38 protein-coding genes and 1 tRNA gene are annotated in these 45,854 nt (G+C 71.3%); 14 read left to right on the top strand and 25 right to left on the bottom strand.

Annotation, left to right across the window (positions count from 1 at the left end):
* The 3 genes from CCN39_RS08865 to CCN39_RS08855 all read left to right on the top strand — a co-directional run.
* Positions 1-1,225 (top strand): DUF1996 domain-containing protein (locus tag CCN39_RS08865; RefSeq protein WP_086840218.1); only part of this gene is annotated, 1,225 nt, incomplete at its 5' end.
* Positions 1,226-1,277: 52 nt separating this feature from the next.
* On the top strand, positions 1,278-2,735 hold the full coding sequence (locus CCN39_RS08860; protein WP_086840204.1) for a glycoside hydrolase family 43 protein: 1,458 nt from the start codon (positions 1,278-1,280) through the stop codon (positions 2,733-2,735).
* A 50-nt stretch (positions 2,736-2,785) separates the two neighbouring features.
* Positions 2,786-3,589 (top strand): LLM class flavin-dependent oxidoreductase, encoded by an 804-nt coding sequence (locus CCN39_RS08855; RefSeq protein ID WP_086840216.1) that lies wholly within the window; start codon positions 2,786-2,788, stop codon positions 3,587-3,589.
* Positions 3,590-3,622: 33 nt separating this feature from the next.
* On the opposite strand, the gene CCN39_RS08850 is transcribed toward CCN39_RS08855, so the two are convergent.
* From CCN39_RS08850 to CCN39_RS08820, 7 genes are all read right to left on the bottom strand, one after another.
* On the bottom strand, positions 3,623-4,348 hold the full coding sequence (locus tag CCN39_RS08850) for a GNAT family N-acetyltransferase (protein WP_208630182.1): 726 nt from the start codon (positions 4,346-4,348) through the stop codon (positions 3,623-3,625).
* Complete coding sequence (locus CCN39_RS08845) at positions 4,317-4,784, bottom strand: hypothetical protein (RefSeq protein WP_086840202.1); 468 nt, start codon at positions 4,782-4,784, stop codon at positions 4,317-4,319. The genes CCN39_RS08850 and CCN39_RS08845 overlap by 32 nt, the downstream gene beginning before the upstream one ends.
* A gap of 193 nt (positions 4,785-4,977) precedes the next feature.
* Positions 4,978-8,037: an ATP-binding protein gene (locus CCN39_RS08840; protein WP_244210671.1), complete on the bottom strand. Its 3,060-nt coding sequence runs from the start codon at positions 8,035-8,037 to the stop codon at positions 4,978-4,980.
* A gap of 154 nt (positions 8,038-8,191) precedes the next feature.
* Positions 8,192-9,211, bottom strand: coding sequence for a hypothetical protein (locus tag CCN39_RS08835; RefSeq protein WP_086840198.1), 1,020 nt, complete (start codon positions 9,209-9,211; stop codon positions 8,192-8,194).
* Positions 9,208-13,707 carry an ATP-binding protein gene (locus tag CCN39_RS08830; RefSeq protein ID WP_086840196.1) on the bottom strand — a complete coding sequence of 1,500 codons (4,500 nt, stop codon included), beginning with the start codon at positions 13,705-13,707 and terminating at the stop codon, positions 9,208-9,210. Before CCN39_RS08830 ends, CCN39_RS08835 begins: the two co-directional genes overlap by 4 nt.
* Positions 13,704-15,830 (bottom strand): CHAT domain-containing protein, encoded by a 2,127-nt coding sequence (locus tag CCN39_RS08825; protein ID WP_143263991.1) that lies wholly within the window; start codon positions 15,828-15,830, stop codon positions 13,704-13,706. The genes CCN39_RS08830 and CCN39_RS08825 overlap by 4 nt, the downstream gene beginning before the upstream one ends.
* Entirely contained in the window at positions 15,817-17,169 is a 1,353-nt protein-coding gene (locus tag CCN39_RS08820; protein WP_086840191.1) for a hypothetical protein, read from the bottom strand. The genes CCN39_RS08825 and CCN39_RS08820 overlap by 14 nt, the downstream gene beginning before the upstream one ends.
* Before the next feature lie 491 nt (positions 17,170-17,660).
* Between CCN39_RS08820 and CCN39_RS08815 the strand changes: the two genes are divergently transcribed.
* The gene (locus CCN39_RS08815; RefSeq protein WP_086840189.1) at positions 17,661-19,646 is read left to right on the top strand and encodes a hypothetical protein; all 1,986 of its coding nucleotides are present in this window, start codon (positions 17,661-17,663) and stop codon (positions 19,644-19,646) included.
* A gap of 19 nt (positions 19,647-19,665) precedes the next feature.
* On the opposite strand, the gene CCN39_RS08810 is transcribed toward CCN39_RS08815, so the two are convergent.
* Positions 19,666-20,268 (bottom strand): TetR/AcrR family transcriptional regulator, encoded by a 603-nt coding sequence (locus CCN39_RS08810; protein WP_086840212.1) that lies wholly within the window; start codon positions 20,266-20,268, stop codon positions 19,666-19,668.
* 149 nt (positions 20,269-20,417) lie between these two features.
* On the opposite strand from CCN39_RS08810, the gene CCN39_RS08805 reads away from it, so the two are divergent.
* On the top strand, positions 20,418-21,332 hold the full coding sequence (locus tag CCN39_RS08805) for an NAD-dependent epimerase/dehydratase family protein (RefSeq protein WP_086840187.1): 915 nt from the start codon (positions 20,418-20,420) through the stop codon (positions 21,330-21,332).
* Positions 21,333-21,369: 37 nt separating this feature from the next.
* Here CCN39_RS08805 and CCN39_RS08800 read toward each other — a convergent pair whose 3' ends face one another.
* Complete coding sequence (locus CCN39_RS08800; RefSeq protein WP_086840185.1) at positions 21,370-22,020, bottom strand: TetR/AcrR family transcriptional regulator; 651 nt, start codon at positions 22,018-22,020, stop codon at positions 21,370-21,372.
* A 110-nt stretch (positions 22,021-22,130) separates the two neighbouring features.
* Here CCN39_RS08800 and CCN39_RS08795 point away from each other — a divergent pair, with 110 nt between their 5' ends.
* From CCN39_RS08795 to CCN39_RS08785, 3 genes are all read left to right on the top strand, one after another.
* The gene (locus tag CCN39_RS08795) at positions 22,131-22,583 is read left to right on the top strand and encodes a YybH family protein (protein ID WP_086840183.1); all 453 of its coding nucleotides are present in this window, start codon (positions 22,131-22,133) and stop codon (positions 22,581-22,583) included.
* A 413-nt stretch (positions 22,584-22,996) separates the two neighbouring features.
* Positions 22,997-23,677, top strand: coding sequence for an LppX_LprAFG lipoprotein (locus tag CCN39_RS08790; RefSeq protein WP_086840182.1), 681 nt, complete (start codon positions 22,997-22,999; stop codon positions 23,675-23,677).
* Positions 23,674-25,182 (top strand): MFS transporter, encoded by a 1,509-nt coding sequence (locus CCN39_RS08785; protein WP_086840180.1) that lies wholly within the window; start codon positions 23,674-23,676, stop codon positions 25,180-25,182. The genes CCN39_RS08790 and CCN39_RS08785 overlap by 4 nt, the downstream gene beginning before the upstream one ends.
* A 214-nt stretch (positions 25,183-25,396) precedes the next feature.
* Here CCN39_RS08785 and CCN39_RS08780 read toward each other — a convergent pair whose 3' ends face one another.
* The 6 genes from CCN39_RS08780 to CCN39_RS08755 form a co-directional block, all read right to left on the bottom strand.
* Complete coding sequence (locus tag CCN39_RS08780) at positions 25,397-25,747, bottom strand: hypothetical protein (RefSeq protein WP_143263990.1); 351 nt, start codon at positions 25,745-25,747, stop codon at positions 25,397-25,399.
* A 217-nt stretch (positions 25,748-25,964) separates the two neighbouring features.
* The gene (locus CCN39_RS08775; protein ID WP_086840176.1) at positions 25,965-26,495 is read right to left on the bottom strand and encodes a YrhB domain-containing protein; all 531 of its coding nucleotides are present in this window, start codon (positions 26,493-26,495) and stop codon (positions 25,965-25,967) included.
* Between the two features lie 344 nt (positions 26,496-26,839).
* Positions 26,840-29,125: an FtsX-like permease family protein gene (locus tag CCN39_RS08770; RefSeq protein ID WP_086840174.1), complete on the bottom strand. Its 2,286-nt coding sequence runs from the start codon at positions 29,123-29,125 to the stop codon at positions 26,840-26,842.
* Positions 29,122-29,811 carry an ABC transporter ATP-binding protein gene (locus CCN39_RS08765; protein WP_086840172.1) on the bottom strand — a complete coding sequence of 230 codons (690 nt, stop codon included), beginning with the start codon at positions 29,809-29,811 and terminating at the stop codon, positions 29,122-29,124. The genes CCN39_RS08770 and CCN39_RS08765 overlap by 4 nt, the downstream gene beginning before the upstream one ends.
* Positions 29,811-30,332, bottom strand: coding sequence for a PadR family transcriptional regulator (locus CCN39_RS08760; protein ID WP_086840170.1), 522 nt, complete (start codon positions 30,330-30,332; stop codon positions 29,811-29,813). Before CCN39_RS08760 ends, CCN39_RS08765 begins: the two co-directional genes overlap by 1 nt.
* Before the next feature lie 106 nt (positions 30,333-30,438).
* Positions 30,439-31,404: an Lrp/AsnC family transcriptional regulator gene (locus tag CCN39_RS08755; RefSeq protein WP_086840168.1), complete on the bottom strand. Its 966-nt coding sequence runs from the start codon at positions 31,402-31,404 to the stop codon at positions 30,439-30,441.
* 115 nt (positions 31,405-31,519) lie between these two features.
* On the opposite strand from CCN39_RS08755, the gene CCN39_RS08750 reads away from it, so the two are divergent.
* Positions 31,520-32,959 (top strand): FAD-dependent monooxygenase, encoded by a 1,440-nt coding sequence (locus CCN39_RS08750; protein ID WP_086840166.1) that lies wholly within the window; start codon positions 31,520-31,522, stop codon positions 32,957-32,959.
* A 57-nt stretch (positions 32,960-33,016) separates the two neighbouring features.
* On the opposite strand, the gene CCN39_RS08745 is transcribed toward CCN39_RS08750, so the two are convergent.
* The gene (locus CCN39_RS08745; RefSeq protein ID WP_208630181.1) at positions 33,017-33,592 is read right to left on the bottom strand and encodes a methyltransferase family protein; all 576 of its coding nucleotides are present in this window, start codon (positions 33,590-33,592) and stop codon (positions 33,017-33,019) included.
* Between the two features lie 208 nt (positions 33,593-33,800).
* Entirely contained in the window at positions 33,801-34,397 is a 597-nt protein-coding gene (locus CCN39_RS50655; protein WP_167455019.1) for a TetR/AcrR family transcriptional regulator, read from the bottom strand.
* Between the two features lie 87 nt (positions 34,398-34,484).
* Here CCN39_RS50655 and CCN39_RS08735 point away from each other — a divergent pair, with 87 nt between their 5' ends.
* From CCN39_RS08735 to CCN39_RS08725, 3 genes are read left to right on the top strand one after another with little or no spacing between them, the layout of a single operon-like run.
* On the top strand, positions 34,485-35,711 hold the full coding sequence (locus CCN39_RS08735; protein WP_143263989.1) for a metal-dependent hydrolase family protein: 1,227 nt from the start codon (positions 34,485-34,487) through the stop codon (positions 35,709-35,711).
* Entirely contained in the window at positions 35,708-36,562 is an 855-nt protein-coding gene (locus tag CCN39_RS08730; RefSeq protein WP_086840159.1) for an alpha/beta hydrolase, read from the top strand. Before CCN39_RS08735 ends, CCN39_RS08730 begins: the two co-directional genes overlap by 4 nt.
* Positions 36,552-37,850, top strand: coding sequence for an NAD(P)/FAD-dependent oxidoreductase (locus CCN39_RS08725; protein ID WP_086840157.1), 1,299 nt, complete (start codon positions 36,552-36,554; stop codon positions 37,848-37,850). The genes CCN39_RS08730 and CCN39_RS08725 overlap by 11 nt, the downstream gene beginning before the upstream one ends.
* A 25-nt stretch (positions 37,851-37,875) precedes the next feature.
* Here CCN39_RS08725 and CCN39_RS08720 read toward each other — a convergent pair whose 3' ends face one another.
* Both CCN39_RS08720 and CCN39_RS08715 read right to left on the bottom strand, forming a co-directional pair.
* Positions 37,876-38,427, bottom strand: coding sequence for a hypothetical protein (locus tag CCN39_RS08720; RefSeq protein WP_143263988.1), 552 nt, complete (start codon positions 38,425-38,427; stop codon positions 37,876-37,878).
* 103 nt (positions 38,428-38,530) lie between these two features.
* Positions 38,531-38,603: transfer RNA gene (locus tag CCN39_RS08715), tRNA-Asn, on the bottom strand.
* A gap of 167 nt (positions 38,604-38,770) precedes the next feature.
* On the opposite strand from CCN39_RS08715, the gene CCN39_RS50650 reads away from it, so the two are divergent.
* Positions 38,771-38,941 (top strand): hypothetical protein, encoded by a 171-nt coding sequence (locus tag CCN39_RS50650; RefSeq protein ID WP_003097798.1) that lies wholly within the window; start codon positions 38,771-38,773, stop codon positions 38,939-38,941.
* Here the strand turns inward: CCN39_RS50650 and CCN39_RS08710 are convergent.
* The 3 genes from CCN39_RS08710 to dnaG are packed head-to-tail and all read right to left on the bottom strand — an operon-like array spanning position 38,931 to position 42,186.
* Positions 38,931-39,698 (bottom strand): trans-aconitate 2-methyltransferase, encoded by a 768-nt coding sequence (locus CCN39_RS08710; protein ID WP_086840153.1) that lies wholly within the window; start codon positions 39,696-39,698, stop codon positions 38,931-38,933. The two genes, CCN39_RS50650 and CCN39_RS08710, sit on opposite strands and share 11 nt — an antisense overlap.
* A gap of 48 nt (positions 39,699-39,746) precedes the next feature.
* Positions 39,747-40,268 carry a hypothetical protein gene (locus CCN39_RS08705; RefSeq protein WP_167455018.1) on the bottom strand — a complete coding sequence of 174 codons (522 nt, stop codon included), beginning with the start codon at positions 40,266-40,268 and terminating at the stop codon, positions 39,747-39,749.
* 1 nt (position 40,269) lies between these two features.
* Positions 40,270-42,186 carry a DNA primase gene (dnaG, locus tag CCN39_RS08700; protein WP_086840151.1) on the bottom strand — a complete coding sequence of 639 codons (1,917 nt, stop codon included), beginning with the start codon at positions 42,184-42,186 and terminating at the stop codon, positions 40,270-40,272.
* A 32-nt stretch (positions 42,187-42,218) separates the two neighbouring features.
* Between dnaG and CCN39_RS08695 the strand changes: the two genes are divergently transcribed.
* Positions 42,219-43,172 carry a sigma-70 family RNA polymerase sigma factor gene (locus CCN39_RS08695; protein ID WP_086840149.1) on the top strand — a complete coding sequence of 318 codons (954 nt, stop codon included), beginning with the start codon at positions 42,219-42,221 and terminating at the stop codon, positions 43,170-43,172.
* On the opposite strand, the gene CCN39_RS08690 is transcribed toward CCN39_RS08695, so the two are convergent.
* The 3 genes from CCN39_RS08690 to CCN39_RS08680 form a co-directional block, all read right to left on the bottom strand.
* Entirely contained in the window at positions 43,144-43,914 is a 771-nt protein-coding gene (locus tag CCN39_RS08690; protein WP_086840147.1) for a hypothetical protein, read from the bottom strand. The genes CCN39_RS08695 and CCN39_RS08690 overlap by 29 nt on opposite strands.
* A 63-nt stretch (positions 43,915-43,977) precedes the next feature.
* A complete protein-coding gene (locus CCN39_RS08685; RefSeq protein ID WP_086840145.1) occupies positions 43,978-44,544 on the bottom strand; it encodes a carboxymuconolactone decarboxylase family protein in 567 nt (188 codons plus the stop codon).
* Positions 44,545-44,566: 22 nt separating this feature from the next.
* Positions 44,567-45,854, bottom strand: a 1,288-nt coding sequence (locus tag CCN39_RS08680) for an MFS transporter (RefSeq protein ID WP_143263987.1), incomplete at its 5' end; no start/stop codon positions are given.

Below are 45,854 nucleotides of genomic sequence, written 5' to 3'. Positions count from 1 at the left end.
CAGCCGGCTGCCCGACGTCCCCGACTCGGCGATGGCCGAGGTCAACCGCAACCTCGACCTGCTCGACACGCAGATCGACGAGGCCAACAAGCGGCTGATCAGCACCCGCGGCCAGGGCGGCCCCAACTTCGTCCAGAACGCCATCCTCGGCCCGCTCAAGGACAAGCGCGTCGCCACCATCGACCGCATGGCCATCGCGATCGGCCGCACCGCAGCCAAGCCGCAGGGCCTCGACGCCCTCGCCCCCTGCACGCTGAAGGAGCAGGCCGGCACCGGCGGCAACCCCGCGAGCAACGGCGGCGGTGCCCCCGGCGGCGCGGCCCAGCAGATCACCTGCCCGGACGTCGCGAGCAAGCTCCCCGCCGTCCCGGCGTCGGCCAAGGCCGAAGTGGACCGGAACCTCCAGCTGCTGAACACGCAGATCCAGGAGGCGAACCAGCGGCTCGTCAGCACCCAGGGCCAGGGCGGCCCCAACTTCGTCCAGAACGCCATCCTCGGCCCGCTCAAGGACAAGCGCGTCGCCACCATCGACCGCATGGCCATCGCGATCGGCCGCACCGCAGCCAAGCCGCAGGGCCTCGACGCCCTCGCGCCGTGCACCCTCGGCCAAGGCAACAACAACGGCGGCAACGGCGGTGCGACGGCCACGCCGCCGCTGCCCGGCCCGGACGCCAACAACGAGCTGCCCGACAACGACGGCGAAATCCAGCGCCCGGCCAAGGTGGGCATCACCTTCCACGGCAGCGCCGCCGGCAAGGTCGTCGCGATGCCGAAGTTCCTGCGCGCCCTCACCGGTGACGCCAAGCCGTCCATCAACGGCACCAAGAACACCCGCGCCGCGTGGACCTGCACCGGCTTCGAAAACCGGATCACCGACAAGTACCCGATCTGCCCCGAAGGCAGCAAGGTCGAGCGGATCCACGACTTCCCGAGCTGCTGGGACGGCAAGAACACCGACAGCGCCAACCACCGCACGCACATCGTGTTCCCGGACCAGAACGGCCGCTGCGCCGCCGGGTTCAAGGCCGTGCCCCAGCTGCGGATCACGCTCGTCTACGACATCCCGCACGACATCCAGGTCAAGAAGCAGTACAAAGTGGACTCGTTCCCGTCCGAAGAGCACAACCCCCTGTCCGACCACGACGACTTCGCGAACGTGATGTCGCAGAGCATCATGAACCAGCTCGTCAACTGCATCAACCGCAACAAGACCTGCAACGCCTGACCCGCGCGGGTGCCCGCCGCGGACGGCGGCGGGCACCCGTGAGGAGACACCGATGACGGTCCCGATCGTTCCGGGATTCCACCCCGACCCCTCGATCTGCCGGGTCGGCGACACGTACTACCTGGCGAATTCGAGCTTCGAGTACGTGCCGGGCGTCCCGATCCGGCGCAGTACCGACCTCGTGTCCTGGGAGCTCGTGGGGCACGCACTGACCCGGCCGAGCCAGCTGCCACCGTCCGACGGCGCGGCGAACACGGGCGTCTACGCCCCGACGCTGCGCCACCACGACGGCCGGTTCCACCTGGTCACCACGAACATCCTGGAAGCCGGCGGCCACCTGATCGTGACGGCGGAGGACCCGGCGGGCCCGTGGTCCGACCCGGTCCACGTACCCGGCACCACCGGCATCGACCCCGACCTCTGCTGGGACTCCGCCGGCGTCTGCCACCTCACGTGGGCCTCGTTCCGGCCGGACCTGCCGGGCATCGCGACCGTCCCGATCGACCTGGAGACCGGAGCGATGCTCGCCGAGCCCCGGCTGCTGTGGAACGGCACCGGCCTGGCCGCGCCGGAGGGGCCGCACCTGTACCGCGTCGACGGCTGGTGGTACCTGCTGCTCGCCGAAGGCGGCACCGAGCGCGGCCACGCCGTCACCATCGCCCGCGCCCGCACGCTGGAGGGTCCGTACGAGCCGGCGCCGGCGAACCCGATCCTGACCCACCGCAGCACGACGCACCCCGTGCAGAACACCGGGCACGCCGATCTGGTCCAGTGCGCCGACGGCAGCTGGGCGATGGTGTACCTGGGCGTCCGGCCGCGCGGCAAGACCCCGCAGTTCCACGTCAACGGCCGCGAGACGTTCCTGGCCGGCGTGGACTGGGTGGACGGCTGGCCGGTGGTGGCCGAGGACCGGTTCACCGTGCCCTCGGCGGACAACAGCTTCGTGGACGACTTCGCGTCCGCCGGGCTGCACCCGCGCTGGGTGGCTCCGGGCGCGCGTCCGGTCGTCCACCGGGCCGGTCCGGGCGAACTGGTCCTCAGTGGATCCTTGCTGACCCGGGCGCTGGACGAGTACTGGACGGCGGTGGTGCGCCTCGACGTTTCCCGGGGCACGGCCGCCTTCGTCGTCCGCATCGACGACCGGCACTGGTACGGCCTCACGGCGGACGGCACCACGGTGACGGCGACGGTCGCCATCGGCCCGGCCGTCCGGACGGTCACCGCTGTCGCGGCCGGTTCCCGGGTGTCCCTGCGGATCCGGGCGCTCGAGCCGCCGGTTTCGGGGCCGTTCCAGGAGATCACCGAGCCGGACCTCATCGAGCTTTCCGTCCTGGACGCCGAGGGCCGGGCGGACGTCCTGGGTTCGTTCGACGGACGGTACCTGTCCACCGAGGTCGCCGCGGGCTTCACGGGCCGCATGATCGGCGTGCGCGTCCTCGACGGCGTTGCCGGCCTGAGCGAATTCCGCTACTCGACCGACGTCGAACATCGGCAGAGCTTATCGAATTGAGCGGTTTTCATTGCTTTTCACGATGAGAGCCGGGTCGTAGCGTGACCGCCATGACCCCACAGCACGCGCTCTGGCTCCCGCTCTTCGACGACCTGGCCGACCCTGCGCTCGTCGCCCGCCTCGCCGCCGAAGCCAAAGAGGCGGGCTGGCACGGCTTCTTCGTGTGGGACCACCTGCGCTGGCGCGAGCCGGTGGCCGCCGTGGCCGATCCGTGGATCACCCTGGCCGCGATCGCCGTCACGACGTCGGCGCTGCGCTTCGGGCCGATGGTCAGCGCGATCACCCGCCGCCGCCCCGCCAAGCTCGCCCGCGAGACCGTCACCCTCGACCGGCTCGGCGGCGGCCGGCTCACGCTCGGCGTCGGCCTCGGCAGCGACCGGTTCGGCGAGGAGTTCTCCCGCACCGGGGAGGAGTGCGACGACCGGGTGCGGGCGCGCATGCTCGACGAAGCACTGGACGTCCTCGCCGCCGCCTGGTCCGGCGACGTCGTGGACCACCACGGCGAGCACTACACAGTGGACGGCATCCGGTTCCTGCCGACACCGGCGCGCCGGATCCCGGTCTGGGCGGCGGGTTTCCCGGGCAAGCTGCGCCCGATGCGCCGCGCGGCGTGCCTCGACGGCTACTTCCCGGTGAACCTCGGCTCCGCCGACCACTTCGCCGAAGCCGTGGCCCAGGTCGAGGCGCTGCGTGCCGGAACCGAGCCGTTCGACTACATCGCGGAGGTCGAGCCGGCAGACGAGCCTTCGCCGTACGCGGCGGCGGGCGCGACGTGGATCTTGACCGGCTTCGACCCCGAATCGCTGTCCGTCGACCACGTCCGCGGCGTCCTGCGCGACGGCCCCCGCTCCTGAGCGCTCACCCCAGTCCGGCGCCGTGCGCGGGTGTCAGGGAATCGCGACGGTCACCGGGCTCTCGAAGACCTCGAATCCGTGCCGCTCGTAGAGGCGGCGCGCCGGATTGCCGTCCGTGACGACCAGGCCGACCACCCCGAGCCCCGCCGCGGCCGCGCGGGCGAGCGTCCACCGGAGCAGCAGCGTCCCCGCCCCCGGGTACGCCGGGTGCCGGAACAAGTCCGTGATCAGGAAGCCGCCCCAGGGCACCTCACCCGGGAAGTCGTTGATCAGCAGCCCCGCCACCACCACGCCGTCGTGGCGGACCACACCACTCAACGGGGACAACGGCCCGTACGCCGTTCCGGCCACCAGCGCCTCGAACCGGTCACGCACCGCGGCGAGGTCCTCGTACTCGTGCCGGTAGTCCGGATGACCGGGCGCATACGCGGCCCGCCAGGCCGGGATCAGGTCGTCGACGGGCCCGGCGAACGGTTCACACCGGAGCGGCGACGCCGAGCTCTCCCCGCCTTCCCGAGGACGGGACAGGTCACAGGTCATGCGATGGGCCGCCCGGACCAGCCGCGCGCCACGGGCCACGAGTTCTTCGGCAAGGGACCGCGGGGCCGTGGCCACCCAGCCGGACATCTCACGCAGGGCGACGTCCGCGGCGCCGTCGCCGAGGACCTCCACCCGATCCGCCCACGGCCGCCCCGCGTTCTCCCGCCGGAGGTAGGAAAGCACCGGATCACCGGCGGCGTCGAAGCGAAGTTCCCGCACTCTTGTCCCCTGTCCGGGTGAAGTGGACCTGCGCGAGGAGCGCGGGCGCGAGCGAGCCCACCACCCCGACGAAGACCAAGGGCCACAGCAGGTCCCGCACCAGCAGCAGGACCGCGGTCGTGATCAGCAGCGCGTACCAGATCGCCATCGCGATCAGGAACCGGCGGAGCTTGCGTTGCGCGAACGCCGTCTGCTCCGGGCCGTCGCGGTAGGCGCCTTCGATGTCCGGCAGGTGCCTGCCCCGGCGGACCGGGTAGTCCGGCACGACGGTCACCGAAGCGATCCGCCAGCCGGTGGCGAGGACCGCGCGGTGGCGGCGACGCCAGTTCACCGCGGCGATGACCGAAAGCACCAGCCCGCTCCCGCCGGCGACCGTCCCGATCACGAGCACCCACGTCCAAGCCTGGTCGTCGTCGGTTTCGTCGAGCGTGCGCACCCGGCCGGGTCGGCGCGGCGCGCCGCCGGTCGTGCCGCCGCCCGAGGACGATGGCCCCGGCCGGAAAGGTGTTCTGCCACCGGCGGTGCGTCGTCGTGGGCCGGTCCATCCCCAGGGCCATCGCCTCAGCGTAGCCCCGGAAAACACGTCACGACCAGGCTCGACGACGGTGGCTCCGGTCGCCCGCCGGCCATCACAGGTTCGCGAGAGCGGCCCGCACCGCTTTCGCCTCCGGAGCCTTCAGCTCGTCGAACACGGCCAGTGCCTCCCGCAGCCGGGCGACGCCGTCCGGGATGTCGTCGGCTCTCAACGAACATCGACCGAGCCCTTCGAGCGCTCGGCCTTCCTGCAGGCGGATTCCGATGGCTCTCGACCGGTCGAGGGCTTGGCGGTAGAGCTCGCCGGGGTCGCCCGCTTCGGGCCAGGCCAGCGCGAGACCGCCGAGGTTGTTGAGGTTTTCGGCCTGCCACGCCCGGTCCCCGGCGAACAGGACCTGGGCGCGCTTCAGGTACCGGAGCGACAGCCTGAAGTTGCCGCCCGCGTGGTGCAGCCGGCCGAGGTTGTTCAGGGCGACCGCTTCCCGGGTTCGGCTGTCCAATCGGCTGTAGATGATCTGCGCACTGCTGTAACAGCTGTCGGCCATTCCGTAGTTGCCGAGCTCGAAGTGCATCCGGCCCAGGTTGTTCAACGCCCTGGCCTCGGTGTACCGGTCCCCCAGTTCGCGAGACAGGGAAAGCACCTGCCCGAAGATGTCGATCGCGCTCGCGTAGTCCCCGCAGACACCGTGAGTACAGCCGATGCAGAGCAAGCTCAGGGCCTCGCCGAGCCGGTTGCCGAGCTCGACGTACAGCGCCAGGGCCCGCTTGCCGTCGGCTCGGGCCGCGTCGTGCCGGCCGAGCCGGAACTGCACGCTCGCGAGGCTGGCGAGGGCGCCGGCGATCCCGAACGAATTCCCCAGCTTCTCGTACAGCGCGCGGGCCCGGGTGAGGTACTCGATCGCCTCCGGGTATTCGGAGAGCTCCATCCGCGCGAACCCGATTTCGGCCAGCGCCGCGGCTTCGCCGAGCCGATCGCCGGATCCGGCATACAGGTCCCGCGCTCGGATGAGGTCTTCGAGCGCCGCGGGATGGTCGCCGAGCAGGCTCTGCACCCGGCCCAGATCGGCGCGGGTGGCTGCTTCGTCCGTGAGGTTGCCGGTCGCTCGTTCCGCGGCCAGCACGGCTTGGTCGAGCCGGTGCGCGTCGTGCCAGTATCCGTGCTGCTCGAGATACGGGTGGAGAGCGACGGCGAGTTCCGCGGCCCGGTGCACGTGGTCGTGGGCCGCCGCAAAACCGATGCAGGCACCGAGGTTCGCGCGCTCCGCGCCCAACCACGCGATCGCCTCGCCTTCCGACGCGAATTCGTGCGCTCCCACCGGCGGCTCGGCGGCGATCTCCGGGCGCGGGCCGCGGGTGGCGACGAATCGAGTGGCGGACCGGACCGCGTGGAGGTAGTGGTCGAGCAGCCGTTCGAAGGCTTTGTCGTCACCGTCTTCGCTGCTCAGCGTCAGGCTGTAGGCCCGCGTCAGATCGTGCAGGCGGTAGCGGCCGGGTGCCACTTCCTCCAGCAGGTGGTTGAGGTACAGCGCATCGAGGCGTTCACCGGTCGTTTCCGGATCTTCTCCGTCGAGCGCCGCCGCCGCGTGTCCTTCGATCTGGGTGCCGGGGTGGAGGGCGAGGCGGCGGAAGAGCCGTTTCTCGTCCGGGCGCAGGTCCCGGTAGGAGAGGTCGAACGCCGCGGCGACGGTTCGATCGCCCGCGCGAAGCATCCTGATCCGGTTGCGGGAGCGCCGGAGGTCCTCGGCCAGCTGCTCGGGCGTCCAGCAGGGGTGGTTCCGCAGCCGGCCGGCCGTGAGCGTGATGGCCAGCGGCAGGTACCCGCACAGCGCCATCAGCTCGGCGACGGCCCGGGGATCGTACCGACGTGCCCCGGTGTAGCGCTGGAACATCGCGGCGGCGTCCTGCGGCGGGAGGGTCTGCAACGAGACGGGGCCGGCGTCGGCGACGGACTCGATCCGCCGCCGGCTGGTGATCAGCACCAGGCTTCCGGGGCTGCCCGGCAACAGCGGCCGGACCTGCTCGTCACCGACGGCGTCGTCGAGCAGCAACAGGATCTTCCGCCCCGCCAGTTTCTCCCGCCACAACCGGGCGCGGTCGTCCAGGCCGGCGGGGATGTCGATCGCCGGGACGCCCCAGAGGAGCAGCAGCGAAGCCAGGGCGTCACCGGGATCCACCGGTGCTTGCCCGGGACTGTGGCCGTGCAGTTCGAGGAAGACCTGGCCGTCGGGGAAACAGCCGGCGAGCTGGTAGGCGGCGCGGACCGCGAACGTCGTCTTCCCGATGCCCGGCATGCCGTCCACGACGTGTACGGCCATCCCCAGGGTGCCCTGGCCGGCGGCGGTGGACACCGTCGCCGTGAGCTCGGCCAGCTCCCGACCGCGGCCGGTGAAGGCGGGGAGGTCGCGGGGAAGCGTGGAGCGGCCGCTCACCGGGGCCGGGAAGGGCACCGCTTCCGGCCGCCGCGGCGGCTGCTCCGGTTCCTCCGGGAGGAGCTGCCCGGCACTCGGCGGATACGGGTGGTCCGGCAGGCTGATCCAGCCGACGGTGACCGTCTCCTTCACCGCCACCTGCACCGGCCGGAACGTGGCGGCGTCCACCAACGTGCTGCTGCGGACGACTTCGTCGAAGAACCAGCTCGAAGTGATCAGTGCGAGCGTTCCCGGCGATTCGGCCAAAGCGATCTTGAGCTGCGGTGCCTCGATGAGGCGAAATGTCTGATTGATCGCAGGTCCGGTCGCGCCCTGGTCGTCGTAGGCGACTTCTCCCGCGTGCAGCGCCATTCGCAGCCGGATCCGCTCTTCTGCCCGGTGTGTCTCATTGTGCCGCCGGAGTTCTCCGGCCAGAGACCCGGAAAGAACCTCGACAAAGGGACCCTTGAGGACCTGCGCCGGCACGAGCACGAGAGTTCCGTCGCCGGTGCTCTCGTGCCGGCAGTCGAACCAGGGCACCCCGGCCTCCTTGAAGGCGTGGCGGAGTGCGAGGTCGAGACCGTGCCGGACCACCAGGCGGTTCGGCGTGGTCCGACCGCGGTGACCGTAGTTTTCGATATCCACCGCGAGTACCGTGCGGTGGACAACCAGCCGTGAGTGCTCCATTTTTCCCCCCACGCACGTGCCCAGGATTCGAGGGTATGGACGGGCCCGCCGGGGCGGCAATCGTGGCGTCGGCGAACGGCGTGTCGGAGCGGACGAATGGTCTTTCGGGTAAAACCGACGTAAAAATCAATGGCGAGCGAAGGTCAACATCAACCATTCCCGGCTCTCATTGGCCGATGGACAGCAATTCCGCCGACGGAGAAGCGGCCCCGGATCAGTCCCGGAGCAGGTCGTCCAGGGTCAGGCCGGCCACCTCGTCCTGGCCGGGCAGCAGGTGGGCCGGGATCGGGTCGAATCCGCCTTCCTCGCCGGGCACCGCCCCGAACTCCTTCAGCGCGTCGAAGCGGTCAGCGACGTACCGCGCGACCACGGTGCGGTCGCGCGCGATCAGGTCCGGCGACCCCAGCGCCTCCGCGACGGCCTGAGCGCGGATTTCGCGGTAGCGCTCCACGTTGTCCGTCTGCCATTCGTAGGCGGCCCGCTGCTCCAGCTCGGCCAGGTTCGGAAAGCGCAGCTCATCGTGCTGGGTACGGCATTCGACGCGCACCACCAGGTAGTCGAACCCGGTCAGCAGGCCGGTGTCGGTCCGCAGCCTGCCCTCCGCCATCCGCAGGCTCGGCGGTACCTCTCGTTCCGGCGCGTTGACGACCACGAGGTGCCCGCCGCTCAGCACCTGGCCGCCCCCGCCCGCGGCGACGAGTGTGTGGTGCAGGCCGAGCACCGGCTTTTCGTCCTGCGTGGCCAGCACCGTGTCGAGTCCGGTACCGACCTTGTCCGCGATGGCCGCGGCCACGCTCAGCGGCGGCCCGATCAGCGACGCGATGCTCCCGCCGATCGCGACCGCGGCGGCCAGCGGACCCGCCACCGACGCCTGGTACAGCGCGGCCTCGACCTCCACCGTCCCGCCGGCGAACGGCAGCAGCGGCGTCATCGGGTAGTCGATGTACGCCCCGGGCGCGGCCAGCGTCGCGGCCGGTTTCGTGAAGCGCGTGAACGGCGTCAGCTGGTTGGCGAACGTGAGCGTCACTCCGCCGTGCAAGGCCGGGAAGTGCTTGTTGCCCCAGCTGACCGCCTTGGCGAGAAAGCCTTCGGCCAGCCACAGGCGGACGTACCCGTCGCCGGGCACGAGGGGTACGGCATCGGGCTCGGGGAAGAACTTCAGGGTGACGTGCTCGGCGTTGGCGCTGAACCAGGCCTTCACCCGTTCCCCGGCACGGCGCGCGAACTCGGTCATGGCCCTCCTTGGCTGCGCATGAACACCAGAACGTCGACGCACGCGTCGGCCGCGGGGCGTTCCGCCTTGTACACCATCGTTTTCAGGCTCGCGACGAGCCCGGTCAGTTTCGCGGCGTTCAGCACTTCCGCCCGGCCGACCGACCGCCAGATCAGGTCGACCGCGTCCTTGGCCAGGTCGTCGGGCAACGGCGGCAGAACGAGCACCGCGTCCGCCGCGTTGTCCATCGCCGCCGCGGCGGCCCGGACGAATCCGTCGTGGTCGCTGTCCAACGGCCGGGGCGGACCGTCGGCGGGCTCGGCCTGCAGCACGAGCAGCGCGACTTTCTCGCGGGTCACCGTCTGCAGGTCGAACAGCTCTTCGCGGTGTTCGGCGCCCCGGCTGGTCTCCCGGGCGGCCTGGCCACTCGCGTCCCGCACCCGGATCTGCCAGCCCGCCGACGACCGCACCGGTGTCCCGACCAGCTGGACCAGCCGTCGTGGCCCCGGAACGTCGTTCCAGGCCCGGCCGGGCCGCAGCCGGACCGGCCCGTGGAACGCCTCCGAGCGCTCCCGCCACTCCTGGAGCAGGATCGTCCGGCGCACGCCGGGCAGCCACCGGACCAGCACCAGGCGCGCTATCACCCGAGCGGACAGGCCGGCCGTCAAGGCCCGTTCCCAGGAGCCGATGAACTGCAGGTCACGGGGAGCGTCGAGGAGCACGACGAAGACGTCGACCGCGATCCACGGCTCGGCGAAGAGGGGCACTCGCCGGATGGCCTCGGGCAGTTCCGTCCCGTCCCACTCGAACTCGTCGGTCCACACGGCCGTGGCGAGCCGGTCCCGCTCCCGGGACCTCCTGGGCTCACGGCCGAACTTCTCCGGCTCCTGGTGCGGGAAGACGGTCACCGCGAGGTGCTCGCCGTCAGGCGCCAGCACCACCCGTCGCGTCTCGAACATCCGGCCCGACTCGCTCACGCAAACAGCCAGGTAGAAGACCAACGGCACCAGGCCGACGACGACCATCCAGAAGGGTGAACCCCCGAAGAACGCGACCACGCCGGCCCCGACGCAGCCGAACAGCGTGCCCACGACGAGCCAGAACACGAACTCGGCCACGGTACGCGTGGCCCGCAACCGCCGGAAGCGGTACCCGAAGCCGTGCACGGACTGCCCGGCCACGGCGAACCGGGAGCGTGCCCAGTCGGCGAACAACCGCCACCGGCTCGGGTCCGCGGGTTCGGGGCGGGCCGGGGGCTGGAGCAGCAACTCGTTCGCGTAGTCGACGCCGCGCTGACAGCCCCCGGCGGCCAAGTTGCTCCTGGCGTGGCGGAGCAGAGGGCCCGCCTCTGCCCGGGATCCGAGCAGAGCCTGGATCTCACCCGACATCAGGTAGCCGCGGCCTTCGGCGAGAACACCACCGACGGGGAACTGCGCGCCGTCGGCGTACGGTGCCGATTCCCAGATGTCGAGGTGGTCCACCGCCCATCCGGTGGGGTCGGGTGGCTCCCCGCGAGACGGGTCGCAGCGCCACCGGCCGTAGGGCGAGCAGTATTCGGCCCACCGGGGATCGTCGGCCTCGCCGAGAAGTCTCAACACGAGCCAGGCTTCGTCGCGCAACCGCGGCGAGCCGTCGTAGGCGAGCCCCTGCACCGGCGCGTACTGCGTCGAACGCGCCGCACGGCACAGCCGCAGCAACGCGAGGTCGCAGGCCGTGATGATTTCCGCCTGATCGCCCGCGGCGACGGCCGCCGCCCGGTGGTCGTTCAGGATTCGGGCAGCGTCGGCGTAGTGGCCTTGCAGCGTCAGCGCGTCCGCGAGCACGATCACCAGAGCACGGGCAAACCCGCTGTGCAGCCAGGGAACCGGCTCTCCGGGCGGGATCGTGAGCGAACCCGCCGGCGCGAAATCGACGGTGTGGGCCAACCGGTAGTCGACCAGCGCGGCGTACAGCCGGTCGGAATCGATGTCGCCGTAGCCGCCGTTCGCCTCGTCCCGCCACCTGCGCTGGGTTTCCTCGTCGAGCGGTTTGCCGCCGTGGAGCGCGATCAGCACTCGCCCCAGGCGCAGCCGGTCACCCAGCCCGCGGGGAGCCACCCAGTCCGGCCAGACCTCGGGCTCGCGGTCCGCGCCGAAGGCGGCGAGCCGTTCGTCGAGCAGCTCGGCGATCCCCTCGACGTCCCGGCTCTGCAGCCACCGCCCGGCGAGCATGACGAACGCCCCGTCCGCGATCGACCGGTCGCCCGGCCCCAGCGTCTCGATGAGCCGCAGGACATCGTCGGTGACGTCGAGCGACGCGGCCACCATGGCCTCCAGCGCCGCGAGCGCGGCGTCCGGGGGCTGGTGTACGACCAGCCGGTCCCGGAGGTTCCCGGCCGCGATCTCGCCGAGTTCGGCTCGCGAGACGAGCACGTGCACGGCCGAGGGAGCCGGATGCCGGACGGCATGGGTGCCGACGGTGTCCCAGAGCGCGGCCAGCCCCTCGTGGTGTCCACTGTGGATGCGCGCCGAGGCCTCCGTGGCCAGGACCGCGGCCAGGACGGTCGGGGCGTGGTCACGGATCCGGGCTCGCTCCATCGCCGCCACCCGCGGCGCCACCTGCAGTGCCCACGCCCATTCGCCGTGACGCAGGATCTCGTCGTCGATCTCGTCCCACAGCACCCCGGCTTCGGCCGGGGGAAGCAGCCGGACCGCCGCCAGGACCGTCGCGGTCGCCACCTCCGGCAGCGGTCCCCGGCGGATCACCGCGGCCGCGTCCCGGCCCAGCGCGGCCAGGTCCGCCGCCGGGCGGTCCGAGCGTTCGAGCACCGCGCGCAACCGCTCGCGGAGGTGTTCGTCGACCTCGATCACCCGCGGCATGCCGTCGTCTCCGACGTGGCGGACCTGCACCCACTCCTGCGCGGAAAGACCGTCGAAGGCTGCCGCGACGTCCACCCCGAGCCGCGTCAGCGCCGGGGTGATCAAGGCCCGGTCGAACGCCCCGAGCGCCACCGCCACCGGCAGGGCCGCGAGGACGTCGCGATCCTGGATCCGGCTGAGGATCCGGCGCTCGACATAGGGATCCACGACCGTCGCGGCCAGCGCGGCGAGGTCGAAGTTCGACTCGTCCCGCACCCAGTCGCACAACCCGGCCAGCTCGAAGGGGTTGTACCGGTCGCCGTCGGCCGAGCGCTCCAGCAGGACCCGGTGCAGCCGTTCGGGAATCTCCCGTTCGCCGAAGTACCCGAGCGCGTCGTCGCGGGTGAACCCGCGCATCGGCACGACCCGGACGTAGTCGTGGCGGTGCAGGATCGGGCCGCTGTAGGACGCGTCGTCCGGCTTGACCAGGTAGCGGCGCCCGGCGAGCACCACCCGCACGCCGGAATTCCGCTTGTGCAGGCGTTCCAGCAGGTCGAAGGTCTGATCGATGGCCGGGGCACTGGCGCCCGCCGCGTACAGCTTCGCGAGCTCCTCGCACGTGTCGAGCACCAGCACGACCGGCGACGGCAGTTCGCCGAGGAATTCGGCGAACCGGTTGATCGCTTTCACCCGCAGGTCTTCGACGCTGCTCCGGTCGGGATCGGAGCGCGAAAGCTCCTCGTGCACCGCGTCGGCGGCATCGCGGACCGCGCGGTAGCGGTGCTCGGCGCCCCGTGAGGTGGCGAACCCGAGCAGCTCGTCGGTCATCGCGAGGAGCAGCTCGGCCGGGCGCCGCTCCGGGTAGCGCGGATCGAGGTGGTCGAAGTCCACGCGCGCCACCGGGAAGCGCGGGATTCCGTGGTCCTCGGCCAGCTTCCCGGACGCCAGGTAGCGCACGGTCATCGTCTTGCCGACGCCCGCGTTGCCGAACAGGTGCACCGCCCACCGCTCGTCGCGGCGGGTGACCAGGTCGGTCAGCGCGCCTTCGATCTCCGCCCGCCGGTGGTAGCCGTCCAGGTGCCCGAGGTCGTCGCGCGTGCGGTACTCGCGGTCGAGCCGCCACTTCGCCCGCTTCACCGCGTCCTCGAGCGGCCCGCCGATGATCTCGCCGACCACCCGCGACGTCGTCACGACCGTCGCCGCGGCCGGCAGATCGTCCTCGCGAAGGAGGGTTTCGATCCGGTCGAGCAGCAGGCCGCCGGACGGGTCGGCCTGGAAATCCCGGACCTGCAGCCAGGTGCGCAGCTCCGGCAGCCGCTGGCCGGCGACTCGGGTGCAGACCTCCTCGTAGAAGCCGACGACGACCATGGGGTCCATCCGGTCGCGCAGGTAGTCGCCCAGTTCCCGGCGGCGGTGCGGACGGACCCAGAACGACCGCAGCACTCCCCCCGCCGCCTGCCGGTACTCGACGAGGTCGGCCTGCGCGAGCCGCTCGACGAATTCGGCCAGCACGCCGCTCCAGTGCAGGCCGAGCCGGCCGGCCAGCTCGGGTGTCCACTCCGGGAGCAGGCCGAGCAGGCACAGCGTCCCGTCGTCGAACTCGGCGAACGCCCGCGCCGGCGCGTCCTCCTGCCATTCCTTCAGCTGCCGCAGCAGCTCTTCGGCCGTGAACTCGCTCATCGCATCAGCCCCAGGTAGCGGGTCCAGGTGGCGAAATCGTCGTCGGCGACGAAGGCACCGCTCAGCTGCAGCGAATGCGCGACCTTGTAGAACAACGGGTTGCGGACGTGTGCGGGCTTGCCGTCGAGCATGTCGAACAGCGACCGCACGAAGTCCCGGTCGGCGTCGGGCTTGGCCGCGTAGACCTTGCGCTCGGCCTCGGTGTCGCGCCGCCAGGGATTGAGCAGGATCCACTGGAACCCGAGCAGCGCCTCGTCGTCGTCCAGCGCCTCCAGCGGCGGGAAGGCGTAGCCGGGCTGGCCGTATTTGACTTCACTGAACGACCTCAGCAATGGTCCGCATTCGTTTTCCGCCAGCGAAGCGGTGAACACGAAGGGCGCGGCGCGGTCCGGACGGCCGAGGCCCTTCTCGCCCGCCTCTCGCAGGATCGCGATCAGCTCCTCGACGAACGGCCAGCGGTGGATTTCGTCCGCGAGCAGCACCACTCTGCTGTGTGTCCCGAACGGCTCTCCCAGCGCCTCGGTCACCTCGGCGAACGCCGCGAGGTCGTGGCCGAGCGACAGCCGGACCAGACCGGCCACGAGCCGGTCGGGAGCACGGACGAACCCGTCGAGGGCCAGCGTCAGCGCCTCCAGCGAGCCTTCCTGCACGCTCTCGGGGTAGTACGGATCGAGGAGCTTGAAGCGGGGCAGCGTGAGCTCGAATTCTTCGGCCAGCCTCAGCACCGAACCGAACACCTCGGCCACGAAGCCACGCAGGTCCGCGGGCGATTTCGTCGGCGCGTACGGTCCCAGCACCAGCGGGACGTGTCCGCGCATCAGCAGCTGGTAGCCCATCTCCCGGAGCAGCCGCGTACCGCCGAGGCCGGACAGCGAGCCGTGCCGCACCACGCCGATCACCCCGAGCGGGCGGCGCAGGTCGAACATGTCGTCCACGTGCTCGAGGATCGCGGCGCGGCCGATGAACACCGGTGCCTGCCGCAGCTGCAGGTCCCGGGCGGCCTTGATCAGCCATGCCGCGGCTTCGCGGTTCACCGGGCGGAAGTCCGGCGCCACCGACTCGGCGACGAACAGCGCGGGCATCGCCCAGTCCAGCTGCCGTCCCGGCTCGATCCGGCTCAGCGCGGCCCGGCGCCCCTCGGCGACGGCCTTGGCCAGCGGAGTCCCGTCGCTGATCGCTTCGACCAGGCGGCGGCTGTAGAGGCGGCACGCCTGCTCGCTGACCTCGCCCGCGACCGCCGACACGATCGGGATGCCCCGCGCCACCAGCTCGGCGGCCAGCGGGCCCGACGGCATCGGCTCCGCGGTCTCCCCGGATCCGGTGCGGCACGCGCTGAGCACGACGGCGATCGGGCTTGCGCCGCCGCTGGTCAGCGCGGGCACGAGGACGTCCGCGTTCGCCCAGCCGTCGGCCAGCCGGATCGCGCCACGGCCGTCGACCACGTCGCCGTGCGCCACGAGGTGGACCACGTCCGGCTGGAATTCCGCGCAGTGCCGGGCCAGGTCCTCGACCTTGACGCCTTGCACGGCCTTCGCGGCGCACACGCCGTCGGCGTCGAAGGCTCGCAGCAGCCCCATGAACATCGCGCCGGGCCGGATCGTGTCGTCCAGCAGTGCGCCGCCGACCGCGAACAGCACCCGCGGCGTTCGCTGGATCGTGTCCAGCGCACGAGCCTGCCTCGGGACCAGCCGGGTGATGCCGACCAGCAGCCCGGCGTCGTTCGCCAGCGGGATCCCGTTGTGGCACATGGCTTCCCAGGTCATCTGGTGCAGCACGACCTGGTCGAGCGGCCAGCGCAACGCGAGCTCGACGCCCTTCGCCTCCTTGACGCACGGCAGGTCGACGATATCGGCCCACACCGGTTCGAGCAGGCAGGTGAACAGCCATTCCCCGTAGGCGTAGACGTCTCCGTCGCCGGTGCGCCGGTTCTCGATCCGGGTCAGCCGCTTGCCCAGCTCGACCCCGTCGATTTCGCCCCGGTGGGGCACGGTCAGCTCGCGGTCGTCGCAGTCGACGGTCATCGACTCCATGGCGAACTCCGCCGAGAGGCCATCGCCGGAGACCCGCACGAGCCAGCCCGGCCCGCGCGGCGCGACGTCGATGACGATTCTAGGCAGGTTCACCGTCGGCGGCCCTTTCGACGAGCAGCTCACCCAACGCGTCGGCCAGCTCCTCGAGTTCCGGTTCCCCAGGCGGCGCGAGCACTCCCGGTGCGCCACTGCGCGCCAGCGTCGACACCGTACCGGTGTGCAACGCTCCCAGCGCGTCGTCCTTGCCGGCGCTGGTGAGCGCACGATAGCGGTGCACGGCCGCGGCGGCGAGCACGCGCGGCGCTTCCGGCGAGCCGAGCGCGCCGATCGCCGGCTCGGGCCGGGTCAGCTGCGCCGCCCACGACCGCAGGCGCTGCCCGGGGGTGACGACCTCGTCGAGTGCGAGCGAGCGCAAGGTGCCGGTGCCGAGCCGAACGTCGAGCAGCGCGTGCACGACGTCGGGCAGCACGGCCAGGTGCGTGGCCGCGGCGGCGTCCTCGGCCGCGGCGGCCACGGCGGCGTCGGGAACGTCATCCGGCGCGCCGAGCGCCTTGAGCGTCTCGCCGAGGAAGGCGAGCCGGACCAGCGGCGCCGGGTAGCCGCCACGAGGACGGAGCAGGTGTTCCGGTGGGCCGTACTGCAGCTCGTCGATCGCCCAGGCCGCGGCCGGGCCGACCATGAGCACCGAGTACAGATCGGCGAAAACCTCGTTGTGCCATCGGGTCCAGTCCTGAACCAAGTCAGGCCGGACGGCGTCGCGCAGGGCCGCGCGGACGGCGCCGGCGAGGTCGAGGTCCAGCAGCACGTGGTGGCCGGTCTCGTGGGCGGCGAGCACGAGCCACCAGCCTTCGCGCACCGCGGTTTCGGGCAGCGCGATCACCGGGATCGGCAGCCGGTCGACGAACTCGGCGACCGGATCGTCGACCGCGGGCCGCAGCTCCGAGGGGACTTCGCAGCGGCGCCGGGCGAGGGCGTCCACCCGGTTGTCGACGAAACACAGCGGCCCGGTCGGCGGCTTGCGCTTCAGCGCGGCGAACCCCTCACCCCAGCAACTGCGGGCGAGCTCGTCGGCGGCCCCGAGCACGGCGGGATGACCGTCCGGCAGGCGCTGGTCGTACTTCTCGGCGTACCAGAGGAACAACCGCCGCACCGTGGCCAGCCCACGATCGGCGCGCCGGCACCGTTCGTACCCGGCGGCGGTGTCCGGCGCCTCGACGGCGAGCTCGACGGCGAGCCGGTCGAGCATCCGGCTCAGGACGGTGTCCAGCGTGTGCAGATGCGAGGCGAACCGGTGGAACAGCGGATCCCCCCGGCGCAGGTCCAGCCAGCCGCGGATCTGCGCGGCGAGCGCATCCACGGCTGTCCTGCTGCGCGCGACCCGGCGGGTCAGCCGCCCGACATCGCCGCCGATCGTCGCGGCCGCCGAAGCCACGTTCCCTCCCGCGTGCTCGTCGTCACCGATGAGTCGCCGGAGGAACGCGGTTGGTTACACCCCGCCCCCAGAGATCACCGTGCTGTCGTCGCCGTGCGGTGCCACACTTCGCGCCATCGCCTGCCACACCAGACGGGCCTTTTCCACTTCGTCCACCGCACGGAGAAGCGACGAAGGATCGTCGTCGAGCCGTCACGATCCTATCTAGGTGGCGCGAACCCATACCCCGCAGCGACAACCACTCCGGTGACACCGACGATCGCCGTCTCACGTCCGCTCGCGCGCCGGCGTCCTCTCGCGACGGGCGAGAGCCCGCTGTGCCGGGACCGCGTGAACCCGTTTTCGCCCGCGAGCGAATACGAGGTACATGGTCCACTCATCGAGCGAGAGGCAGTGGATTGACGACTCGGGCAAGCACGCATCTCCGGCGAACCGGTTTACTGAGTGCTGCACTGGTATCGGGACTGCTGGCGGTATCGGGCGTCCAGGCGGTGGCGGCACCGGTCTACCAGCTGACGCTGCGCATGATCGACCGCAACGGCGCCGTGGCGACCGCGAACTCGCGCGCGACGATCGACGTGATCAGCCTCAGCGGTGGCGGCCGTATGCGCGACGTGCCCGCGGGCAGCACCCTACGGCTGCCCGCTGACCGTTACGCGCTGGTGGGCAGCCTGATCACCCCGCGCCCCGGGCTGGACCCCTCGATGGCCGCGATGGCCCACCCGGAGCTCAACCTGACGCGCAACACCACCGTCACCCTGGACACCCGCCAGACCGCGAAGGTCACCGCGAACGTCGACCAGCCCGAGGTGACCGGGGGCAGTTCGCTGGTCGAGATGGGAGTGCGCCTGGGCGCCGACCAGACGCAGTCCCTGTTGTTCCCGTTCGACCAGCGCTTCCACGAGATGTTCGCCGGCACCCTGCCGGGTACCTCGTCGGCCGCCTTCTACTTCGGCGCCAGCCACCGCCTGGAACAACCGCGGCTGGAGCTGTTCGGCGAACAGCCGGACCGCTTCCCGGTCCCCACCACGGCGGTCGGCGCACCCCTGCCGGTGGGGTCACGGACGCCCGCGCTGGCGTTCGGCGGCGCGGGTCGCCAGGAGGACCTGGCCGGAGTCGAGGTGCGCGACCGGCTGGCGGTACTCGAACTGCCCTGGGACACCACCCCGGAGACGCTGGCCGAACGGGTCGCCGCGGTGCGCGAACACGGTGGCGCGATGGTGGCCGCTTGGCTGCCTTCTGCCGACGCGGTGCGCCAGGGTACGGAGCTGGCGGGGCAGCCGGGCAGCCGAATCGCGGCCGCGGCGAAACCGACCGGGGAACTGACCGGCGCCAAGGCCGCCGAGGCACTGGCCCTGCCGACCGTCCAGATCGCCGGCGCGAACGCCGCCCGGTTCGCCGCGCTGGCCCGGACCGGTGACGGCACCGCGGCCGTGATCGCCCGTCCGGAAATCCGGGACGCCTACGAACTGTCCTTTCCGGCCACCGGGCGGGTCCCGGCCCAACTCGAGCACTCGGTGCGCAAGTCCGAGCTCGCGGCGGTGACCATGGCTTTCCACGGCTACTCGGCGGAGTCCCCGCCCCAGCTGCACGCGATCCACCGGGTGGCGGGGGTAAGCCTGGGAACGTCCCGGCTGGGCTACGGAACACCGGGGCTCGTGCGGGCGGAACGCCAGGAGTACTACACGCCGGGCACCTGGGCCTTCCTCAATGCGCTGGTGAGCCAAACTCCGAGCGCCGGCGGTGACCTGCGCGGCGAGGAGCTCTTCGCGGCGGGCAAAAGCGACCGGCTGGCCTGGAACGGTGCGGTCACCGGCCCCGGCTTCCGCGGCAAGCGCGCCTATCCGGCCGACTTTCCCTGGGCCGCACGCACCACGCAGGAGATCGACATCAGCATCCCGTTGTTCTCCGACGGTGCCGGGCACACCGGAACCGCCGACCTGGACGCGCCGGGTGACCGCGGCAGCACCACGCTCTACCGCGAAGGCCGGCTTTTCGGTAGCCAGGCGACTCCCGGGCGCGCGGTGTTCGTGGCGCCGACCGAAGAGGCCGGCTACCGGCTGACCACCGAGGCGGAGCGCGACGAACCCTGGGCGCCGTTGTCCACCAAGGTCTCCGCCGAATGGACCTTCCGCAGCGGATACGTCCAGGGACCGAGCCGAGCGCTGCCGCTGCTGGAGGTGCGGTACGCCCCGGCGGTGGACCTGGCCAACAGCGCGCCGGGCGGCGGCACCTTCACCGTCCCGGTCACCGTGTCCCGGCAGGACGGTCCCGCCGCGATCGCCGGCCTGGAGGTCGAATCGTCCTACGACGGTGGCATCAGCTGGCAGCCCGCGAAGGTGAGCGGGCAGGACGGCCGGTACAACGCCGAGCTCCGCCACCCGGCGACCGGATCTGTATCCCTGCGTGCGGAAGCCGCCGATGCCGACGGGAACACCACGGTCCAGAGCATCATTCACGCTTACCGGCTCCGCTGACACCGGTTGCGGTGCCGGACTACCCGTTTCCCGGTGCCTCGGTTCGCCAGCCGAGAAGGATCGCGCGGAGCGCCTGCTCGGCGAGCCGCCGGGCGCGCGCATTGCCGACTGTGCCGCGATAGCCGAGCGAGGCTATGCCGTAGAGCGTGCCCCAGATGATCTCGCAGGCCTCGTCGGGGTCGGCCAGGACCACGTCGTGGGCGTCCGACCAGGCGGCGAGCAGTTCGTTCAGGACGGCGATGGCCGGTTCCGCGGCGCGCCGGCGCTCGTCCGCGTCGACCACTGCGCCGTTCATCACCTCGTAGAGGTGGGGGTGCTCGCAGGCGAACCGGACGTACTCGGACGCGATGCGCATCATGCGCCGGTCGATACCGGGCTCCTCGGCGGCCTGCCGGAACTCGCCCAGCATCAGGCGGTGGCCGTGCGCGACCAACTCCAGCACGAGCGCGTCCTTGTTGGCGAAGTGCTGGTAGACAACGGGTGCGGAGTATTCGATGTCGGTCGCGATGCGCCGGATCGTCAGCGCCGCGACGCCTTCGGTCTCGAGGACGTGCAGCGCGACCTCGATGATCCGTTCGCGGGTGCTCGCCCGTTCCCGGGCCCGTCTCGTGCTGGTCGGCATGCTCCGCAACTTCGCTTCGGTGGTGTCCCCGGACACTAGCCGCCTGCCCTTGACGACGACATCTCGACGTGGCTAAGTTAACGACGTTAGGAAATCTAACACTGTTAGAAGTCCGACCGGATCGCAAGCGCTCAAGGAGAAAACCCGCCATGGCCGAACATGTCATCATCGGCGCCGGCTCCATCGGCACGAACGTCGCGCGCCTGCTGGTCGAGCGCGGCGACAGCGTCCGGATCGTCACGCGCAGCGGCTCCGGCCCCGCGCACCCGCTGATCGAGCGGGTCGCCGCGGACGCCTCGGATCCCTCACGAATGACCCAGCTGTCCCGCAGCGCGAAGGTGATCTACCACTGCGCGAACCCGCCCTCGTACACGATGTGGGAGCGCTTGCTGCCGCCCCTGCAGGCCGCGGCGATCGCCGCCGCCAAGGCCAACGACGCGGTCCTGGCGCTGACCGGCAGCCTCTACGCCTACGGACCGCAGCCCGGCGGCCGGATGACCGAGCACACCCCCATGGCCGCCACCGGGCGCAAGGGCCGCCTGCGCAAACGGATGTGGGAACAGGCCCTCGCCGCGGGCATCCGCACCGTCGAGGTCCGCGGCTCCGACTACGTCGGCAAGGACGCCAACGGCATCTACTCCCTGCTCATCGAGCCGGCCCTGAAGAGGGGCCGCGCCGCGTGGATCACCGGCCACCTCGACATGCCGCACACCTTCACCTTCAACGGCGACATGGCCGAAACCCTGGTCACGCTGGCCCAGGACGAACGCGCCTGGGGCCGGGCCTGGCACGTGCCATCCCCACCGGCCGTCACCATCCGCGAGCTCGCACGCCGCTACGCCGTCGCCGCGGGCCGGCCGCCGATCAAACTGATCCAGCTGCCCCGCTTCGCGATGCGCACGGCCGGGCTGATCGTGCCCATCGCCCGCGAGATGGCCGAGATGGACTACCAGTGGTACGCGCCATTCCACCTGGACGCGTCCGAAACGGCGGACACCTTCGGGCTGACCGCCACCGACCTCGACACCGCCATCCGGGACCAGGTCGGCGCGATCAAGGTGTGAGTGGTCTCCGGCGCCGACTCCCCGGATTCCCGCCGCGTCAGTGGGTGGCCGGCAGCCCGGCCGCGGTCGCGGCGATCATGCGCTGCAGCGTCGGCCGGAACGGCGGGAACACCCGGGCGATCTCCGGCTCGCGGTCATACAGCTCCCGCAGCGCGGCCGAGGGACGGGTCAACGGGAACAGTTTCGCGACGAACGCGCCGGCCGCCATGACCAAGGACGCCCCGTCCGTGCCGGTCAGCTCGGGGCAGGCGGCGGCGAGCTGCCGCCCCAGGGTGAAGTAGGTGTCGATGGCCCACCGCTTGTAGACCTCCAAGACCGCGACCGACACGTTGTGCTCCAGCATCGTCTCGGCATGCGTGGTGAGGTCGCAGTACAACGGCCGGTCGGCGTAAGCGTCGGCCAAGGCCGCCGCCGCCGCGGAAAACCCGCTCGCCCCGTGCAGCGCGGCACCGGCGGCGGCCGCCCAGTCGGTCCCCTCCCGCATCGTCAGCTGCAAGTAGATCTCCTCGCGCGTGCCGAAGTAGCGCAGGACGTTGGACTTGGCCAGCCCCACCGCCGCGGCGATGTCGCCCAGGCTGACCCAGGCCACGCCCGACGCCCTGGCGAGGTCGCCGGCGGCGGCGAGGATCGTCTCCCGCCGCTGGTTCTTCTGCTCCGGGCGCCTGGCCCGCTGGAACGACGCTTCCATGGCGGTCACCACCCTAACCCCCCACTTAGCGGAACAACGTTCTCTTGTTAAAGTTACGCCGTTCTTATAACCTCGGCCCGAACCGTCCCCCACCCCGAAACGGCAACCACATGACCGTCGGCAGCACCGACCTCGGCCAGACCATCGACGCCTTCGTGGCCTCCTTCAACGACCCCGACCTCGACCGGGTCATGTCCTTCTTCGCCGAAGACGCCCGCTACCTCCCCGGCCGTGGACCCGAACTACGCGGCCTTCCCGCGATCCGGGCGGCGTTCGCACCGCAGTTCGCCGGCCGCTACGGCGCGATGACGTTCGACGTGTACGACCGGGTGATCGACGAGCCCCGCGCCCGGGCAACGATCCGCTGGGCATGCCGGCTGGACCTGACCGGCGCGCACGGCAAACACGCAATCCCCCCGCTGCGGTGGTTCGCCCGGCTCCGCTACGGCGGCCGCGTCCAATGGCACGGCCTGGACGTCTTCCACTTCGACCCGGCCGGGAAGATCACCGGCAAGTTCACCTACGCGACCTTCCGCCTGCCGCTCTGGGAACGGTCACGCTAGAGCGTGATCAGCACGCTCCTCTCCTGCAGACCTGAACTGCCGGGACGCACGCTCATGCCGAGGGGCGGACGTTGGTTGCCAACTACGGATCCGGGAGTCCTGGCGAAAATAGGTGGAGTGCGCGACAGCGATTCGGCACGCTCGCTGCGTGGATGGATCAGAGCCGCCCGATGGGCTGTCAGAAGTGCTGCGGATTGCTTCTCAAGGCGCGGATCCCGAGTTGACCAGCGGCCTCACCGGGTGGTGCCATCCGGACGCTCGTCTCTGAGCCTCGAACGCACTCACATGCCGCAGAGCGGATACGTGGACGTACAGCAACCCGTGTGCCCACGGGGCGCGGCGACCGGCCCTGTCCAGGTTCCGGCCGCGAGGCGGTTCGCGCTGAGGTGGGGCTCCTGATCTAGGGTGGGCGCATGATTCTGCGGCGTAGCCTGCTCGCGGTGGTGGCACTGGGCGCGGCGATCGTCACCGGCTGCTCCTCGAGCGGTGACGCGCCGCTGCCCGACGCCGGTGCCCTGCTCAAGGACAGCGCCACGGCGGCGGGCGGCGTCACCAGCACGCACTTCACGCTGAAGGTCAACGGCACCGTCCCCGGCCTGAGCGTGCACAGCATCGACGGTGACCTGACCAAGGCCGGCGGCGGTGGCGCGAAGGGCACCGGCACGCTGGACCTGATGGGCCAGGTCGTCGACGCCCAGTTCGTCCTGGTGAACGGTTCGCTGTACATCAAGGGGCCCACCGGCGGGTTCCAGAAGATCCCCGCGGCGCTGAGCTCCGCCATCTACGACCCGTCCGCGATCCTCGATCCGCAGCGCGGGATCCCCAAGGTGCTGTCCGCGGTCGAGGGCCCGAACACGGAAGGCACGGAAGACGTCGGTGGCACGCCGACGTACCGCGTCGCCGGGACGGTCCCGAAGGACGCGCTGACCGCGCTGGTGCCGGGGACGGCCTCGAACGTGAACGCCACCTTCTGGCTCCGCCAGGACGGCGGCCACCTGCCGGTCAAGGCCTCGCTGGGGTACCCGGACGGCGCCAGCGTGGACGTCACGCTGTCCGACGTGGACAAGCCGGTCACCGTGACCGCACCGGCGTGACCGGGCCGGTCACCGTGCGCGGCGGCCGCGCGCTCGCGGTCGGCGCCGGTGGTCTCGCCGTGTTGCTGGGCGCGCTGGACACCTATGTCGTGGTCGGCCTGCTGCGGCAGATCATCGACGACCTGAGCGTTCCGGTGAACCGGCTGGAGATCGTCACCCCGGTCATCACCGGCTACCTGCTCGGTTACGTGGCCGCGATGCCGCTGCTCGGCCAGTACTCCGACCGGTTCGGCCGCAAGCTGCTGCTGCAGGCCTGCCTCGGCGGTTTCCTCGCCGGGTCGGTGGTCACCGCGCTGGCCGGCACGGTGCCGCTCCTGGTCGCGGGCCGGGTGATCCAGGGGACCGCCGGGGGCGCGCTGCTTCCGGTGACCCTCGCGCTGGCCGCGGATCTGTGGCCGGGGAACCGCCGCTCCGCTGTGCTGGGGGCCGTCGGCGCCGCGCAGGAGCTCGGCAGCGTGCTCGGGCCGCTCTACGGCATCGCGCTGGCCGCCGCGACGGGCTGGCGCGGCGTGTTCTGGGTGAACGTCCCGCTGACCGTGCTGGCCGCCGTCGCGGTGCAGGTTTCCGTCCGGGGCGGCAAACCCGCCGAGCGGCCGCGCGTGGACCTCGTCGGTGTCGTGCTGCTGGCGCTCACGCTCGCGTTGCTCGTCATCGGCCTGGACAACCCGAACCCGCGCGAGCAGGTGCTGCCACCGTGGGGAGTGCCGTTCCTGATCGGCGCCGGGGTCAGCCTGGTCGCGTTCCTCTGGTGGGAGTCGCGCGCCGAAGTCCGGCTCATAGACACGGCGAACGTGGCACTGCGGCCGTTCTTCACGGCGCTCGGGACGAGCGTCGCCGCGGGAGCGGCGTTGATGATCACGCTGGTCGACGTCGACCTGTTCGGACAGACACTGCTCGGCCGAGACGACGGCGGCAGTGTCGAGCTCCTCCTGAGGTTCCTGGTCGCGCTGCCGGTCGGCGCGCTGCTCGGCGGCCTGCTCGCCACGCGGATCGGCGAGCGTTGGATCGCCGGCGCCGGGATGCTGATCGCGGCCGGCGGCTACCTGCTGATGTCCCGCTGGCCGGCCGACGTTCTCGCGGCCAGGTCCGTCCTGGGGCTGCCGCGCCTCGACGTCGACCTGGCGCTCGCCGGACTGGGGCTCGGCCTGGTCATCGCCCCGCTGTCGGCCGTCGCGCTGCGTGCGGTGCCGCGCGCCCAGCACGGCGTCGCGTCGGCCGCGGTCGTGGTCGCGCGGATGACGGGCATGCTGGTCGGCGTCGCGGCGGTGTCCGCCTTCGGCCTGCACTACTTCCACACGCTGACCGCGTCGCTGAACCCGCCGATCCGGATCCTGTTCCCATCCCAGCCGGCCTACGACCGCGCCCTCGCCGACTACCTCGGCGCCGTTCGTGCGGCGCTGCTGACGGAATACCGCGCGATCTTCCTGATCACGTCCACGGTTTGCCTGGCAGGCGCGGCCGTCGCCTTGGCCATCGGCGGCCGGACGCCCCGAACCCGGTCCTGAGTAGCCGCTCATCCATCAGGATTCACTTTCATGCCGGTGAGAGGCACTCGCCCCCCATCGGTACACCCCGTCGAGGCGTGAGTTCCCCACCGCGATCGCAGCTCTGAAGCCTCACCAGCGACCGAAGTTTCGTACGTCTTGGTACGCGCAGTCGCGCCGCCGAGCGTGTGTCGAACTGTGCGGGCGCTGCGGTCGTGCCGCTGGGCAGGGACGCCTACTTGACGAGATGGAACGCCGGGCGGATGCGGCGGCCGGTTCTCTCCAGATCTTCGAGCAGGTCCACGGAAGGGCGCGTGCGGAATTCGACGAACACCCAGCCCTCGGTTCGTTCCGCGACCCGCTGTGCCAGCCGGCCCAGCACGGAACGCCCGGCATGGTCACTGACGAAGACGTGCAGGCCGATGTCGCAACGCATTGTCCTACCGGCTGCGCGCTCGACAACGTCGAGTTCGACAGGATCGGTCTCATGGTCGGGCTCGTCGAGGGAATAGCCGTACGGAAGTCCGTCAGCGGAGTGCCAGTACCGCGCGTCGGCGGTGTTGCGCCCCATACCTTCGGCTGCCATTTCGCGATCACGACCGACTCTGCACGTTCGGCGGTGCACGGCGTCAAGACGCTGAGCGAAGTTCCAGCCACCGGAGAAGTAAACCCCACCTGCTGGAAACACGCTCACATGCCGCTGACCGCGTAGTGACGCAGCCGGCCGCATCGCTGAGCGCGGCCGGTCTGCCGATGAACACCCGCCCCCCTGTTGACCCACACGCAAGGCAGAATCCCGCGAGTCATGGTTCCGGGTTCGGGTCCGACAGACGCCACCACAGCCGGCGCCTGACTGGCGATTGCGGTAAGAGAGCACGTATGTGCTCGGGGACCTGCGCGCCGGCTGCGGCAGCCTCGACGTACGCCTTGGCGCCTTGTGCTCCGAGGTCGGGTGCGGACGCACGCACAAACCGGAGTGCGTCGAGGCGCTGACCGGAATCGAGCAGCTCAGTGATCCGAGACCGTAGGGGGTCATCACGCTCGAGCCCGCGAACCTGTTCGAGATAGTCCTCGATCCACTCACCGCCCTCCAGGTCAGCGGTCGCATGCACCGTGTGCAGGCTGCCGTCCACCCCGTCGACCAGGAAGGACCCGTGGCCCACCACCATGTCGATGAACTCGCGAGTGCGTACATAGCGCTCACTTTGGCTGCCGATCAGCCAGCCAAGCCGGTGTGGACGGACGTCCATGACCACCATCCTCGGCTGGCCCCGTGCCGGCCACCCGGCCAGATGCCGCTCCACGATCTGGACGGCCCACGCCTTCGACACCATGACAGCAGGCTATGGCAAAGAGTGTGGGCGACGCGCCCCCGGCCACAATCAACCCCGAGGCTCAACTGGCGGACGCCGGGCGTGCGCGCATCCGCCCAGAATCACCTCCGGTGCTCGCTCATGCCGATCAGCGGGTCGCGGGGAAATGCCGGCGACCGTTCAGTGCCAGAACCCGGACCGGTCGGGAGGTCGGGGCACCGAACCCCGACCGGCCCGGTGCGCCGGACTCTGCCGGGACGGGACGGCGGGGTGCGGGTTCTGGCGACTTCTGACGCCGGAGGCACTCGCCCCCACATCGGTACGAACTGCCACGGAGAAAGCCGTGAAGGCTCCTTCCAGCAGGCTCATTCCGAGCGCAGCGTGTCCAATCGGGTCACTTGGCGCAGCAACGGCATCGTCAGACCGGTCACCAGCAGGACCGCCGCCACCGTGGCGCCCGCCAGGGCGAGCAGCACCGGGAGGTCGATGATCATCGGCCGGTCCGCCAGCCGCAGGATCGGCGCGGTCAGCCCGAGCCCCGCCGCGACTGCCAGCACCACGCCGACCACCACCGGAATTCCGGTCTGCCACAGCGCTCCGCGAGCCAGCACCCCGATCGGCACGCCGGCCGCCGACAGTGCCGCGATCGGCCGCCGCCGTTCGCTGATCTGCTCGATCGACAGCATCAGCAGGCTCATCGCGGCCACCGCGAGCACGAACAGCGACGCGGTGATCAGCACCGAGCGGAAGCTCTCCACCATCTGCCGGTCGCGGGCGCGGAAATCGTCGAGGTAGTCGCTCTTGCCCGCCGAGGCGTTCCACGCGAGCGGGGCGACCGCCCTGGCGATGTTGTCGGTCAGCGCCTGCACGTCGCCGGTGCCCGACACGTAGACCGCGACCGACGAGACCGGGAGGGCGAGGCCGCCGAGCGCGCCGGGCGTGACCAGCAGGCTGTCGCCCGTCGATGTCCCCGCGTGCTGCACGACCTTGACACCGGCCGGGACCGTCCACTCCGGACCGTTCACTTCCCGGCTGCCGACGTGACCCTGCAGCTGCAGCTTGCCGGCCGGTGCCGCGCCGCCCCGGTCCGACACCAGGGAGAACACGTCGCCGTCGGAGCAGGCGCCGATGTTCGCCCGCGCCCTGAGCGCCACGCAATCGCCGACCACGCCGAAGTCCCGCTCCTCCCCGGACCGGAACGTCAGGTTCCTGGCCGGGTGGAGGCCGGTCACCCCGGGCACGGCCGACACCAGCTTGCCGACCTCGGCCTCGTGCGCGGCGGTGGTGTCGACCCGCACCGGGGCGGCGGCCACACCGTCCGGCGTGGCCTGCCGGGCGGCGCCGCTGCCGAGCGAGGTGATCACGCCCTGGATCAGGATCGTGCCGGCCAGCACGACGACCAGGCCGGACACCACCCGGCTGGCGGTGCCGCTGTCCAGCTGCAGCCGCCGGATCGCGAGCTGCCACGACGGCGGACCGCCGTGCAGCCGCTCCACGAGCCGCTCGACCAGCCACGGAAGCAGGGCCGCGACGCCCACCAGCAGGAACACGCTGCCCGCCGAAAGGGCCACCGCGGCGGCTGTGTCGCCGTCGCCGCGGTCGAAAGCCAGGGTGGTGGCCAGGAACAGCACACCGATCGTGGTGAGCGCCCAGCGCCACCACATCCGCCGTCGCACCGGCTTGCCCTGGCGGACCACGCCGAGCGGTTCCACGATCGTGCGGCGCAGCCCGAACAGCGCCGAGCCGACCGCGAGCGCGGGCACCAGCAGCACGATCACCACGACCAGCGGCCAGGACGGGACGAGGTCTTCCGGGAAGATCCGCAGGCCGAACGGCAGGATGTCAGCGACGAACGTGCGCAGCAGGGCGAAGAACCCGATCCCGGCGGCGAGCCCGATCCCGGCCCCGACCAGCGATTCGGCCGCCGCGACCCGTTTGACCTGCCGGGCGTCCAGGCCGATCAGCCGCAGCGCGGCGAGCCGGCGTTCCCGTTGCGCCGCGCCCATTCGCGACGCGGTGGTCACGAAGATCAGCAACGGCAGCAGCAGCACCGCCGCGATCGGCAGGATGACGCCCAGCACGATCGCCGACAGCCCGAGCCCGGTGTAAGGCAGGCCGAACGCATAGACCTTGCGGCCGGTGGCCTCGGCCTCGATCTGCGCGGCCGGCACCCCGTAGTACGCGGTCAGATCGCCCGCGCCGGAGACGCCTTCCCGCGAGATCGAGCCGACCACGTGCCCCGGGAGCTGCGCCTTCAGCGAACTGCCGCTCGGCGCGGCCAGCTTCGCGGCGAGCTCCGGCGACACCGCGAGCTCGCCCGGCGCGGGCAGCCTGCTGAGCCCCGGCGGCACCGGCGAGTTCGCCCCGGTCGCCGCGACCGCGACGATCCGCACGAAGTCGTCGCCGGCCGACGCGTACCAGTTGTAGACCAGCAGCGGGGCGACCCCCGCGCGAGGCTGGGTGACCTGCGCGATCGCCGCCTTGCGCTCCGCCTGCGCGCCGATCAGGTGGTGGACCGCCGCCGCGGGCAGCAGCACGGCGACCGCGAGCGCGATCCCGAACGCGGTCATCGCCAGGCGCAGCAGCGCTGCGCCGGACATCCGGCCACCCCCGACGGCCAGCCGGAGGCCCAGCGCCAGATCCCGCATCATGCGACCAGCTCCCGGTCGACCGTGTGCCCGTCGACCACCATGATCTCCCGGTCCGAATAGGCCGCCACGCGCGGCTCGTGGGTCACCAGCACCACCGCGGCGTGCGTCTCCCGTGCCGCCTGGGTGAGCATCTGCATGACCTTCTCGCCGTTGAGCGAGTCGAGCGCGCCGGTCGGCTCGTCCGCGAAAACCACCTTCGGCCCCGTCACCAGGGCCCGCGCCACCGCGACCCGCTGCCCCTGCCCACCGGACACGTCACCGGGACGGCGCTTCGCCAGCCCGTCGACCTCCAGCCGGGCGAGCCATTCGGCCGCCTTGGCCTCGGCCTGCTTCCGCTTGGTGCCGATCAGCCGCAGCGGAAGCGCGACGTTCTCGAGGCAGGACAGCTCGGGGACGAGCTGGCCGAACTGGAACACGAACCCGAACTCGGTGCGCCGCAACGCACTCCGCCCCCGGTCGTCCATCCCGACGAGGTCGGCGCCGCCGTAGGTGATGGTGCCCGAGTCCGGCCGGAGGATGCCGGCGAGACAGTGCAGCAACGTCGATTTGCCCGACCCGGACGAGCCCATGATCGCGAGCACCTCCCCCGCCGAGACGGACAGCGCCGCCCCGTCGAGCGCCCGCGTCGGCCCGAACGACTTGTCCAGTCCTTTGCCGACGAGCAACGGCGTTCCCGTCCTGGTCATCAGCGCACCGCCTTCTCGAGTTCGCCGAGGCGCGCGGCGGTGAGCTCCAGCCACCGCAGGTCCGCCTCGAGGTGGAAGAGCGCGTGATCGCAGATCAGCTGATCGGCGAGGTCGCCCCCGTTCTTGCGTTTGGTGAGCGCACGCATCACGTTCAGGTGCTCGCCGCGCTGGACGTCGAGCACCTCGGAGGCGCTGCGCCCGGACAGCAGCGCGAGCACAACCTTCGTGTAGAGCGTGTTCTGCAGGTACGGCTGCGGGTTCTCCGGAGTGCGCAGCCACGTCTCGACGTCGGTGATCCCCGCGTCGGTGATCGTGTAGCGCTTCCGTTCCGGCCCTTCGCCGCTCTCGACGCCCGCCACCTCGACCATGCCGTTGCGCAGCAGTCGTGACAACGTCGAATAGACCTGGCCGTAAGCCAGCGGGCGGTCTTGGCCGAACTGCTCGTCGTACGCCCGTTTCAGGTCGTAGCCATGCCGCGGACCGGATTCGAGCAACGCGAGCAAGGTGTGCGAAACCGACATTCTCCTGTCCCCTCCTCGACCCGGAGTCCGGGCGTGACGATCACTATACCGCAGATGTATACCTCGCGTGTATAGCGTCCCGTCGACGAAGAACCAGTGCCCGCCGTCAGGTCCGGGTGGCGGCCCGTTTGACGGTCTTGATCACCGGTGCGGTCTCGACGTGGGTGATGGCGGGCAGCGCGGCCACCCGGGTGGTCAGGTAGCGGTACAGCTCCTGTTGGTTCGCGCACACCACACTCGCGTACAGGTTCGTGGGCCCGGTCGTGGCGGCGGCGAACGCGATCTCCGGGTGCCCGGCCAGTGCCGTGCCGGCCTCCTCCAGGTGTGCGGGGGCGACCGAGAGCCAGAGCAGGGTTCGCGGGCCGAAACCGAACAGCTTTCCGTCGACGTCGATGTCCAGGTACAGCACACCGCGTTCGCGCAGCTCGGCCATCCGGCGCCGGACCGTCGTCGGTGACCAGCCGGTCAGCGCGGCAAGCTGCTCGAACTCGGCCCGGCCGTCGGTGGCCAGCGCGGCGAGGAGCGTGCGGTCGCCGTCGTCGAGCCGCACCGGCCCCGGTCGCTGTGGCAACGGGGGCGGCCGCAGCCGCTCGATCGCCTCTTCGCTCAGCGAGCCGAGCTTGGCGATCAGGCTGTCCGGGCCGCCGTAGTACGCGTGCAGCACGGAGTGGGCGGTCACGCCTTCCACGCGTGGGGTGCGGGGAAGTTTGGTCAGCAGCAGCGCCTCGCTGTCGGCTTCGCTCTCGGTGCGGACCGTGCAGGCGATCTCCGTGCCTCCCGAGGTGATGCTCACCCAGGACGTGTCGGGGCGGCGGGCCAGCGCCTCGGCGACCGGGACCGACGCGGCGGGCGCGCACCGCACCCGCAGGAACCACAGCACCGCGCCCAGTGCCGTCGGGTCGACCCCACCGAGCACCCGCACCGCCCCCGCCGACCGCAACCGGGCGTACCGGCGGGCGATGGTGCGATCCGACACGCCGAGCACCTCGGCGATCGTGCTGAACGGGGCCCGGCCGTTGACCTGCAAGGCGTGTGCGAGCCGACGATCCAGCTCGTCGTAGTCGGATTCCACCGGCTTCAGGCTAGCGAGCGTCGGATATCGACGGACTCGTGCCCGTTTCTGGCGCGGCAGCGTCGGTGGGCGGAGCGTCGCTCTCGTCCCGATCGACACCACCAGGGGAGAAACCATGGATACCGATGTGCTCGTCGTCGGCGCCGGACCGACCGGCCTGACACTGGCCAACGAACTGCGGCTGGCCGGGGTGTCGGCCGTGCTCGTCGACAAGCTGCCGCAGCGCAGCACGTTGTCGAAGGCAGGCGGCGTGCAATCCCGCACGCAGGAGGCATTCGACCAGCGTGGGCTGCTGGAACCGTTGCTGGCCACCGGAAACCACCCGGACGGCACGGCCCACTTCGCCGGCATCGCGCTCCCGCTCACCCGCGGCCGGCACCGCCACCCGTGGCGGTCCATCCCGCAGGTGGTGATCGAGGGATTCCTCGAGGAGTACCTTGCCGCACAGGGCATCCGCGTCCGGCGCGACCACGAGCTGACCGGCCTCACCCAGGACGGGACCGGCGTCACCGCGACGTTCGACAGCGGCGGTGTTCTCCGCTCCCGGTACCTGGTCGCCGCCGACGGCGGCCGTAGTACGGTGCGGTCGCTGCTGGGAGCCGAGTTCCCCGGCAGGCCGGGCACGGTGACCACCGTCGCCGCCGACGTGCGGTTGGGCGGCGACGTCCAGGTGATGACGCACACCCGGAGCGACGCCGGGCACTGGGCGTTGGTGTTTCCGCTCGGCACCGATCCGCAGGGCAGGCCGCTGCGCCGGCTTTCGCTGGGCGGACCTGGCCGGTCGCTGCCCCGGGAGGTCCCGGTCACCGAGGCCGAGATCCGCGAGGGACTGCGTACGGTTTTCGGCTCCCGGGCGGAACTGCTCGAGCTGCGGTACGCCCGCCGCATCACCAACGCGGCCCGGCAGGCCGCCCGCTACCGGCACGGACGGGTCTTCCTGGCCGGCGACGCCGCCCACGTCCACCTCCCGATCGGCGCACAGGGCATGAACACCGGGATCCAGGACGCGCTCAACCTCGGCTGGAAACTCGGTGCCGCGGTGCACGGCTGGGCCCCGGAGCACCTGCTCGACAGCTACCACACCGAACGCCACCCGGTGGCGGCCGCCGTGCTGCGCAACGTCCAGGCGCAGAGCCTGCTGATGGACCAGGAAGGCACCGGCAACCCGGACCTGGCGGCGGCCAAGGACCTCTTCGCGGACCTGGTGCGACTGCGGGCGGTGCAGTACCACCTCGACGACATGTTGTCCGGGATGGGCATCCGCTACCCCATGCCGGGCGCCGAGGAGCAGTCGCTCGTCGGCCTGCCCGCGCCGGACCTGGAGCTCGGCCCGATCCGGTCGCACGAGCTGCTGCGGCGCGGACGCGGCGTCCTGATCGACCCGGCCGACCGGTTCGCCGAGGTCGCCGCCCTCTGGCCGGACCGCCTGGACCGCGCGGGGCAGGGCGCCGACGCCGAACCGATGCTCATCCGACCGGACGGCTACGTGTGCTGGGCAGGCAACCCGGACCACCTCGAACCGGCGCTCGCCCACTGGTTCGGCGAACCCCGGTGACCGACAGCACGCTTCACGAGCTTTCCCCGGCGACGGCCGACCGGCTCGGTACTTCAGTCACCACACGAAGGGAATGAGCCGAGCCCGGTTCTCGGCAAACTGCCGGTAGCGACCGCCCAGCGCTTCTTCGAGGGCGCGTTCCTCGATGCGGAGGCGGTAGATCAGGGCAACCAGCAACACCGCGCCCGCGCCCGCAGCGCTGACCCAGTTGCCCACGATCAGACCGCCGCCGGAGAAGACGAGCAGCAGGCCGCTGTAGCTCGGATGGCGCAGGACTCGATAGGGACCGCGGTCCACGACGACCTGATCTTCGCTCGTCCGCACCGTCACGGTGAAGTACCGGCCCAGGCTGACGAAGGACCACCAGCGCAGGAGCAGGCCGAGCCACCCGATCACGATCCCGAGCGGGAACGGCCACACTCCGCCGATGCCGGCAGCCGGACAAATCGCGCGGCCGATCGGCCACAGCAGGATCGCCAAGAAGAACATCGCCCTGAAGACGACCTCCGAGCGAACATCAACGAGTTTCGCGCCGCGACGCGAGCGGAACGCCTGCACCAGTTCGCCCGCAGCGAAGGCCCCGGCGCTGGCGACCCCGACCACGTCCGACAGCTCTCCGAAAGGTGCGAGCACAGCGGCATTGTCACACCGAACACACGACACGCCACCGCCGGCGGCCGTTGCCATGACTACGAAGGCCAGTGAGTTAGAGGGCCACCGCAACGGCGTCACGATCCCGGTCTCCCGCGGCGGCCGGGGACAGCCGCTGGTCCTGTGCCGCGTGACGCGGCTCGACAATGTCCGCTCATGCCGCGGAGCGTGCGTCCCGGCACACCGCCGCTCAAGGCCCCGAACGTGTCCGCGGAACGGATCCGTCCTTGCCCATGCGCAGGATCAAGGCGACCGCGTCGTCCGAGTGGGCTGTCGGCGCCAGAACCTCCTGCAAGAGCAGACCGCGCATCGCGGCAACGGTCACAGTGGCCAAAGTCAGCGCTTCCTCGGTATCGAGACCTTCGCGTTCCGCGAGCGAGGCCAGCATCTTGGTCAGGTCGTCGAGCGAGTCGATGAACTCGCGAAAGTCCCCAGGGCTATAAGCGGCGAGCCCGACGACGTGGAAGAAGCCGCGGACCCGCGACAGCTGCTCCGGGCGCGTGTAGGCCCGCCAGATCGCCACGACGAGGTCGTCGAACGTGCCTTGCCGGGCGGTCTCGAGCAGTGCCTCGTTGTCCCGGGACCGCTGCGCCTTGAGCATGGCCGCCAAGACGCCCGGGAGCGAACCGAAGTGGTATCGCAGGAGGGCGTGGCTGGTCTCGGCCCGCGCGGCGATCTCACGGAGCGACACCTCCGGCGCGGGAAGGGCCTCGCCGAAGGCGTCGAGAAGCCGGGCCAGGAGACGCTCGCGTGCGTCGCCGTTGCGTTCCGTGCTTGACAGGATCACTCCCACAGTTTATCCATTGGAAAAGAACCTTGCGGCGCCGTGTTGCTCACACATGGTCGCAGTCAGCACCAGTGGAGGGAACGACACGTGGGGCAGTGCCAAGTGGTCGGCGCGACGGTCGTCGACGGTTCGGGTCGCGACCCGGTCGACGTCGACGTCAGTCTCGAAGACGGGTACATCACCCAGGTCGGTGCCGCCGGCGCCCACGTCGAGCGCCTCGATGCCGACGGCCTCACGATGACGCCCGGCCTGATCGACGCGCACGTCCACTTGGGTTTGTCGAGCCCGATCCAGCCGCAGTTCTCGTTCCGGATCAGCGCCGCCGAGCTCGCGGCGGACATCTTCGCCGCGGCCGGCGCGACGCTCGACGCCGGCTTCACCACCGTCCGGGACACCGGCGGGGTCGACGGCGGCCTCGTCACCACGATCGCGAAAGGCAAGGTCAGAGGGCCGCGCGTGCTGTCGTGCGGACCGGTCCAGTGCCAGATCGGCGGGCACGGCTACTACGGAGCCGAGTGGGAACCCACCGAACTGTGGAGCAGCCACCACCTACCCGGCCTGTGCGCACTGTCCATGATGTCCGGCAATGCCGACGAGTTGCGGCACAACGTGCGCGAGGCCTTCCGCCGCGGAGCCTCCTTCCTCAAGCTCTGCGTGACCGGCGGCGTGGTCGGCGCGCACGACCGGCTGACCGACACCCAGTTCACCGTCGAGGAGATCGCCGTCGCGGTCCAGGAAGCGGCGGCGCGCGGCACCTACGTGACGGTGCACGCCCACAACAACGACGGCATCCGGAACGCGGTCGAGGCCGGAGCGCGCTGCGTCGAACACGGCACCGACCTCGACGAATCCACGGCCACCCTGATGGCCACGCGCGGAGTCGCCCTCGTGCCCACGTTCGCCGTCGTCGAGCAGCTGCTGCACGACACGGCCGGCGCGGGCCTCGACGCATCGACCCGCGATCGGGTGCTGGGTGTTCGTGAGCGGATGACCGAAGCGCTCGCTGTCGCCAAGGAGGCCGGGGTCCGGATCGGGCTGGGTTCCGATCTCATCGGCCCGGCCCAGGACCGCCGGGGCGAAGAGCTGAGGCTGCGCGCAAAGCTCGAAACGCCGATGGCAGCTCTCGTGGCGGCCACCAAGACCAACGCCGAGATCCTCGGCCTGTCCGGCCAGGTCGGTGTCATCGCTCCCGGCGCGCAGGCCGACCTCGTGCTGTGGAACGGCAACCCGGTCGAAGACCCGGAGCTGTTCGCCGATCCCGCCAATGCCGTCCTCGTTCTCAAGGCCGGCCGAATTGTGAAGGACCTCCGATGAGCACCATGTGGCAGGGCTGCCTGGCCGACACCGACTACTTCGAGCTGCGTTCCAGCGGCGGGCACGACTACGGCGTCTGGGTCACCACGCCACCGGGCTACGACCCCGCCACGACGCCGGCGCCTGCCGTGTACGTGCTCGACGGCAACTGGGCCGTGGGCATGACGGCTCCGCTCATCGTCACCCAGAAAGACCCCATGCACCAGATCCAGCCCTACCTCCAGGTCAGCGTCGGCTACGCGGGCGAGGACGCACAGCACTGGGCACGGCTGCGCAACAGAGACCTCGTGCCCCCTGGCGAGCCCATCGCCCAGGAGTTCGTCGACGCCGTGGAGACGGGAATCCGAACGGGCTCGATGACCCGCGCGGAAGCCGACGCCTACCTCGGCGAACTGCGGGAAACCCACGCCGATGCGTTCCTGGACTTCCTCACCGCGGAACTGCACCCGCGGATCGAACGCGACTACGGCACCGCCGCGAGCGGTCACGGCCTCTTCGGCTACTCCTACGGCGGCCTCTTCAGCCTCTACACCTGGCTCACCGGCAACCCGCTCTTCGAGACCATCGGAGCGGGCAGCCCCGGTGTCGTCGGTGAAGACAGCCAGATCTTCGCGATGCTCGAAAAAATGGGCGACAGCCTGCCTGCCACCAAGCTCCACCTGACCGTCAACGACCAAGAGCTCCTCGGAAATCTGGCCGTCTACCAGAACCTCGCGAAGAACGCGGCCACCGTCCTGCACCACCTGACCGCCCGCGGCGGCGCCGTCACCAGCGCGGTCCTGCGCGAAACGCACGTGACCGGCCTGCAGGCCTCGTTCCTCAGCTACCTCAGGACCTGCCGTGCCCGGTGAGCGCCCGAGTGCCGATGTGGTCGTGATCGGGGCCGGGGTGATCGGTTCGTCGATCGCCCTCGAACTCGCGCGGGCGAGGCACCGCGTTGTCGTGCTCGATCGGGCCGCCGGGGCCGGACAGGGGTCGACCTCGGCATCGAGTGCGATCGTCCGGTTCAACTTCTCCACCACCGCCGGGGTGGCGACGGCGTGGGAGGCGCACTTCGGCTGGCTCGACTGGGCCGGCCACCTCGGGCACGATGTCGGCGACCTCGCGATGTTCCGCAAGAGCGGGCTGGTGATGCTGGACGTCGACGCGGCTCCGCGTGCGTCATGGCTTCCGTTGTTCGACGAGATCGGTGTTCCTTACGAGGAATGGGACAGCGCGACCTTGGCCGAGCGCGTTCCGGGTATCGACGCCGGCCGCTATTGGCCGCCGAAGCGGCTCGACGACGAGGAATTCTGGGAGGACGCGAAACACTCGCTCGGTGGCGTGTACACCCCGGATGCCGGGTACGTCTCGGACCCGGGCCTCGCCGCCGTGAACCTCGCCGCCGCGGCCTCGGCGTGCGGGGCGGAGTTCCGCTTCCGCAGCACGGTGACGGCGGTGGAAGAGGCCGGCGGTCGCGTGAGGTCGGTGCGGCTGTCGGACGGTACCCGGATTCCCTGTGCCGTCGTGGTCAACGCGGCCGGGCCGTGGTCGGGCGCGGTGAACCGGTTGGCCGGCGTGGGTTCCGGCTTCACGGTCGGGGTGCGCCCGATGAGGCAGGAAGTGGCACACGTGCCCGTCCGGGAGGGCTATGGCGGGCCGGTGGTGGCGGACATGGATCTGGGCACCTACTTCCGCGGTGAAGCAGGAGGGGACCTGCTCGTCGGCGGAACGGAACCGGAGTGCGATCCGATGCAGTGGACCGACGACCCGGACGCCGTCGACATCCACCCGACGGCCGCGGTCTTCGAGGCTCAGGTGACGCGGGCCGCGCGGCGGCTGCCCGACCTGGCGGTGCCCAACCGGGCGCGCGGGGTGGTGGGCGTTTACGACGTCGCCGACGATTGGACGCCGATCTACGACCGCACCGAGCTCGAGGGCTTCTACGTCGCGATCGGAACGAGCGGCAACCAGTTCAAGAACGCGCCAGTCGTGGGGCAGCTGATGACAGAGCTGATCGACCAGGTGGAGAACGGCGCCGACCACGACGCGGTGCCCGTCCGGTTCCGGGCCCCGCGGACCGGCCTGGAGATCGACCTGGGTGCGTTCTCCCGCAAGCGCGACCGAAACACCGCGAACTCGGGCACGGTGCTGGGTTGAGCCCGATCTCGGTGGCCCCGGCCGGCTACTGCGGGCGTGCGGGAAGGTCGGCGAGGAACGTCGCGGGTACAGCACGCGGACGGCGGGGACCCCAGCCGCCACCGGCGAACAGGACAACGGACGAACGGCCCGCGCCACCGACCCACCCGGGCTGCGCGCGATCGAACGCCGACAGTGGAGGACGGTGCCACAAACTGGCTCCACCCCGCAGCCGAACACCACCGCCGTCGCGATACCGGACGACGTAGTCAAGCTTCCGCCCGGGATCCATCCCCGGCCTGGAGAACGCGGCGGCGAGGCACCCCGCCGGTTCGTTCACGAACACCGCCTGCACCGTCACGGCTCGCCAGCCGGTGCGCCGGACCGACTCGTAGCGCATCCACCACAGCACCGCCCCCGGCGTGAAGCACACCGACGCCGCGATCACCACAAACGCAACGGACGACAAGATGTCGCTGCCGTTGCTGTACGAGATCAGCAGAACCACCAGCCCGACCACCCAGGCCATGCCGCACGCCGTCGTCCGCAGCGCGACTGCCCCCACCCGCTCCAGCTCGCGAGCCAGATCCGCCACCATCACCCCAGCGTACAAACCTCGCCGACGCCGGCAACCCACGCGGAAGCCCGCGCAGCCCTGCCCCTGGGCAGCAAAAAAGCCCAGGTCAGTGACCTGGGCTTTGCTCCCCCGCTTGGACTCGAACCAAGAACCCTCCGGTTAACAGCCGAATGCTCTGCCAGTTGAGCTACAGGGGAATGTTGCTCACTTCCGGTGCCGGTCTCTCCGACCGACGAGAAGAACTTTAGACCATGCCCCGGAAGCCCCGTGCACCACCCCCCACTTAGCGCAACCACCCCCGTCCGGCCGGTTTTCCTGGACAATGGACAGTCGGACGACCTAACGACGGAAGGCGTGGACGCGGATGAAGAAGTTCCTGCTGGGGGCAGGCCTGGGGTACGTACTGGGCGCCAAGGCAGGCCGGGGGCGGTACGAGCAGCTCGTACGCACCTACCGCCGGGTCGTCGACCACCCGATGGTCCAGGGCGCCGCCGGGGTCGCGCGCGCCAAGATCGGGGAGAAGCTCAAGCGCTGACCCTCGCCACGAAGAACACCCTGCGGAACTCGAACCACGTGGTGCCGCCCGGCCGGGGTGGGTAGGCCTCGCGCAGAAGCGGCGCCAGCGCTGCGCGGAACCGCTCCCACTCGGCGTCGGGCAGGGCCGCGCGGATCGGGCGCAACGCCGTGCCCGTGATCCATTCCAGCACCGGCGAGGGCCCGTGCAACGGCTGGACGTACGTCGTCTCCCAGGCGTCGACGTCGCAGCCCGCGTCGGCCAGGAGGTTCGCGTACTCCAGCGGGGTCGACACCGCGTCGTCCTCGCGCAGCACCACGTCGGCCAGGCGAGGCGCCCAGGCCGGGGAGGCCGCCAGTTCGCGCGTCAGCACGTGCGAAGGCGCGTTGAAGTTGCCCGGCACCTGCACCGCCAGGAAGGCGCCCCCGGGCAACGAAGCCGCCCAGCGGCGAAGCAGCTCGGCGTGGTCCGGGACCCACTGCAGGACGGCGTTCGACACCACGACGTCGGTGTCGGGCGCCGGCTTCCAGTCGCGGACGTCGAGCAAGGACGCGTCGAGACCGCGGGCGCGGGCCGCCGTCACCATTTCGGGTGAACTATCGCTGCACTCCAAGATCGCCGAGGGCCAGCGGTCCCGCAGGGAAACCGTCAGGTTGCCGGGGCCGCAGCCCAGGTCGACGACGCGCCGCGGCTCCGCAGCCCCGATGCGCGAGACCAGGTCGTGGAACGGCCGGGCCCGCAGGTCGGCGTAGTCGAGGTATTTGCCCGGATCCCACACGGCTGCCTCCCGGAAAACAGTACGCCTGTACTGAGTACGAGCGTACTGCTACTTCGCCCGGTTGACCAGCTTCGCGGCGACCTGCTCGGCGATGGCCTCGACCAGCGCGACGTCGGTGCCGGGATCCGGCCGGACCTGCAGCACGCTGCCGTCGCGGCCGGGCACCTTGCGCTGCACGAACCACGCTCCCCCGGTCCCGATCTCCTGCCGGTGCCGCGTGCGGATCGAGCCCTCGACGCGCTGGTAGGCCTCGCGCGGCACCTTGCCCGGCGACGGCAGCCGGAAGCGCACCGGCGGCAGGTCAGCCAGGACGACCGCCGCACCCGCCGTTGCGACCTCGGACGACTCCGTCAGTGTGAAGACGCCGTCCGCCCAGGCCGCCTTGCCGACGAGGTGCCAGCCGACGCGCCGTGCCCCGTCGCCGGACGGGATCCACAGGCCCAGCGCCGTCACGACCAGGTGCCCGCCGCCCTCGACCGGGGCGCTGTCCACGACCTCTTCACCCGGTGCGAGCGAACCCGCGAACCCGTCGGGCGTGCGGTCGCCGAGCAGCCGGCGCAGGAAACTCATCTCAGCTCCACGTGCTGGCGGCCGCCTGCTCGCCCAGCGACTTCTTGTACTGCTCCAGCGCGACGAGGTCGCCGAACAGCGCGCGGTAGTCGTCCGGCGCTTCGACCGGCGAGAGCCGCTGCAGCTTGCCCTTGATCTCCGCGATCTGCCGCCCGACGAGCCCCTCCTGCAGGCGCGCGAGGATCGACGAGATGTACCGGGAGTCGACCTCGTCCTTGGCCTGCAACGGTTCCACGGCCAGCTCGGACAGCACCCGCCGGACCGTCCCTTCCGGACAGTGCGGGGCCGCCGCGTCCAGCAGCGCCGGGCCGGTCAGGCCCGAACCCGCGCCGCCCGCCTTCAGGACGGCCTCGTGCACCGCGACATACACCGGGTGGGTGAACGCCTCCAGCGGTAGCGCGTCGTACTCCGGCCCGGCGATCGCGGGCTGCTGCAGCGCGGCCTTCAGCGCCTCGCGCTGCACGGCGAACCGCGGGTCCTTGGGGGCCGGGCGGGCGACGTCCTGCGTCGGCGCGGCCGGTGCGGCCTGCTGGGCGCGCCCGGGCTGCCGCAGCGGCACCCCGCCGCGCTTGTCCGTCGCGCCCGCCGCCCCGCGGACGCGGTTGACGACCTGGGCGACGTCCTGCCAGCCCACCCACCAGGCGAGCTTCGACGCGTAGCCGTCGCGGGCCGCGCGGTCCTTGATCGACGCCACCATCGGCACGGTCTTCTGCAGCGCCGCGACCTGGCCGTCGACCGAGTCGAGGTCGTAGTTCTTGAGGGTGCTGCGGATGACGAACTCGAACAGCGGCGTCCGCCGCGCGACCAGGTCCTTCACCGCGCTGTCGCCCTTGGCCAGCCGCAGCTCGCACGGGTCCATGCCGTCCGGCGCGACCGCGATGTACGTCTGGCCGGCGAACGTCTGGTCGCCCTCGAACGCCTTCAGCGCGGCCTTCTGGCCCGCTTCGTCGCCGTCGAAGGTGAAGATCACTTCGCCGCGGAATGCGTCGTCGTCCATCATCAGCCGGCGAAGCACCTTCATGTGGTCTTCGCCGAACGCCGTGCCCGACGACGCCACCGCCGTCGGCACGCCCGACGCGTGCATCGCCATCACGTCGGTGTAGCCCTCGACCACGACGACCTGGTGCCGCTTCGCGATCTCGCGCTTGGCCAGGTCGAGGCCGAACATGACCTGGGACTTCTTGTAGATCGGCGACTCGGCGGTGTTGAGGTACTTCGCCGAGATCCGGTCGTCGTCGAACAGCCGCCGCGCGCCGAAGCCGACGACGTCGTTGCCGACGTCGCGGATCGGCCAGACCAGCCGCCGGTGGAACCGGTCCATCGGGCCGCGCTGGCCCTCCTTGGACAGCCCCGCGGTGAGCAGTTCCTTGACCTCGAAGCCGCGGTTGAGCAGGAACTTCGTCAGCTTGTCCCAGCCGCCGGGGGCGTACCCGCAGCCGAACGTCTTCGCCATGGCGGCGTCGAACCCGCGCTCGGACAGGAAGTCCCGCGCCGGGCGCGCCTCGTCGGTGACCAGCTGCTCGGCGTAGAACTCCTGGGCCAGCCGGTGGGCCTCGACCAGCCGGGTGCGGCTGCCGCGGTCACGCTGGATCGTCGCGCCGCCGCCCTCGTAGGTGAGCCGGATGCCGACCCGGTCGGCCAGCCGCTCGACGGCCTCGACGAACGAGATCAGGTCGATCTTCTGGACGAACTTGATGACGTCGCCGCCTTCGCCACAGCCGAAGCAGTGGAAGGTGCCGTGCGCCGGGCGGACGTTGAACGACGGAGTCTTCTCGTTGTGGAACGGGCAGAGGCCCTTCAGGCTGCCCCCACCGGCGCGGCGCAGCGCCACGTACTCCCCGACGACCTCGTCGATCCGGTTCCGCTCGCGCACCTCCGCGATGTCGCTCTCCCGAATCCGTCCTGCCACGTCAACCACTCTAGTCTTGCCCGTTGCGGCACACTCGGGGCATGGCCTCCACGCCCACCGCCCAGGACTCCCTCGCCGCGCAGTTCGCCGAGCACCGCAGTCACCTGATCGGCGTCGCCTACCGGCTGACCGGCACCCGCGCCGACGCCGAGGACGCCGTGCAGGAGTCCTGGTTCCGGCTGGCCGGCCTGGACGACGCTGGCCGCGCGGCGATCCGCGACCTGCGGGGCTGGCTGACCACGGTCGTCGGCCGGATCTGCCTGGACCGGCTCAAGTCCGCCGCCGCGCAGCGGGAGCGCTACGTCGGCAACTGGCTGCCGGAGCCGGTCGTCACGCCGTTCGGGCGGCCGGTCAGCGAGGACCCGCTGGACATCGCGGTCCGCGACGACGGCCTGCGGATGGCCGCGCTGGTCGTCCTCGACAAGCTGACGCCGGAGCAGCGCGTCGCCTTCGTGCTGCACGACGCCTTCTCGGTGCCGTTCGCGGAGATCGCGGACGCCCTCGGCGTCTCGGTCGACGCCGCCCGCCAGTACGCCTCGCGCGGCCGCAAGGCCCTCGCCGACGCCGACCCGGCGCCACGGGTCCCGCTGGACGACCAGGCGAAGGTCCTCGAAAAGTTCGTCACCGCGCTGCACGCCGGGGACGTCCGGGCAATGACCGAACTGCTCGCCCCGGACGTCGTGCTCATCGGCGACTCGAACGGCAAGGGCCGGACCACGCGGCAGCTCATCGTCGGCGCGGACAAGATCGCCCGGTTCTTCGTGGGCCTCGCCGGCAAGTACCCGCCCGGTGTGCTCACCGGCGGCACGCCGGTGCTCGTCAACGGCGATCTGGGCGTGTACCTCGCGCCGCAGCCGGGCCAGGACGGCTTCTTCGCCCTCGACGAGCACGTGCAGGCGATGACCATCCGCGACGGGAAGATCGTGGCGATCTACGACGTCGTCAACCCGGACAAGCTCGCCCGGATCACGCGTCCCGGCGACGCGCCTGCGTGATCCCGGCGGCCAGCAGGACGGCGGCGAAGGCCCCGAAGTAGGCCAGCGCCCAGCCCGGGCTCAGCGGTGAGTCGGACAGGACGGTGGCGTTGCCGCCGTCCCGGCCCGCGTTGGCCTCCCCGCTCCCGCTGAGGAACTTCGTGACGGCGTTCAGCGGCAGCCACCGGTGGATCTCCCGCCCGGCGCGCGGGATCAGCTGGACGACGTTCTCCGCCATCAGCGGGTAGGCGGCGAGCAGCGCGACCGCGCCGGCGGTGTACCGCAGGAGCAGGCCGACCCCGACCCCGCAGACGGCGGCCAGCGCGAACACCGGTCCGGTACCGGCGACGATCCGCCAGTCGGCGACGCTGTCCAGGGCGAGGTCGGCGTCCGGCGCGAGGACCCTGGCCACCAGCCAGCCCGCGAACGCGGCGGCTTCGCCGAGCAGGAAGGCGTACCCGGCGACGAGCGCGGCCTTGGCCAGCAGCACCGGCGTCCGGCTCGGCACGGCCTGGAAGGTGCCGTGGATCGTGCCGGAGTGGTATTCGCTGGTCACCGCGAGCGCGGCCAGCACCAGCACGGCGACCAGGGCGAGCTGGTAGCCGAACTGGGTGCTCGCGACTGTGGGCGGCAGGTGGGCCTCGCCGGCGCTGAGCGCGGAGATCGCGGCCGGGAAGGCCAGCGCGACCAGGGTGAAGAGGCCGCACACCCAGGGCGTGGCGATGCTGAAGAGCTTGATCCGTTCACTGGCGACGAGGTGCATGCGCAGAACGGTCCCGCGGCGGACCCCGCCGGCGCGTCCCCCCGGGGTCTGGTTCGGCGCCTCCTACGGGAGCGGGACGCGGCACGCGTCGCCGGAGGTGAACCCCTGGTCGACGATGCCGAGCGCGCTGTTCATCCGGGCGCGGGAGTTCTCCAGCGCGATCTGGTAGGTCAGCTCCAGGACGCCGTCGCGGCCGAACTCGCGCTCGAGCTCGGCGACCTGCTCGTCGGTCACCGTCACCTGGTCACCGGACATCGCGTCGGCGTAGGCGAGCGCCAGCCGCTCCGGCCGGCTGAAGGCGGGCGAAGTCGCGTAGTCGTCGATCTTCGTGAGCCGCTCGATGTCGAGGCCGTCGTGCTTCTGCAGCATGGTGCCGAAGTCGACGCACCAGGAGCAGCCGATCCGCGTGGCGACCCGGTAGACGGCGAGCTCCCGCACGTTCGCCGGGACCTTCTTCGACGCCCGCTCGGCCAGCAGCTCGTGGACCACGGAGGTCCGCAGCAGCCCGGGGTGGTGCGCGGTGACGGCCATCGGCTCGGGCACCGCGCCGAAGCGGCGGCCGGCGAACCGGTAGACGAGCTTGAGGAAGGGCCCGGCCTCGGACGTCTTCTTGGCGGGGATGCGCGGCATTTCGGTCTCCTTCGTCTCGGTGCTACGAACTGGACGAGACAGCCTCCGAAGACGTGACACCGGGCGCGGTGAGCCACGCCACCAGCATCGTCACCGCCGCCGCGCCGAACACGACGGTGAGGCCGGCGGCGCCCAGCCCGCCGGTCGTGGCCAGCGCGAGCCAGCCGAACACCGCGGCTCCGGCCAGGCCGCCGGCCTGCCGGGCGAAGGTCAGCGAGCCCAGCGTCACGCCCAGCAGCGCCCGGTCGGCCCGCGTCTGGCCGAGGACGGTGTAGGCGGACGTGCAGACGGCGAAGGCCGCGCCGATCGCGAACAAGCCGGGGGCGAGCAGCCAGGGTGTGCCGTCGAACGCGGCGGCGACGGCGATCGCGGCCAGTCCGGCGGTGCCGAGCAGGCAGCCGTTCCGGCCCCACGCCGTCAGGTCCGGGTGCCGCCGGGCCAGCGCGGCGAAGGACGCCGACAGCACGAGCTGTCCCGCGGTCATGGCGACGAGCAGCAGCCCGGTGGCCGCCGCGCCCGCGCCGGAAGCGGCGACCAGGGCGACGTAGGTGAAGGTGCCGTAGAGCGCGGCGCCCGCCAGGCCGTTGACCACCACCGCGCGCTTGAGGACGGCGTCCGCGAACACCTTCGGCGAGATGAGCGGACTGCTGGCGCGGCGCTGCCGCCGGACGAACAGGGAGCCCGTCACCAGGGTGGTGCCGAGGAGCACCGGTGTCCACAGCGGACTCCTGGCGAGCGCGTCGACGGTGCCGAGCGCGACGACGGCGGCACCCGCGATCGCCAGCAGCACGCTGCCCGGGACGTCGAACTTCTCCGTGTCCCGACGCGCTTTCGCGGGCAGCCCCCGCAGGCCGAGGACCAGGGCGGGCACGCTCAGGGGCAGGTTGACCAGGAAGATCCACCGCCAGCCGGGACCGGCCGCGAGCAGCCCGCCCAGCGGCGGGCCGCCGAGGGTGGCGGCCGCGAAGACGGCCGTCTGCCAGCCCTGGCGGCGCAGCAGCTCGTCGCGGTCGAACAGCTCGCCGAGCGCGCTCATCGCCGTGACGATCAGCCCGCTGCCGCCCAGGCCCTGCAGCGCGCGGGCGGCGACCAGCGAGCCGAGATCGGGCGCGGCGGCGCACCACGCCGACGCGGCGGCGAACACCAGGACCGACCCGGCGAAGGAGATCCGGCGGCCGTACAGGTCACCGAGCCGCCCGTGCAGCGGCGTCGCGACGGTCAGGGTCAGCAGGCCGGCGGCGGTGACCGCGACCAGCCCGGTGCGGGCGTGCAGGTCGGCGCCGATCGACGGCAGGGCGGCGGTGAGGACC

Origin of the sequence: Amycolatopsis kentuckyensis (assembly GCF_002155975.1) — a bacterium.
In the GTDB taxonomy this organism is placed as follows: domain Bacteria; phylum Actinomycetota; class Actinomycetes; order Mycobacteriales; family Pseudonocardiaceae; genus Amycolatopsis; species Amycolatopsis kentuckyensis.
The sequence above is the reverse complement of the archived record's forward strand: the minus strand, read 5'-3'. Positions and strand labels throughout refer to the sequence as shown.

Excerpts from the sequence above, each read along its gene's own strand:
- CCN39_RS08760 (WP_086840170.1), bottom strand. The coding sequence starts at position 30,332 with ATGTCGGTTTCGCACACCTTGCTCGCGTTGCTCGAATCCGGTCCGCGG.
- CCN39_RS08720 (WP_143263988.1), bottom strand. The coding sequence starts at position 38,427 with ATGGTGGCGGATCTGGCTCGCGAGCTGGAGCGGGTGGGGGCAGTCGCG.
- CCN39_RS08750 (WP_086840166.1), top strand. The coding sequence starts at position 31,520 with ATGGATACCGATGTGCTCGTCGTCGGCGCCGGACCGACCGGCCTGACA.
- CCN39_RS08795 (WP_086840183.1), top strand. The coding sequence starts at position 22,131 with ATGACCGTCGGCAGCACCGACCTCGGCCAGACCATCGACGCCTTCGTG.
- CCN39_RS08705 (WP_167455018.1), bottom strand. The coding sequence starts at position 40,268 with ATGAGTTTCCTGCGCCGGCTGCTCGGCGACCGCACGCCCGACGGGTTC.
- CCN39_RS08770 (WP_086840174.1), bottom strand. The coding sequence starts at position 29,125 with ATGATGCGGGATCTGGCGCTGGGCCTCCGGCTGGCCGTCGGGGGTGGC.
- CCN39_RS08695 (WP_086840149.1), top strand. The coding sequence starts at position 42,219 with ATGGCCTCCACGCCCACCGCCCAGGACTCCCTCGCCGCGCAGTTCGCC.
- CCN39_RS08855 (WP_086840216.1), top strand. The coding sequence starts at position 2,786 with ATGACCCCACAGCACGCGCTCTGGCTCCCGCTCTTCGACGACCTGGCC.
- CCN39_RS08690 (WP_086840147.1), bottom strand. The coding sequence starts at position 43,914 with ATGCACCTCGTCGCCAGTGAACGGATCAAGCTCTTCAGCATCGCCACG.
- CCN39_RS08780 (WP_143263990.1), bottom strand. The coding sequence starts at position 25,747 with ATGGCAGCCGAAGGTATGGGGCGCAACACCGCCGACGCGCGGTACTGG.
- CCN39_RS08790 (WP_086840182.1), top strand. The coding sequence starts at position 22,997 with ATGATTCTGCGGCGTAGCCTGCTCGCGGTGGTGGCACTGGGCGCGGCG.
- CCN39_RS08775 (WP_086840176.1), bottom strand. The coding sequence starts at position 26,495 with ATGGTGTCGAAGGCGTGGGCCGTCCAGATCGTGGAGCGGCATCTGGCC.
- CCN39_RS50650 (WP_003097798.1), top strand. The coding sequence starts at position 38,771 with ATGAAGAAGTTCCTGCTGGGGGCAGGCCTGGGGTACGTACTGGGCGCC.
- CCN39_RS08830 (WP_086840196.1), bottom strand. The coding sequence starts at position 13,707 with ATGAGCGAGTTCACGGCCGAAGAGCTGCTGCGGCAGCTGAAGGAATGG.
- CCN39_RS08765 (WP_086840172.1), bottom strand. The coding sequence starts at position 29,811 with ATGACCAGGACGGGAACGCCGTTGCTCGTCGGCAAAGGACTGGACAAG.
- CCN39_RS08835 (WP_086840198.1), bottom strand. The coding sequence starts at position 9,211 with ATGACCGAGTTCGCGCGCCGTGCCGGGGAACGGGTGAAGGCCTGGTTC.
- CCN39_RS08805 (WP_086840187.1), top strand. The coding sequence starts at position 20,418 with ATGGCCGAACATGTCATCATCGGCGCCGGCTCCATCGGCACGAACGTC.
- CCN39_RS08730 (WP_086840159.1), top strand. The coding sequence starts at position 35,708 with ATGAGCACCATGTGGCAGGGCTGCCTGGCCGACACCGACTACTTCGAG.
- CCN39_RS08800 (WP_086840185.1), bottom strand. The coding sequence starts at position 22,020 with ATGGAAGCGTCGTTCCAGCGGGCCAGGCGCCCGGAGCAGAAGAACCAG.
- CCN39_RS08860 (WP_086840204.1), top strand. The coding sequence starts at position 1,278 with ATGACGGTCCCGATCGTTCCGGGATTCCACCCCGACCCCTCGATCTGC.
- CCN39_RS08685 (WP_086840145.1), bottom strand. The coding sequence starts at position 44,544 with ATGCCGCGCATCCCCGCCAAGAAGACGTCCGAGGCCGGGCCCTTCCTC.
- CCN39_RS08810 (WP_086840212.1), bottom strand. The coding sequence starts at position 20,268 with ATGCCGACCAGCACGAGACGGGCCCGGGAACGGGCGAGCACCCGCGAA.